Annotated in this window: 40 protein-coding genes (2 of these 40 cut by a window edge); 8 read left to right on the plus strand and 32 right to left on the minus strand. The window is 36.2% G+C overall.

The annotated features are described in order from the left end of the window. From ACTTG8_RS00275 to ACTTG8_RS00305, 7 genes are all read right to left on the minus strand, one after another. A protein-coding gene (locus tag ACTTG8_RS00275) for a DNA topoisomerase (RefSeq protein ID WP_442560148.1) crosses the window boundary here: on the minus strand, window positions 1-1,196 show its 5' portion. It extends 817 nt beyond the left edge of the window; only the first 1,196 of its 2,013 coding nucleotides appear in the window; its start codon is at window positions 1,194-1,196; its stop codon lies off the left edge, out of view. Continuing rightward, on the minus strand, window positions 1,196-2,542 hold the full coding sequence (gene radA, locus ACTTG8_RS00280; RefSeq protein ID WP_442560149.1) for a DNA repair protein RadA: 1,347 nt from the start codon (window positions 2,540-2,542) through the stop codon (window positions 1,196-1,198). The genes ACTTG8_RS00275 and radA overlap by 1 nt, the downstream gene beginning before the upstream one ends. Then, entirely contained in the window at window positions 2,542-2,952 is a 411-nt protein-coding gene (locus ACTTG8_RS00285) for an endosialidase (RefSeq protein WP_442560150.1), read from the minus strand. The genes radA and ACTTG8_RS00285 overlap by 1 nt, the downstream gene beginning before the upstream one ends. A gap of 19 nt (window positions 2,953-2,971) precedes the next feature. Further along, entirely contained in the window at window positions 2,972-5,425 is a 2,454-nt protein-coding gene (locus ACTTG8_RS00290; RefSeq protein ID WP_442560151.1) for an ATP-dependent Clp protease ATP-binding subunit, read from the minus strand. A gap of 16 nt (window positions 5,426-5,441) precedes the next feature. Further along, entirely contained in the window at window positions 5,442-6,434 is a 993-nt protein-coding gene (locus tag ACTTG8_RS00295; protein ID WP_442560152.1) for a cadherin-like beta sandwich domain-containing protein, read from the minus strand. 4 nt (window positions 6,435-6,438) lie between these two features. Next, on the minus strand, window positions 6,439-9,144 hold the full coding sequence (locus ACTTG8_RS00300; RefSeq protein WP_442560153.1) for a cadherin-like beta sandwich domain-containing protein: 2,706 nt from the start codon (window positions 9,142-9,144) through the stop codon (window positions 6,439-6,441). Between the two features lie 159 nt (window positions 9,145-9,303). Next, complete coding sequence (locus ACTTG8_RS00305; RefSeq protein ID WP_442560154.1) at window positions 9,304-10,413, minus strand: anaerobic sulfatase maturase; 1,110 nt, start codon at window positions 10,411-10,413, stop codon at window positions 9,304-9,306. Between the two features lie 206 nt (window positions 10,414-10,619). Between ACTTG8_RS00305 and ACTTG8_RS00310 the strand changes: the two genes are divergently transcribed. Continuing rightward, window positions 10,620-12,044: a sulfatase-like hydrolase/transferase gene (locus ACTTG8_RS00310; RefSeq protein ID WP_442560155.1), complete on the plus strand. Its 1,425-nt coding sequence runs from the start codon at window positions 10,620-10,622 to the stop codon at window positions 12,042-12,044. Between the two features lie 115 nt (window positions 12,045-12,159). Here ACTTG8_RS00310 and ACTTG8_RS00315 read toward each other — a convergent pair whose 3' ends face one another. The 13 genes from ACTTG8_RS00315 to ACTTG8_RS00375 all read right to left on the minus strand — a co-directional run bounded on the left by ACTTG8_RS00315 (window position 12,160) and on the right by ACTTG8_RS00375 (window position 32,225). Continuing rightward, window positions 12,160-17,439 carry a polysaccharide lyase family 8 super-sandwich domain-containing protein gene (locus ACTTG8_RS00315; protein WP_442560156.1) on the minus strand — a complete coding sequence of 1,760 codons (5,280 nt, stop codon included), beginning with the start codon at window positions 17,437-17,439 and terminating at the stop codon, window positions 12,160-12,162. A gap of 181 nt (window positions 17,440-17,620) precedes the next feature. Continuing rightward, window positions 17,621-18,424 (minus strand): gluconate 5-dehydrogenase, encoded by an 804-nt coding sequence (locus ACTTG8_RS00320; protein WP_442560157.1) that lies wholly within the window; start codon window positions 18,422-18,424, stop codon window positions 17,621-17,623. A gap of 9 nt (window positions 18,425-18,433) precedes the next feature. Next, window positions 18,434-19,276: a 5-dehydro-4-deoxy-D-glucuronate isomerase gene (gene kduI, locus ACTTG8_RS00325; protein WP_442560158.1), complete on the minus strand. Its 843-nt coding sequence runs from the start codon at window positions 19,274-19,276 to the stop codon at window positions 18,434-18,436. Window positions 19,277-19,309: 33 nt separating this feature from the next. Next, window positions 19,310-20,098, minus strand: coding sequence for a carbohydrate-binding protein (locus ACTTG8_RS00330; RefSeq protein ID WP_442560159.1), 789 nt, complete (start codon window positions 20,096-20,098; stop codon window positions 19,310-19,312). A gap of 21 nt (window positions 20,099-20,119) precedes the next feature. Continuing rightward, on the minus strand, window positions 20,120-21,325 hold the full coding sequence (locus ACTTG8_RS00335; protein ID WP_442560160.1) for a glycoside hydrolase family 88 protein: 1,206 nt from the start codon (window positions 21,323-21,325) through the stop codon (window positions 20,120-20,122). An 87-nt stretch (window positions 21,326-21,412) separates the two neighbouring features. After that, entirely contained in the window at window positions 21,413-23,419 is a 2,007-nt protein-coding gene (locus ACTTG8_RS00340) for a heparinase II/III family protein (protein ID WP_442560161.1), read from the minus strand. Further along, a complete protein-coding gene (locus tag ACTTG8_RS00345) occupies window positions 23,412-24,824 on the minus strand; it encodes a sulfatase family protein (protein WP_442560162.1) in 1,413 nt (470 codons plus the stop codon). The genes ACTTG8_RS00340 and ACTTG8_RS00345 overlap by 8 nt, the downstream gene beginning before the upstream one ends. Window positions 24,825-24,892: 68 nt before the next feature. Then, the gene (locus ACTTG8_RS00350; RefSeq protein ID WP_442560163.1) at window positions 24,893-26,035 is read right to left on the minus strand and encodes a hypothetical protein; all 1,143 of its coding nucleotides are present in this window, start codon (window positions 26,033-26,035) and stop codon (window positions 24,893-24,895) included. A 7-nt stretch (window positions 26,036-26,042) separates the two neighbouring features. Continuing rightward, window positions 26,043-27,719 carry a DUF4091 domain-containing protein gene (locus ACTTG8_RS00355; RefSeq protein WP_442560164.1) on the minus strand — a complete coding sequence of 559 codons (1,677 nt, stop codon included), beginning with the start codon at window positions 27,717-27,719 and terminating at the stop codon, window positions 26,043-26,045. Between the two features lie 2 nt (window positions 27,720-27,721). Next, on the minus strand, window positions 27,722-28,615 hold the full coding sequence (locus ACTTG8_RS00360) for a carbohydrate ABC transporter permease (protein ID WP_442560165.1): 894 nt from the start codon (window positions 28,613-28,615) through the stop codon (window positions 27,722-27,724). A 27-nt stretch (window positions 28,616-28,642) separates the two neighbouring features. Further along, complete coding sequence (locus tag ACTTG8_RS00365) at window positions 28,643-29,551, minus strand: carbohydrate ABC transporter permease (RefSeq protein WP_442560166.1); 909 nt, start codon at window positions 29,549-29,551, stop codon at window positions 28,643-28,645. 148 nt (window positions 29,552-29,699) lie between these two features. Next, complete coding sequence (locus ACTTG8_RS00370; RefSeq protein ID WP_442560167.1) at window positions 29,700-31,037, minus strand: ABC transporter substrate-binding protein; 1,338 nt, start codon at window positions 31,035-31,037, stop codon at window positions 29,700-29,702. Window positions 31,038-31,136: 99 nt separating this feature from the next. Then, complete coding sequence (locus ACTTG8_RS00375) at window positions 31,137-32,225, minus strand: substrate-binding domain-containing protein (RefSeq protein ID WP_442560168.1); 1,089 nt, start codon at window positions 32,223-32,225, stop codon at window positions 31,137-31,139. 172 nt (window positions 32,226-32,397) lie between these two features. Here ACTTG8_RS00375 and ACTTG8_RS00380 point away from each other — a divergent pair, with 172 nt between their 5' ends. Both ACTTG8_RS00380 and ACTTG8_RS00385 read left to right on the plus strand, forming a co-directional pair. After that, window positions 32,398-33,030 carry a bifunctional 4-hydroxy-2-oxoglutarate aldolase/2-dehydro-3-deoxy-phosphogluconate aldolase gene (locus ACTTG8_RS00380; protein ID WP_442560169.1) on the plus strand — a complete coding sequence of 211 codons (633 nt, stop codon included), beginning with the start codon at window positions 32,398-32,400 and terminating at the stop codon, window positions 33,028-33,030. A 125-nt stretch (window positions 33,031-33,155) separates the two neighbouring features. After that, on the plus strand, window positions 33,156-34,253 hold the full coding sequence (locus ACTTG8_RS00385) for a PfkB family carbohydrate kinase (RefSeq protein WP_442560170.1): 1,098 nt from the start codon (window positions 33,156-33,158) through the stop codon (window positions 34,251-34,253). 115 nt (window positions 34,254-34,368) lie between these two features. Here ACTTG8_RS00385 and pdxR read toward each other — a convergent pair whose 3' ends face one another. Continuing rightward, entirely contained in the window at window positions 34,369-35,766 is a 1,398-nt protein-coding gene (gene pdxR, locus ACTTG8_RS00390; RefSeq protein WP_442560171.1) for a MocR-like pyridoxine biosynthesis transcription factor PdxR, read from the minus strand. A gap of 129 nt (window positions 35,767-35,895) precedes the next feature. Beyond that, the gene (locus ACTTG8_RS00395; protein WP_442560172.1) at window positions 35,896-38,229 is read right to left on the minus strand and encodes a WG repeat-containing protein; all 2,334 of its coding nucleotides are present in this window, start codon (window positions 38,227-38,229) and stop codon (window positions 35,896-35,898) included. Between the two features lie 179 nt (window positions 38,230-38,408). On the opposite strand from ACTTG8_RS00395, the gene ACTTG8_RS00400 reads away from it, so the two are divergent. Genes ACTTG8_RS00400 through ACTTG8_RS00410 form a run of 3 tightly spaced genes read left to right on the plus strand, consistent with a single transcriptional unit; the run spans window position 38,409 to window position 41,917 of the window. Beyond that, window positions 38,409-40,325, plus strand: a complete 1,917-nt coding sequence (locus ACTTG8_RS00400; protein ID WP_442560173.1) for an ABC-F family ATP-binding cassette domain-containing protein — start codon at window positions 38,409-38,411, stop codon at window positions 40,323-40,325. After that, the gene (locus ACTTG8_RS00405; protein WP_442560174.1) at window positions 40,318-40,914 is read left to right on the plus strand and encodes a hypothetical protein; all 597 of its coding nucleotides are present in this window, start codon (window positions 40,318-40,320) and stop codon (window positions 40,912-40,914) included. Before ACTTG8_RS00400 ends, ACTTG8_RS00405 begins: the two co-directional genes overlap by 8 nt. Further along, a complete protein-coding gene (locus tag ACTTG8_RS00410; RefSeq protein WP_442560175.1) occupies window positions 40,889-41,917 on the plus strand; it encodes an SPL family radical SAM protein in 1,029 nt (342 codons plus the stop codon). The genes ACTTG8_RS00405 and ACTTG8_RS00410 overlap by 26 nt, the downstream gene beginning before the upstream one ends. On the opposite strand, the gene ACTTG8_RS00415 is transcribed toward ACTTG8_RS00410, so the two are convergent. After that, the gene (locus ACTTG8_RS00415; RefSeq protein WP_442560176.1) at window positions 41,918-43,471 is read right to left on the minus strand and encodes a S8 family serine peptidase; all 1,554 of its coding nucleotides are present in this window, start codon (window positions 43,469-43,471) and stop codon (window positions 41,918-41,920) included. Between the two features lie 124 nt (window positions 43,472-43,595). Between ACTTG8_RS00415 and ACTTG8_RS00420 the strand changes: the two genes are divergently transcribed. Further along, window positions 43,596-45,242, plus strand: a complete 1,647-nt coding sequence (locus ACTTG8_RS00420) for a putative polysaccharide biosynthesis protein (protein WP_442560177.1) — start codon at window positions 43,596-43,598, stop codon at window positions 45,240-45,242. Here ACTTG8_RS00420 and ACTTG8_RS00425 read toward each other — a convergent pair. The 5 genes from ACTTG8_RS00425 to ACTTG8_RS00445 all read right to left on the minus strand — a co-directional run bounded on the left by ACTTG8_RS00425 (window position 45,231) and on the right by ACTTG8_RS00445 (window position 52,088). Further along, window positions 45,231-45,887 carry an HAD family hydrolase gene (locus tag ACTTG8_RS00425; RefSeq protein ID WP_442560178.1) on the minus strand — a complete coding sequence of 219 codons (657 nt, stop codon included), beginning with the start codon at window positions 45,885-45,887 and terminating at the stop codon, window positions 45,231-45,233. The two genes, ACTTG8_RS00420 and ACTTG8_RS00425, sit on opposite strands and share 12 nt — an antisense overlap. A 54-nt stretch (window positions 45,888-45,941) precedes the next feature. After that, entirely contained in the window at window positions 45,942-46,499 is a 558-nt protein-coding gene (gene efp / locus ACTTG8_RS00430) for an elongation factor P (RefSeq protein WP_442560179.1), read from the minus strand. Window positions 46,500-46,664: 165 nt separating this feature from the next. Then, entirely contained in the window at window positions 46,665-48,260 is a 1,596-nt protein-coding gene (locus tag ACTTG8_RS00435) for a peptide chain release factor 3 (RefSeq protein WP_442560180.1), read from the minus strand. 26 nt (window positions 48,261-48,286) lie between these two features. Further along, entirely contained in the window at window positions 48,287-50,539 is a 2,253-nt protein-coding gene (locus tag ACTTG8_RS00440) for a bacterial Ig-like domain-containing protein (RefSeq protein WP_442560181.1), read from the minus strand. 259 nt (window positions 50,540-50,798) lie between these two features. Beyond that, window positions 50,799-52,088 (minus strand): ATP-binding protein, encoded by a 1,290-nt coding sequence (locus ACTTG8_RS00445; RefSeq protein WP_442560192.1) that lies wholly within the window; start codon window positions 52,086-52,088, stop codon window positions 50,799-50,801. Window positions 52,089-52,321: 233 nt separating this feature from the next. Between ACTTG8_RS00445 and ACTTG8_RS00450 the strand changes: the two genes are divergently transcribed. Next, on the plus strand, window positions 52,322-53,200 hold the full coding sequence (locus tag ACTTG8_RS00450; protein ID WP_442560182.1) for an HAD family hydrolase: 879 nt from the start codon (window positions 52,322-52,324) through the stop codon (window positions 53,198-53,200). 14 nt (window positions 53,201-53,214) lie between these two features. Here the strand turns inward: ACTTG8_RS00450 and ACTTG8_RS00455 are convergent, their stop codons facing one another. From ACTTG8_RS00455 to ACTTG8_RS00470, 4 genes are all read right to left on the minus strand, one after another. Next, window positions 53,215-53,445: a hypothetical protein gene (locus ACTTG8_RS00455; RefSeq protein WP_442560183.1), complete on the minus strand. Its 231-nt coding sequence runs from the start codon at window positions 53,443-53,445 to the stop codon at window positions 53,215-53,217. 16 nt (window positions 53,446-53,461) lie between these two features. Continuing rightward, entirely contained in the window at window positions 53,462-54,352 is an 891-nt protein-coding gene (dapA, locus tag ACTTG8_RS00460; protein WP_442560184.1) for a 4-hydroxy-tetrahydrodipicolinate synthase, read from the minus strand. Continuing rightward, entirely contained in the window at window positions 54,352-55,326 is a 975-nt protein-coding gene (gene pfkA / locus ACTTG8_RS00465; protein WP_442560185.1) for a 6-phosphofructokinase, read from the minus strand. Before pfkA ends, dapA begins: the two co-directional genes overlap by 1 nt. A gap of 117 nt (window positions 55,327-55,443) precedes the next feature. After that, a protein-coding gene (locus ACTTG8_RS00470; protein WP_442560186.1) for a DNA polymerase III subunit alpha crosses the window boundary here: on the minus strand, window positions 55,444-57,671 show its 3' portion. It continues 1,267 nt past the right edge of the window; only the last 2,228 of its 3,495 coding nucleotides appear in the window; the start codon falls outside the window, past its right edge — the gene reads right to left on this strand; it ends in the stop codon at window positions 55,444-55,446.

A 57,671-nucleotide genomic window follows, 5' to 3' on the forward strand; every position in this document is an offset into this window, starting at 1 on the left:
ATTGCATAATGGTCTGTCACCTTTTTATCATCTACATACTGAGTTTTTTCAAGCCCCTTATAAAGCCCCTCATCCCTTATTTTCAACACAAACTCGCTTACAGGCTTATATGCATAAAGTCCACTTAAGTTTTTGGTTATTTCACTTGCCACAGCCTTTGTAATTACTCTTGCATCAGTTCTCGGATAAGTAGTAAGTTTACTTTCGTAAAGCGTCTGTACCGCCTTTAGTGTATCATCAGGACTTATATGAAAACGCTTGGTACATTCCGCCTGAAGTTCGGCAAGGTTAAATAAGAGAGGTGCTTTCTTCTTCTCACTTGTTTTATCTTTTTTAATTACTACAGCAGTAGAAATATCCAGTTCAGTTATCAACTTCTCTGCATCATCTTTTTTCTTAAAACCTTTTTCATTATAAAGCAGAAGACTTTCAAAATATTTACTTGTCTTTCCTGACTTCCATTCTCCTAAAAAATTTGCTCCCTCTATACCAAACTCCCCTGATATTTTGTAGAAATTGGTTTGAACAAAATTCCTTATTTCCCTCTCTCTTCTTACTACCATTCCAAGCACACAGGTCATAACCCTGCCTATTGCTATTGCTGAATACTTTTTAGTGCCTGCCTTATTATTTAACAGCCAACCATATTTTACAGACAAAGCCCTTGAAAAATTGATTCCCATAGCATAATCTTCTATGCCCCTCATAATTCCTGCACTGGCAAGGTTATCATAAGCCGAAATAGGCTTTGCCTCATTAATTCCTCTTTTTATCTCATCTTCCGTAAAAGAATCAATCCAAACTCTTCTTTCTTCTATGCCTTCTCTTATCCCGCCAAAATTCCTTATCAGCCTGATAATAACTTCACCCTCTCGTCCGCTATCACCCGCATAAAGAATCTTATCTACTTCAGTAGAATTCATCAGTTTATTTACTATATCATACTGTTTCTTAACATTCGGAATAACTGCATATTTATAAGTCTGCGGTAGAAACGGTAAATCCTCCAGCTTCCATTTATTATACTTTTCATCATAATCACCCGGATAACACATTTCTATCAAATGTCCCACGCACCATGTAATTATGTAATTACCGTTTCCATATGCTCCCTGCCCTCTTTTAGGCACTCCCAGTATGTCTGCATACTCACCCGCAACTGAAGGTTTTTCTGTTATAATAAGCGTCTTTCCCATTATATTATATCCATCAACTCTCTTATATTACTTACAGGCAATACCTTACAAGGTATGTCCTTTGTATAATTTACTTTTGGAATTATTATCAAGTTATCACCAAACTTTGCCGCTTCTTCTATTCTAAGCTTAGCAAGATTTACTCCCCTAACCTCTCCTGTAAGTCCTACTTCTCCAAAAGCTATGATTTTGCCCTTACTTTCTCTATTTCTATAACTTGAAATAAGTGCAGAAACTATGGCAAGATCAAGTGCAGGCTCATTTATTTTAAGCCCTCCGGCAACATTTACATAGGCATCGCAGTTACCGAGGTTTAATCCCAGCCTTTTTTCAAGGACTGCAATCAAAATATTTACTCTGTTAAAGTCCGCTCCGGCAGTAGTACGCTTTGGAAAGTTAAAATTTGTCTGGCATACCAGTGCCTGTACTTCCACTAATATAGGTCTACTACCCTCCATTGTACAGGCAACTACTGACCCTGGTGCATTTTCAGGCATTCCCTTAAGCATATACTCAGACGGATTACCTACCTCCCTAAGTCCTGCCTGTCCCATATCAAAAACTCCAACTTCATTAGTAGAACCAAAACGGTTCTTTACTGCACGAAGTATTCTGTATGAGGCAACATCTTCTCCCTCAAAATAAAGCACCGTATCTACCATATGCTCAAGGGTTCTAGGTCCTGCAACGGTACCTTCCTTTGTAACATGACCCACAATGAAAACTGATACTGAAAGTCCTTTCGATATTCTTAGAAGACTCTGGGTAACTTCCCTTACCTGAGAAATACTTCCTGCTGCCGAATCTGCTTTTGAAGAATACATAGTCTGAATCGAATCTATTATAACCACTTCAGGTTTTTCGGTCTCTATGGCAGCCTCGATTTTTTCTATATCTGTCTCACAAAAAAGGAGCATATCTGAAAACTTGCCACCAAGCCTCTCACTCCTAAGTGCTATCTGTCTTTCAGATTCTTCTCCGGATACATAAAGCACTGAAATATTTTTACCGGAAAGCCTTTCACACATCTGCAAAAGAAGTGTAGACTTACCTATACCGGGGTCACCCCCCACAAGGACAAGAGAGCCTTTTACAATTCCCCCGCCTAACACTCTATCAAGTTCTGAAATACCTGTTGTGACCCTTTCATCCGTTTCAAGAGAAACATCTTTTATTTTAATCGGCAAAGAGGCAGCCAGCCCTTTGTTCAAGCTGCTGCCTCCTTTTTTTGTAATTGGAGCTTCGCAAAAAGCATTCCATGCCTTACATGAAGGGCACTGTCCAAGCCATTTTATAGACTCATAGCCACATTCTCCACAAAAAAATCCTGTCTTATTCTTTGCCATTATGCCTCTTTTACTTTTATATAAGTTGCACTATCTTCTTTAGTTTCTACACTTATAGTAAGCTTACCGCCAAGATTAGTCTTCATTACACCTGCACTTACTCCATCAACCTCTATCTCATACTCTTTCATCTCACCAAGTTCTAGAGTAATCTGTGCGTCAGTCTCACCCTGTACTTCAAAGCTTACTCCTGTTTCACTTCTCTTATAATTAAAAACAGAAGTTCCCGGTAATGATTCATATACAAAAAGTCCATTTCTTTCAAGTTTTGTAATTTCCTTGAAAGTTTTAATCTTATAAACATCTCCTTCAAATGAGAAACCTTCCAGCTTAGCTTTACTTTCAAGCTTATAATTTCCAAAATCCAGTCCTTCTTCCGATTTACGGATTAATTCTTCTACAATTGCCATTTTATTCTCCTTTTAATATTTATTCTTTTTTAACTAAGTTTACATCAATTTTACTATCTTTACAACCAATTTTAATTGAATCTCCAGCTTTTATATTGCCTAAAATTACTTCTGTTGCAAGTACATCTTCAACCTCCGTCTTAATCTTTCTCGCTAACGGTCTTGCTCCATAATCTGCGTCTTTATCTATTTTAGCAAGATGCTTTATAGCTGTTTCCGTAAACTTAATGCTAAGTCCCATCTGCTCTTTTGCCCTAGCCGCAAGTCCCTTAAGCATAATTTTAACTATTTTCTTCAGTTCATTTTCAGATAATGTATGGAACACTATAGTCTCATCTATCCTATTTAAAAATTCCGGTTTAAATATCCTCTTTACTTCATCCATTACCCCAGCCTTCATAAGCTTATAATCAGCTTCCTTGCTATCATCTGCCTTAAATCCAAGCTTTTTAGGAGTAATTATCTTCTGTGCTCCGGCATTAGATGTCATAATAATGATAGTATTTTTAAAACTCACTGTCCTTCCCTGAGAATCAGTTATTCTTCCATCATCAAGCACCTGCAAAAGCATATTAAATACATCGGGATGTGCTTTTTCTATCTCATCAAAAAGGATTACCGAATAAGGGTTCTGTCTTACTTTTTCAGATAGTTGTCCTCCCTCTTCATGCCCTACATAGCCCGGAGGTGAACCTATCATCTTAGATACACTATGTTTTTCCATGTACTCTGACATATCAACTCTTATCATGGAATCTTCACTTCCAAACATAGCCTCTGTCAGAGCCTTACTAAGTTCGGTCTTACCTACTCCGGTAGGTCCTAAGAATAGAAATGAACCTATCGGCCGTCCTGATACATTAAATCCTACCCTACCTCTTCTTATCGCCTTCGATACTGCAACAACTGCCTCATCCTGTCCAATCACCCTTTCATGCAAGGTAGCTTCAAGCTTAATCAATCTTTCACTCTCTCCCTGTTTAAGCTTATTTACAGGGATTTTTGTCCAGCTTGCTACAACTGCAGCTATATCATCCTCTCCTACCACAATATCCTTACGCTTACTTTTCTGCTCTTCTTCAATCCTTAGTTTAGTAAGTCTTGCCTTCAATTTCAATTGTTCCTTTTTTAAAAGACTAGCCTCATCATAGGCTTCATTTTTGATTGCCTCTTCTTTTTCAGTTTCAATTTTAGCTATTCTTTCTTCAAGTTCCAGACTATTCGGCTTTGTATTATAAACCAAGAGTCTCGCCTTAGCTGCTGCCTCATCCATTAGATCAATTGCCTTATCAGGAAGATATCTGTCATTTATATATCTTGCTGACATCTTAACTGCTGCAAGAAGTGCTTCATCAGTAATTTTTAACGCATGATGAGCCTCATACCTCTCTCTAAGTCCCTTTAATATGAGCATTGATTCTTCTTCTGAAGGCTCTTCTATCACAACAGGCTGAAATCTTCTTTCAAGAGCCGCATCTTTTTCTATCCTCTTTCTATACTCTCCTCTTGTAGTAGCTCCTATTACCTGGAGTTCACCTCTAGCAAGTAACGGCTTTAATATATTAGATGCATCTAGCGAGCCTTCTGCTCCACCTGCTCCTATTATTGTATGAATTTCATCTATAAAAAGAAGTACATTCCCACTTTTTATAACTTCATCTACAACTCTTTTTATTCTTTCTTCAAATTCTCCTCTGTACTTAGAGCCTGCTACCATACCCGACATATCAAGGGTAACTACTCTCTTTCCCCTTATTGTATCAGGTACTCTGCCTTCCACTATTCTCTGAGCAAGTCCTTCTGCAATTGCAGTCTTGCCAACTCCCGGTTCGCCTATTATACAGGGATTATTTTTGGTTCGCCTGCTAAGAATTTGAACTACTCGCTGTATCTCATTTTCCCTGCCTATCACCGGATCAAGTTTTCCCCGGCTTGCATACTCTGTCAGATCCCTTGAATACTGATCAAGCATAGGAGTGTGCAATTTATTGCCACTATCTGAATTTTTAAAATTTGCATAATCATTTCTAGCTTGATGTACATCCATTCCAAGAGCAGTCAATATATCTATATATATTTTCTGTAAGTTAATTCCTAGCGTTTTTAATATTTTTACTGCTATACTGTCGCCTTCTTTAATAAGACCCATAAGGATATGCTCTGTTCCCACCTGTTCTGAATTCAACCTATAGGATTCATTTCCTGCCAAAGCCATGACTCTCCTAGCTCTAGGCGTAAGACTGGTTGCTGAATCTAGTGCTACATTTCCAGGCATTAGCAACTCATTTACAACCTCCATAAATTTTTCATAAGAAAGTCCATTCTCTTCTAATACTCGTTTTGCAACTCCATCAACCAAAAGTAGCCCCATCATAATATGTTCAGAGCCTACATAATTTTGCGATAGAGAAACAGCAGCCTTTTCTGCCGAATTTAAAGCCAGTTTTGCATTTTCCGTTAATTTACGCTCCATCTCTCCTCCAAGAAATTTAATCCTCAAGTTCATCACTATTTTTATTTTTTATATACAGTATTATGCCCGATATAAACATTATTCCTAAAATAATTGCAGCACCTATTATAACATATATAACCGTCTGTTTGCTATCCTTTATATTAGTTTCTGTCTGAGCCTTATCATCAGACGGATCCGGAACATATTCAGGCTCTTCTGTAACTTCCGGTTTGCTTGTAATTTTAGAGTTTTTATCATCCTCAGGCTTTAATTCTGAATTAGCTGTCTCACCCTTTTCCGGCTCAGACTCCTCAGCCTTGATAACTGTTATAGTATAGGTGGTTGTATTTCCATCCTCTGCTTTAACTATAATTTCTATTTTATTTTTACCTGTTTGCAGTTTATCTTCATAGTCTTTTTTTAAGCTGTACTCAGAATTTGCATCCGAGAGGTCTACTCCTACCACTATATTCTCTACATCCGTACCTACCTCTGCCGTATAATCCAATATACTTTTTGAAAATTTAGGTTTAAGTTCTGCCCCTGCTATTTTTAAATTAGAAAGAGTACTGTCTGATGATGCCTGTCTTTTATTTTTAATGAGAATCTCTAAATCACTTGATGCAACAGAAATATCATCATTAGTATCTTTGGTATACATATGCACTGCATCTGAAAAAGAAATTGTAAATTTTCCTGCCTTCCTTGCCAAGAACTTGAGTTTATATGTGAACTTTCCGGAATTTTCCTCAAAGCTCCTTATATCTACTCTTAAAAGTCCTTTTCCTCCTGCAATCCCATCATCAGCTGAAATAAATTTGGCTATTTCATCAGTATAAGAAAGATAGCTTTCTATCTCACTTAGATCCTCTTCAGAACTCACCTCAATAGTAACATCAAATTCATCTCCTACTGTTACTGCACTATCTCCTTTAAGCCATATGCTCGCATCTGATGCAAAAATATCTACCCTAAAATATAGAAATGAAAATAAAATAATCAATACAGATAATATTTGCTTTTTCATAATCTCATCCCTCCTTTGCCACCTTTATTTTATAAATCCTTATGTCTCCATTTTCTGCAATCACTTCTACCTGAATTTCAGTTAGTCCACTTGGAGCTAAGCGAATCTGACCCAAACCTCTTACCACAGCTTGTTTATTTGCAGTCTTTCCTGTAAGCTCTATAACTTCGACATTTTTACTTACAACTATACTATAGCCTTCTGTTACAGCTGGCTTAAAGGTAGGGGTAATAGAATAACCTGTGGCTTTAAGTGATGAAAGCCAGTTATTAGGGCTTAGTATATCTTCGGGTCTTGCACTTATTTCAATCGGCATATTTTCAAAAACCGGTATTGAAAATACTAAAGGTTCATCCATAAGTTCAGTATATGCTTTTTTTGTAATCAGCGACTCTGAACTGGGTGAAAATATAGCCGCCATATACTGGTGTGAAAATGTATTCTTATCTGTAAAATTAAACTTCTCAAGATAAGGCGTATTTTGCCCTCTCAATATATAATTATTGACTATATAAGCTGCTCCACCTAATATTGCATTATACCTATTATTCCAAGGAATCTTTATAAATTCATTGAAACTTTTATTTCCGATTACAGCCTTTGACAAACTTCCATTAGCAGCAAATTTAAGTCCGCTTGCAACTGCTCCTCCGGGTGCTGTATTATTATAAGCTCCTATGTTGTAAAAATTATAATATCCCTCATGTCCTGCCACTGTTCCTGTAACACTTGATGAAAACTTTCCTCCACCTGCTACTTCTTGTTTCACCCTACTTGCTAAGTGGTAAGGACTTACTCCGGAATAAATACCTGCAAGCAAAAAAGTCTCTGCATAACTTATAGTATTTTTTGTCCCGTCTGATGCAATATAATCAAAAAATGTATCCTTCATAGGCGATCCTGAGAGAATCGCCTCTATCCCTTTCTCCGTCTGATGTTCAGGCTTAAAAGAAAGCAGTTCAAACTGATAAATATAATCTTCATTCAAGAAATTTCTTGGATCCATGTAGTATCTTACCGCCTTATTAGATGCCGTAACCCAACTACTTCCATCATAAGCTATAAAAGCATCATTCACCCAATCATAGGCCTTTTCTTCCATTGACTTCCAAGCATAATTCTTAGAATTATGTAAAAGGTTAAGTCCCACAACGCTTTCTTTCTCTACTGCATACTCCCAGTCAAGCCCCAAATGCCTTGCCTCAAAATGCCAGTAAGGATGTGCCTTATGCAATTCTCTTAAATACGGCTTATAATCCTCCGGAAATCCCTGCTCAGCAAGGTTTTCCTCAAATTTTTTATCACTAAGTTTCTTCTTATTACTAGAGCCTGTAGAATCATCTACAGGCTCCCCACTTAATTTAATAAATTTTTCCGGTATGAATCCAGCACCAATTACTTGTTTTCCGGTACTGTCTTTTACTATATAAGTTATCAAATACCATTTTTCGTTACCCACTGTATATTGTTTTCTAGCTATTACCTCTTGGTTCATAGACAGCTTATAAGAAATACCGGTGTCAATCTCTTTAAGAATTTCTGACTTATAATCCCTCTCATTATATATTTCTACCTTATCAGAGGTTATATAAGCTTTCTGGGCTACAAACTGACCACTATTATTTATATTATTATTTATATTATTATTTCCAATTACTCCTGAACCATTTCCGTCATCCTCATCTTCGGCCTCTTCTTCATCTTCGGACGAATCATCATCTTCATTCTGCTCTGCATCATCTGTTTCTTGCTCTGAATCATCCTTCTCTACCTCATCTTCTACTGCACCAATAAGTTTTACAGTATCGGCAACCAAGTACCCTGTCAATTCCTTTCCTCCAAGGCTGAAACTAACTTTAAAATATTTTATTTTATCTAAAGTTATTTCATGGAAGATACTCACGATTGTATCCTTTTTTAATACTACTGCCTTTCCCTTCCTATCTTTTAACGCCTTACCATTAGAACTGGCCTTCACCTTTATAGCAGCACCTTTTTTAACTGTTACCTTGGCATAAGCGTTCTTTTTCTTATCAACTACAAGCTTTACATATTCTCCTAGTACATAGCCTTTTACCGATTTTTTATTAATCTTGGTATTGATTTTATACCATCTTGCTTTTTTACTGTCATTTTTCTCTCCAATTATATTGACAGCCTGTCCATCTGGCAATACAACTCCTTTATTATCAAGCTTGTACTGAGCTTTATCTGTACCTGCATCTGTCCTAAGGCGAAGACCTTTTATCTTCACTTCCGCCTTATAACTATATTTAGAAACTTCTTTTAACTTCACATCAGAATGTATATTATCTGCTGAATTATTTTCTTCTTTTTTTTCTGTCTTATTCTTTACAGAATTAATCTTTACAAAATCACTTAAAACAAAACCTGTTACCTTTTTCCCATTGAATTTGAATGTGACTTTATACCACTTCTCTCCATTGGCAGCTTTTTTCTCACCTTTAACTTCTGCCTTTTCATTTAAAAGAAGATAAACCTTAGTTCCATTTGAAATAAGCTGAGGAAAATTAGTTCCTGCATCTGTCCTTATCCTCAACTTTTCAGCAGTGCATACTGCTATCTTTTTTTCAGCTGCATAAACTGTTTCTATTTTATTAATATCTACCACCTTACTTGGAAGGCTACTACAAAAAACTCCCAGCATAAATGCTGCCATTACACCTTTAGCTAAAATTTGTTTTAACATATTATCTCCAAATCTGTATCTATACTATACCTTACACACTACCCTAAAAAGGTGGCAAAAAAAAGTCAATATTTTTACAAATTCTTTGCCAAAATTCTTTAAAATTTCTTGTTCTAATGTCTTGAATGAAATCATTATTTCTTCTATAAGCAGCATAGGTCATACTTTTTTTGCTATTTCCATAATCCTGTCATAACAGTTATCAAAAAATACCTTATATGCCTCACAGAAATAATTTTCATACAACCCTGTATCAGGGGTTAAATCACGACAACGCTGGCAACCCCCACGACACAGCCTATAATAGGAACAATCCTTACACTTTAAACCTAAATTAAGAGAACGCTCTATAAATCTTATTTCTCTTCTCTTCTCATCTATCTTATCAAGCTGGTTTTCATTAAAATTTCCTAGATGATATTCGTCTAACACATAAAAATCACAAGGGTATACACTACCGTCTGCCTCTACCACATACTGAATACCACAGACTCCTCTTTGGTCACAGGATTCTGCCATAGCTCCTGCTCCAAGATTTATGTAATTCACAAACTGGCGTATATAAGGCTCTTTTCCTCTCTTATAATCTTTATACCAAAGATTAAATAAATCAGTAAGAAACTGTCCATAAAGTTTTGGAGTCAATGAATAAACTTCTTTTCCACGCTTTTCATCAAGAGGATCAAGACAAGCAATATACTGCTGATAGTTCCATCCATTACTTTTATAAAACTGATATATTTCAGAAATATTCTTAGCCACTTTTTCAGTAACAACTGTCAAGATATTGTAATCAACCTTATAATCATCCATAAGTTTTGAGGACTTAAGTATTCTTTGAAATGTACCTTGCCCTGTTTTTGTATGGCGCAGCGAATTATGTATTTCTTCCGTTCCATCCACAGATAATCCTACTAAAAAATTATTCTCTTTTAGGAAAACACACCACTCATCTGTTAGTGCGAAACCATTTGTCTGAAGTGCATTATAAACTTGAATATTATTTTTATTATACTGCCTTTGGTAGGCAATAACTTTTTTAAAAAAATCCAATCCACATAGGGTAGGTTCACCCCCTTGAAATGCATAACTTGCCATACCATCTGCCCTAAGCAAGGTCTTTCGTATTGTATTTTTTAGAGTCTTTTCATCCATAAATCCATAAGAGCACTGCAAACGCTTAGATGATTCATCACAGTAAAAACAGTAATCACAGGCCATATTGCACTGACTAGATGCAGGTTTAATTAACACACTTATTGGAGGCATAAGAGATCACCTTTCATATATCTTTTATTTATCTATAAATATTATAGATGTTATTCTATACAATAACAAGTCCAACAGAGAGATAAACAATAAATCCTACCGCATCCTTGACTTTTCCAGTGATGTTGACAACATAAATCACCTATTATATGATAGTGTATACATATTATTTATGGTATGTTTTGGGAAATACAGGAGAATTAATTATGAATACTAAAAATCCAAATATTGTTTTTATTTTGTCCGATGATCAGGGATTTTGGTCGATGGGTTGTGCAGGAAATGATGAAATAATAACTCCAAACATAGATCGTTTGGCAAAAGAAGGAATGATGTTTAACAACTTTTTCTGTGCATCACCTGTCTGCTCACCTGCAAGAGCCTCTCTACTAACGGGTAGAATCCCTTCGCAGCATGGTATACATGATTGGCTTAGAGATGATAATAAAGAACAGGAAGAAATTGAATACCTAAAAGGCATGAAGACATATACAGAAGTTTTAGCCGATAATGGATATGTATGTGGCTTGTCCGGAAAATGGCATATGGGGAACAGTGCAAAACCTCAGAAATGCTTTTCTCACTGGTTTGCTCATAAGTCCGGAGGCGGCCCTTACTATAATGCTCCACTTATTAAAAACGGTAAACTTTACAATGAACCTAGATATGTAACAGATGTAATAACAGATGATGCTATAGAGTTTATAGAAGAATATGCTGGTAAACAGCCCTTTTATTTAACAATCGGCTATACAGCACCTCATTCTCCATGGTTAAATAATCACCCGAAAGAATATACGGATTTATATAAAGACTGTCCTTTTCATTCCATTCCAAAAGAAAAAGAACATCCTGACAGTATTTATTTAACAAAAGAAGTCGCAAAAGATATCCGTTCCAATCTAATAGGCTATTTTTCCGCCGTTACCGCAATGGACAGCAATATCGGAAGAATTATGGAAAGGATTGAAAGCTTGGGTATCAGAGAAAATACCCTTATCATATTTACAAGTGACAACGGATTTAGTTGTGGACATCATGGTTTTTGGGGAAAGGGTAATGGGACTTTTCCTATCAATATGTACGACAGTTCTGTTAAAGTACCTTTTATTGTTTCACATCCTGGTATTATTCCAGAGAATAAAGTATGTGACTCACTTGTTTCAGCTTACGATTTTATGCCTACTTTATTAAACTATATTGGAATTAAAGATTATGAAGATGAAACCCTACCCGGAAGAAGTTTTGCAAAAGCCTTAAAAGGACTTGATTATGAACAAGATGATAAAATCATAGTCCTTGATGAATATGGTCCAAACCGTATGATAAGAAACAAAGAATTTAAATATATCAAACGCTATCCTTATGGCCCTGATGAAATGTATGATTTGATTAACGATCCTGATGAAAAAAACAATCTGCTTTTACAAGATACTCACAGTGAAAAAGCCGCTGAATTAAGATATGAGCTTGCAACTTGGTTTCATAAGTATGTGAATCCTGAAATTGACGGTGCAAAAGAGGCCGTATATGGCTCCGGACAGATTAATCTTGCCGGACTTTGGGCAAAAGGTAAAGTATCACATAGTTGTGATGATTATATTAAAGAATCTAAAAATTATATTTCATAATTTGGACTTAGAAAATTTTTTCACTTATTTCATTTCAAAAAAATTTTAAATAGGGCTGTCACATTTTTGCGACAACCCTATTTTTTAATAAACCTTAAACAGTCTTAGATTTATTTTATTTTTTTACTCTTACTTTTGTCTTATAAACAGACGTTTTCCCTTTAATTTTTACAGTTACTTTAACAACCGTTTCTCCCTCAGCCTTTCCTTTTACCACACCGTTTTTAACGGTAACAACTTTTGTATTACCGCTCTTACAGCTAAATTTAGCACCCTCTGCAATATTGATAAAAACATTTTTCTTCTCACCAACTTTAAGTTTTAATTTGGAAACCACTGACATCTGTTCCATCAAGGATACTACAGATTTCTTTCCTAATTTTTTAGGTAACAGCACATAGTCGGAACAATGTGATATCTTAAATTCTATTCCTCCTTTTCCTAGAAATTTTCCTTTACTGTAGTAAGTTTCTTCAACTCTCTCTTTCTTATCATTGTAATAATATACATAGAGTTTTTGATTTTTAGTATAGTCAAATTTATCCGTATCATAAATTTTTATAGTTGCAGTTCCTGGAAGTTTTCCTACATGGGCGAAAGAAATTATTTCTCCTTTTTTCTCTTTTACTAAAGATTTAATCGGTTCGGAATCTTTTAGCGAAACAATATCCAATGCAAAATTGATTGTATCTGCCTTTGCCTCTTTTAAATCCTTTCCATTCATAGACCATGAATACAGATTCTTTTTCTCTTCATTTTGCACAGAAATATTGAAGTCTGCTCCTTTTTTAATAATCTCTTTTAATACTTCTTTTTCCATTCGGATATCCGTAATCTTTACTGTTCCTTTCTTTTCTAAATCTTGTGGAACAATAAAATTCAATTTCACTTTTTTAATCTCTTCCAATTTTTTCAACTCTTTAAGAGTGCTTTTAGTTGGAATGGAGAGTCCAAGATTAACTACAACCTTTTTCGTTTCTCCCTTTGTCGCTTGCTTAATAGCTGAATCAACAGTTTCTTTTCCTACCTCTACAGTAAGTCCCACTGTCTTTTTATCTTCTTTCTTTTTGCTGATAACACTCTCTGCCTGAACAAAAATTTCTGAAGTTATGCTTTGCTCTTTCTTTTCGTCAATCTTCTCTGTCACCGTTTTTTCAACATTCTCTTTTTCTTTAGCCTTTTTATCAGATGATTGTTTATTCTCCGATGTCGATTTTTCATGCTTTTTTGCATCAGGTACGAACGGTGAAGATGGAGCTTGTGGCGTTTTCGAACCACTTTCGTTCTCTTCTGTCGAAAGTTCTCTTAATTTTAAAATAGCTACGGAAGTATCTCCTTTTTTTCCCTTTGTGTTTACACTGAGGTGAATTTTTTGATTGGCATTGGATACCGTTACATTCGAGTCCACTCTTACCACACTTACATAGGTTTTATCAATTTCCACTTCAATACTTCCGGTGTTCTTCATAGTCGGATCGGATACTCCGATTTCTAAAGTGTTTCCTGTCTGTTTCATAATTACAGATGCTTTTTTATTACAAGTAATTCCGGCTGCACTCGCCTCCTTATCTTGCCAGAAATTTGCTCCGATAATGCTCTTGTTTTTATAACCTGCCGCCTGCACATCTGTCGTATTGGCCAAAATTTCTACAGTTGGATTCTTTGCATATGTTTCGGTTTCAGCCGCACTTTTTCTTGGCAATATAACATAGGAATACTCCTCATTCTGTGGATTATTACCATGATCAAACCATAATTCAAAATAGTTCTTCACAACATCAGTAGAAACTTTAAGATTAATATTTCCCCAGTTACCCCTACTTGCTACTTTTCTTGCTTTTAGCTTGTTTGTACCTTTTGGGAAATACCAACCGATGCTGTCTTCAGGAACAGTTCCTTCCATGTGAACCCACTTTGTATCATTTAAATCGGTTCCCACCATGGAACCTTCTCCGTTACCTAAGCCTTCTTTTTCTACAATCTCTGCTACTTTTACAGAAATCGGATTAAGAGTAAGCTCATTTCCGTCTTTTGTGATTTTATTCGATGCCGCATCATTTAACTTTCTATTTTCAACAGTCGTTTCGGTAATAAAATTACTTCCGCTATCACTAATTCCGCTACCTAAGCATACGATTTCATCACCGAACATAAAATATGATTTTAAGGCTTTTAGGTTCGGCTCATACGGTGTTTTAGAATCATTGTATCCGGAAAGCGACATTCCATTTACACCACAGTCTGATAACTCACTTCCTCCAACCCAATCTTCTTTAGAGGTATAATCTCCATCTTGATAAAAACCACTACTGTCTTTTACTCCGTTTCCTATATTTTTAGAAACGGTTGTTGTGCCGGCTAAACGGAACGGATTCACCGTATTCCAGTAATTATCAGTGTAATGTGTATTATCTTTTCCATAAAGATAAGTCATACCGTCACCCTGATGCCAACCGTATAAGTTCTCCCCATTCATAATTTCCGTATTAAGGATTCTCTCGGAATACATACTTAGACCAAAAAGCCAATCTTTTGTTCTGTGGATTGCCCTATCCATCAGAGGAAAATTTTTATGCATACTTGGAAGATCAGCAGAAATACCACTATTATTTAATATTTCCTGAGCTTTTTGTTTCACAAAAAGCTCGTTTAACTCTTTTAGAGTACTTATATACTCTACATCTGCTGATAACCAGCTCTTTAAGCAGTTTAGTAAGATTGCCTTCTTTTCTGCACCAACAGAATCTAAGGTTTTAATTACATAAGTCATTATCTGACGACCAACTGTTTTTCCTGTTACGTTTTCTCTTGCAACGGCTCTTCCACGTAACATCTCCAAAACTAAACCTTTATACATACTAATTCCATATGTATTTACAAAGATTGTTTCTAATATCTCTGTTTTATCAGCATTGAACTGCCAAGGAGAACCTCCTAAAATAGATGAAATATTAACTATACCCTCCAATACAACTACTCCATAAGAGCCGGCATAAGGAGTACGGGAGTGGTCAATATAAGAACCGTCTTTATAAAATCCGTTTTCAAATCCTTCTGCTGCCAATAAAGTACTATCCTTCACTGTTGCAAACTCAAGTACAGAAGATGAGGCTAAACTTGCAAGATACATAAATTCATTATCTTCAAGCAATAAACCTAGCCCCATTGCCGTTACAGAATTATCAACACGATTTGCCGCATACTGCATACGATATCCTAATACATGGGTAGAACCTGTACCGATTGCACCACCATGATAAGGATCAGGCTGAAAAAATCTTACTCCTTCAGTAAATTTTTCTTTCTGCTCTTTTGTTAATTTATCAGACAAAAGAATTAATGTTGGAATTATGTCTTTTGGCATACCAATTTCCCAAGTCCACCAGTTATCCGTCTGTGACTGTGGGCAATAACAATTAGTTGTAAGCCATTCCAAAATATTAATCATGTCCTTTAATAATTCCGGATTATTATATAAGGCACCATGCTCTGTGCGATATGCTTTTGCCATAAGAAGAACATTCTGAAATGCCGGTCTAAATTCTACAGCATCTCTTTTATATTCAATATTTGGATTTTCTTTAGGCGGTTTCTCTGTCCAAGGAATATCATTACACACATTTTGTCCTTTATAGACATAACGATTCCATATTTCCTCTGCCTGTGTATTGAGATTGTTTACGGTTTCCATAACGCTTGTATCATCTTTATCTAAATTTCGTCCTACCAATAAGGAAACCCATTTCCCTCTAAGCCTTTCATAATCTTCCTTGGTTACTGCCGGTAGCTTACTTTTATCCTCAAATAAGATATTGACTTTCCACTCTTTATTCTGTCCATTTTTATCCGTCACCTTAGCATAAACAACACCCTTCTCACGTGCTGTAATAAGTCCACCTCCGTCAATACCTTCAATGATTGCGATATGAGAAGTAGATGCGATTCCTTCCGAACGTCCGTTATCTTCCTCTCCCTGCTTTAATTCATCTTTCTTTTTATCACTTCCTACATTTTTAATCGGAGTTCCGTCCGCTCTTTTAAAATAAGTAGTCCACTCAAGTGGTACTTCAAAGCCTGCAGGAACCGGAAGTAATTCGGAATTTCCTCTTACAATGTCAATGCTTGTCGCATTTTCATCAACTGCCTTAGGAATAGTACTAATTGTAATCTTAGAGGTTTCCCCATTTTTTCCCGTTACATCAATTATTAATTTTATTTTTCCCTGAACGGAAAAATCCTCTGTAATATTAGAATCTTTAGAAATAACATCATACCCCTTTGAGTCAATTTCAAGTTCAATAGTTCCATCTTTCGTTCCTGTCGGATCTGAAACTGCAATTTCCAATAATCCGGCTTTTTTTCTCATCATAATTGAACTCTTTGCATTCACCTTAAAATTTGAAATGTCACCATGCTCTACACTACCACCGTTTTCTGCCCAAATATTTGCCGCTACTGTATCGGTTCGTTTATAAAAAGAGGCTTGTATCTCTTTCGTATTTGAAATTGTAATCGCTTTATTATCATCCATATATCCACGCACCAATTTTTGATTGCTGTTATCATCCACTTCTTTAAACATACTATACTCATAAGAGGCATCATTTTTTGTGCCATGGTTCAACCATAATTGAAGATAATTCTTTTTCACAATAGTATCACCACTTTCAACGAAACGGAAATTAAACTCTTTTTCATTTTCTTTAAAATAATAGCCGTTTCCTTTCTGTAAGCCCGCCGGCAAAATAAATGCCCAAAACTTATTGGATTTTAAATTTCCCCCATTCTTATCCACATCATTAAATGTGAAAATTTCATTATTCGGAAAAAACTTTCCCCATGCTTTTACAGGCTTTTTAGAAATTCTAAGCACTGCCTTATCTTTCGTTATGTCATCAAACTTATAATCTTCAATGATAGTATGTACTTCTCTCCCTGTATCAGACGAAACATTGTTGATACCTGCACCCAGACAAGCCAGCTGGTCTTCCATAGTAAAATAGGATTTCTGTGCTGTCACTTCTTCTGTCTGTTGCACCGCAGCAATAAAATTGCTCTCATCAAGCTTTGCTCCCTTCCATGCCGATGCAACACGTGGTCTTTCCGCCTTTACCACATCAACATCATTGTAAGCTAATACTGTTGTCCCTGGAATTTTATTTTTATCCAAGGTATTTTCATAGTTATTCTGATAATAGTCCGGTTTTTGTGCTAACTGCAGTATTGTCATACCGGTATCTTCTTTCACATGAAATCCCGGTGTATACTGTGTGACAGTTCCACCTCCTGTCGGAGATGCCTTTACCATCATTGGAACGTTAGACATTAATGCTTGCAAACACAAAACAAATACCATAAGCCGACTTACCGCTTTTGTTATTCCCCTAAGTTTCATAATGAATCCCCTTTGTTTTATACTAAACCTCAATTATTTACAAAATATAAAATAATCGGGCTGCCACATTAATAAATGAGACAGCCCCTAACACAGATGTTATTTATATCACTCCATAGGCATAGATAAGATAATACATACGGCTGCTACCTATGGTGTAAATACGCTATTATTATATTTATCAAGGCTGCTTTCCAATATATGCCAGTATTCCTCCATCTACATAAAGAATATGACCATTTACAAAATTAGATGCATCTGATGCCAAAAATACTGCAGGACCAGCCAAATCCTCAGGATCTCCCCAACGCGCTGCAGGAGTTTTAGCTATAATAAATGAATCAAACGGATGTCTTGAACCGTCAGCCTGCTTTTCTCTTAAAGGAGCAGTCTGAGGTGTCGCAATATAACCCGGCCCTATTCCGTTACACTGTATATTATGCTCACCGAACTCGGATGCAATATTCTTTGTAAGCATTTTAAGACCACCCTTTGCTGCAGCATACGCACTTACTGTCTCTCTTCCAAGCTCACTCATCATAGAACAGATATTTATAATCTTTCCATGTCCCTTTTTAATCATGCTAGGAATTACAGCCTTAGACATTATAAATGGTGCATTAAGGTCTACGTCTATTACCTCTCTAAACTCTGCTGCCTTCATCTCGCACATAGGTATACGCTTAATAATACCTGCATTATTTACAAGTATATCAACCACACCCACTTCATTTTCTATCTTCTTTATAAGCTCTTCTACAGCATCCTCATCAGTTACGTCACAAACATAACCATAAGCTTTAATGCCCTCTTCTTTGTAAGCTGCAATACCCTTTTCCACAAGTTCTTCATTTCTATCGTTAAACACGATAGTTGCACCTGCAGAAGCAAGTCCCTTTGCAATAGCAAAGCCTATGCCGTAGGAAGCACCTGTAACAAGGGCTACCTTTCCGGTCAAATCGTACTGTTTCATTATGTTTTCCATATCTTTCTCCTATCTCAAATCAGTTGTTGCTATATTGTCCATATCATCAAATGCCTGATTTTCTCCACCCATTGCCCATATAAAGGTGTAGTTTGAAGTTCCAGCACCTGAATGAATGCTCCATGAAGGTGAAATAACAGCCTGTTCATTCTGCATAACAATATGTCTTGTTTCTGTACCCTCTCCCATCATATGGAATACCACCTGATTTTCAGGCACTTCAAAATACATATATACTTCCATTCTACGTTCATGTGTATGTGCAGGCATGGTATTCCATACACTTCCTGGCTCCAATACAGTCATACCCATTGAAAGCTGGCAGGTCTTAAGTACATCCGGATGTATGAACTGATTTATAACTCTTTTATTAGAAGTTTCCATGCTTCCGAGAGGTTTTTTTGCTGCCTTTTCTATAGGTATAAAGGTAGTCTTGTATGAAGTGTGGGCAGGTGCACTTACCATATAAAATTTAGCAGGTGCATCAGGAGAGTTACTTTCAAATGTTACTTCCTTTGTGCCCTTTGTAATATAAAGACAGTCCTTATATCCCATTTCAAAAACTTCACCGTCAGCCTTTATCTTACCTGCACCGCCTATATTAAAAATACCGATTTCACGCCTTTCAAGGAAATAGTCGGTACCGAAGTTTGCCCAAACATCAATTCCCTTACTGATGGAAACTACTTCTTCTACAGGCATACAACCAAGTGTCACCATTCTGTCCACATGAGAATATACTGCTACTACTTCATCTTTCTTGTATAAATCCTCAATCAGAAATTCTCCTCTGATTTCCTCTGTAGTGTAACGTTTAAAATCCCTCTGATTTGCTGAATATCTTATATCCATTTTGTCCTCCTTCTATAAATAAAAATTACATTTCTATGCCTCAATTCCCCAAGCCTCAATCTGTGTAAGTGCAGGGAATGGAGATTCGCCCTCTGCCTTTATAAGCTTGTCAAGGACAAAGCTCTTAACCTTCTTTTCCTTTATCTTAAAGCACTGTGGTTTTTCTGATTTTTCAAGCTTTAGTACCTCTTTACTTCCATCATCAAAACTAACGGTTGCACTTACCCAGTAATTATCGTGAGGATAATCTGCTCTAAGTGTAAGCCTTAGTTCATTGATAAGCACCTCTCTTCCAAAATCTATGGTAAGAGCAGCATTAGGATCTCTGTTGATACCCCAGCTTTGATATGGGTATCTTCCATGTGAAGAATTGGCATACATTCCATCTACTGCATTTCTTGCTGCAAACACCGCCTCTCCTCTGGTTTCCACGTTCGCTGATGCATGAGGATAAAATGTAGCATTTTCATGCTGGTCATATACATTTAACACCAAATTTTTTACCTTGCTTATTTCCTCATCTGTGGCATAATGTGCCTCTATATAGTGCATTGCTCCTGTAAAACTTTTAGGAGAATAATTAGGTCTGTTGTTTGCAGGTGGAATAAAAAATTCCATACTTCTGCCCGGTACGTATATAAATGCCTCTCTCATACTGTCTTCAAAGCGTACCACGCAGTATCTGCCGGCTCTGTCCGTATCAAGTACTATCCTGTCTCCGTCAAGGTATTCACTGCAGTACACAAGCTCTGCCTTGTCATCTCCTTCAAAGCCACAGGCTATTTCTCTTTCTTCTTTACCTACGATTTTTAATTTAATCATCTTTCTACTCCTGTAGTAAATTTACCAGTACATTTCCCAATCCTGTCTTACCAATCTTGTAAGAGCCTCCATAAAGAAATAATCTCCCCAAATAACACATTCGTCCACACCACTGTTCTTACAGGTGTTATATGGTGTCTTCTTTGCATAGGTTCCATGTAAAAGCTGACCATTTGATATGCTCTTATCCTTTACCTGGTAATTCTCTATAAGAGAGTGCATAAGTTTTTTTGCAACTGATGTATAATATGCTGCCTTCTCCTCATCAAGGTACTTGCTCATTTCTAAGAAACCACAAATCGCAATTGCTGCTGATGAAGAATCCCTTGGCTGCTCAGCCTCATCCCCATCTCCAAAACTTAAATCCCAGTATGGGCAAAGGTCTTTTGGAAGATGGCTGAGGAAATATTTTGATACTCTTTCAAAATACTTAATATATTCTTTATCACCTGTATTCTTATATGCAATAGCTGTTCCATAAATTCCCCAAGCCTGTCCTCTTGCCCAAGCTGATGCATCCTTATAACCCTGGCAGGTAGCACCATGTGAAAATTCTCCACTGTCAGGATTAAAAAATATGGTATGCCAAGTTGAATCATCATCTCTTATTACATACTTCATTGTGGTAATAATATGATTTTTAGCTATATCTGCATAATGATTATCCTTTGTCACCTCACTTGCCCAGTATAACAATGGCACATTAAGCATACAGTCTATAATAAGTCTTGCATTATCCCTTGCCCACATTTCTCCCCAAGCTTGAATATACTTTCCTTCAGGACGGTATCTGCTGCAAAGCTGGTCAGCAGCCTTTATTGCTGCTTCTTTTGCATTCTCATAAGAAAGCAAACGATATGCCGCAACACAGGACGGTATATATAAAAATCCCATATCGTGATGATCTATATAATGTCTTATGTTAATTCTCTCTAAGAAAGAATCTGCCTGCTTTTTGCCTGCTGTTTCAAATAATGCTTTGTCCTCTGCATTTGCAGCATTTTCATAGGCAAGCCATACCTCTCCTGTCCAGAAACCGCTTGTCCAGTCTGTATTAATGTCCGGTTTATAAAAATTTCCTTCGCTGTTTGCAGGAGGAAAATGTTCCTCAAATTCAGGAAGATTGTTCTTAACCTGCTTTGTACAGGTGTCAAGAGCATCTTTTACCATCTCATCCGAAGTTTCCGGATAATTCTTTAATAAATCAACATCAATCCATTTTTCCACTTATCCAATCTCCTTTTTATCCTACTAACATAGGTAACAGGCTTGTTGTCCTTTGTTAGCTGTAATCTAAACAAAATACCGTATTAACTACCACCTAAGCACTGTCATATACTCAGGCTTTTTATGAAATGCACAAGCCATAGTCTGTCCAAGTCCGTACACTCCTTTTATGCCGTTTAAGTCGCTTGTATTTCCCACATCGTTTCTAAGAAACACTATACCGTATTGCTCTTCTTTCCTTGTAATCAAATATCCCTGTACTTCATCTTTTCTTAGTACAGTATCATAGGCATAATTATATACTTCCTCTTCTAAAATACTTGCTTTTTCACCCATAACAGTTTTTGCAATTATGGTAGTTAAAAAATACGAGCCTTCCGTATTTATCTTAAGGGCTTCACTTTCTCCTATCTGATTATAATGCCTTGACACCGAAGATTTGACTATATCCTGTGTTACCTCTCCATTTTCATCAAAGCTTTTTATTACAAATTCGCATTTATCCCCTTTGCCGATTATTAGGTTATTTTCTCTTTTAAGGCTAATATTTTCAGCAAAAGCAAAATGCTGCGATAACACATTATCCTTATTCCCGATAATTTCATCACTGATAATAATTATATCAGACTTTGGTGCTACCACTCTTCTTCTAAGCAATACTCCGGACTCCATGTACCCACAGTGCACACCTTCAAATAATAAGAAATCATCCTTTTTAGTAAAAATGTTACCAAGTGAAGGCGGCAGATTTTTATAAGTCCAAGAATTTACACTAGGTGCGTATTCACTGTTATTTATAAGAGGTACATTGTGAGCCTTTGCACCCTTTAGTATGTATCTTTCTTCTACGTCTTTATACGTATATCGTCCACCATCCCTAAGTATCTGCTCTCCGTTAAGCCACAGTTCTATATGAAACTTATCCTGATGTCCATGACCTCCTCCAAGACTGCCGTTTCTAAAATACAAAAAATCAGAGTCTTCATTATAGGAGTTTCTTAAGATTGCCTCACCACTTTCCGGTAAGGACACAAGCCCTGCAGGAATTTCTAACGCTTCCAGCTTTTCATAATCTTCTATTCCCTTAACCCCGAAAAGCCATGCTCCTTCAAAGTCAAGATGTGTAAAGCCTGCAAATTTAAGCACCTTATCACCAAACAAAACTGCTGCCTGACTTAACAAATCTCTTACATCGGTATCATCTGAATCCCCCGTCATAAGCTGATGATGGTTAGGATATGTTCTCTTAAAAGTAGCATGAGCCATATTTCTTATAATCTGCTTTTCTTCCTCTGAAAACGGCTCATCCTCATAAAGCTTAGCCACTCTTAAAACTTCAAGGTAGGCAGCCAGTACCTCATTATGGTACATAGGAGAAGCTTCCCACTGCATTCCGTCATCATGTATCTGTGTATGTAATGCCAGTTTTAAGAAATGAACAGAGGTTTCTCTGTACTCTAAATTTTTAAGTATGTGTGAGAGTACATACAATCCTGTGTACTCCATTACACCCCAGTTACTTTTTATCGAAAAACCTTTTTTCGGATTTTCTGCCAAATGCTTTGCATGTACAGCTAAAGCAGAGAAAAACTTTTCCTTTACATCTTCGGTAATAAGAGAACTGTCTGCAAAAAGAGCCATTGCACGTACCCAATAATCAGCACGTAGTCCTACTTCAAGGGTTCTCCAAAGCATTTTATCAGTTGTTTCTATATCAATGTTTTCACTTATCCAGTCAAGTAACTGTGCTATAAATGCTTTAACATACTTATCATCTAAGTAAAGCCTGTAAGCCTGTCCCAGACATATCCAGTATCTATGCCTGTTAAGCTGAAAAATAAATTCCTGATCTTTGTTAAGACAGTAATTCCATTTTATTTTTCCATCAAAATGTACTGCTTCACTTGTTGCCTCCATATCCCATGGAAGTCTGAATAAAAATGTATGCCCTGCAGTTTCATCTGCTGTCTTTACAACTATATCCTTCATTTCTTCGCAGTTTTTAATACAAAAATCTGCAATTTTTAGGTAGTCCTCTTTTTTATATACGAAATGTTTGCAAAAATCATTCCATAACAATTCTGTATTATTCATTATCTACTTCCTTAAGCCAGTTATCAAGAAAACTGTCTTTTTGACGTTTCATCCAGCCTATAACCTCTGCTTCAAGCTTTTTTGCAAGCTCTTTATTTTCTTCAATTTCTAAATCAAGCAGATTTTTCTGCTCTGGATCTTTTAATATATCATAAAGATACCTCTTAGGCTTACAAATCACATCATAGCCAAGCTCTAACACATAGGTATACCTTTTTGTTCTTACTCCACGCCAGCCATAGGCTGCAGGGTTTTTGCCTGCTTTTTTAAATTTTTCAACAAAATCAGCTCTTCCCGGAGAGGCACAGATAAAGCTTACTCTGTCCTCATCTTCTTCGCCCTTTATAAATCTTGAGCAGTCTTCGCCCTCTACCGTATCAGGTATAGGACAATTTAACAGACCTAAGACAGTCGGCATCATATCCTGACTTCCTATACAGGTACTGCATTTTTTATTATCATTACCCGGCATATGTACTACAAACGGTATTCTGATTGATTCTTCATACCATACATGTTTTCCCATAAGTCCATGTGAGCCCATCATATCTCCATGATCCGCAGATAAAATAACAAGGGTATCATCATATAGGTTATTCTCTTTTAGATAATCAATCAACCGTCCAAACTGCTTGTCAAGACCACTTACAGCCGCATAATACTGCTTTGTGGTAAGAGTCATTTCTTCCTCTGTCATTAGAGCATTTTCACCTGTATGATGATGAATATCTCTCAGGCATACATTACTTTTAAGCTTCACCTTATCATAGAGATTTAGATACTCCTCAGGAACCTCACTGTAAACGCTATGTGGAGGATTCCAAGACATATAGAGGGCAAACGGCTTTGATTTATCTCTTTTTTCTGACAGATATTCGATAGCCTTATCCGTTTCATGTTCCGGCGACCATTTGTTTACCTTAATCATCTCATCTGTATCCTGCCAGTAATGAGGCGATAAGTGCATGTCATAGGTTCCGTAAGAATACCAGTAGTCAAAGCCATGTCTTCTTACTCCCGGAGGAGTGTATGCATCCCAGTCCCTTGCACCTGACTTTGGCTCCTCACAGTGGTTCTGCTCAGGCTCGTCCAAATGCCATTTTCCTATATAGGCTGTATCATAACCTGCCTCTTTAAGCACCTGTCCTACACAAATCTCGTCATCACCAAGTCTTAAAGGTAAGCCTCTTTTACAATTTGTAAAAAATCCTGCCGATAGCGGATATTTTCCTGTCATAAGACTTGCCCTATGAGGTGAGCAGACAGGAAATGTACTAAAAGCATGATCACAATAAGTTGACTCTGAACAAAATCTGTCCATAAGAGGAGTTAACACCGGATCTTCATTAGCATATCCCATAGCTCCGGCTCTCCATTGATCTGCAAAAACAAATAACAAATTCATATTCTCTACTTCACTCTCCTTCTATCCGCTTCATCTAAGTCAGATTATTACACTACAAACTATCTGATTTATGAATTAAACAACTTCTTCTCGTCAAGATATATTCCAAAACCATAGCAGGGCTTAACTGAAATAGGATTGCTTCTGCTGTCTGTGGGTATATCCTGCACCGCAGCATAATAAAATCTGCTTTCCTTCTCCTTTTCGGTGGCTTCTACCCATTCTGCTCCAAGCCCTATTGCTATCTGCTGCCACACTGTAGCCGCAGGTCCTATAAGACTGTCATCACCTATCATAAGCTTAGCACCTATTTCATATATTCTCTTTGCCAGTTCGATAGCATCTATTATAGAGCCTGATGAATCCGGATGAATATTGTAAATTCCACCCATACCCGGCAATATAGTTTTTACCGCCTCTCTTGACGGTCTTAGGGGATAGTCAGGTATAAGCGGCAAATCAGTAACCTGTCTTTGAATCTCTACCCATTCTTCATTGCTTATATATGCCGGATCTTCACAGGCATCAAGTCCCGCCTCATGAAGGGCTTTAAGGCAAATTGCAATGTTTTCTAAGGATTTTTCTTCTCCTATATTTTTATATCCTCCGTTTACATCCCCTATAATAAATGTATTATGATTTTTAGAATTATCTCTTACTGCTTTTATAATCTTTTTATCAAGTTCTACATCGCCAAATAATTTAACCTTTATAAACTCCGACTTTTTATTAGCTATAGCAAATCCTGTTTTGTTAGCAACCTCCTCAGGATTGTCACTCAGAATTACATATACTCCGCAAACCGGCTTTCTCTCCTTAATTCCGAGGATATCCAGTGCCGATTTTTTCAGACATTTGCCTGCAAGGTCAATTATTGCCATTTCCGCCATTTCTACTATATTCTCAGGAAAAATACCCCGCTTTGTGCGTAAAAGAGAGAATGCCTTTTTTATACTTAACCCCTTAAGCATATTGATATTATTATGAGTTTCATCTAATGAAACCTCAGGGTTATTAACGCTGATAACACATTCTCCGTATCCGCTTTCATTTCCTGCTCTTAAAACCAGAAATAAATGCTGTCTGCTTGTCCATGTGCCAAAGCTGAAATGTTGATTTACCTCAACTGACTTTAAGCATACTTTGGCTTCTTCAATATTTACATTAAGTTTAGATAATTCTCTAAATACTCTTTCTTCTGTATTTTCCATTTTCATATTAAACCTTTTCAGCACTTGTAAGTATCCTACTTATCTTACGTCTAAGCATAATAAGATACTCCTGTGATTTTGGATATTCAAAAAAGGTAAGAGGCTCTGACAATCCCTCTTCCAAAAGCTCTATTACCGCTGTTTTTCCTATTTTAGCTTCAAGCAGTTTAAGTACTCTGTAATCCTGCATAGCTTCATTCATCACCATAAGTCTTATAGACTCCTCAGGCTTTCCACCCTCTCCCGGATACACCAAAAATGCATCACCAGAAGGGAAACTACCCTCGCAATCAGTTATTTCATAGGGATTAATTGCCTTTTTTGAAAACTGGTTATTGTAAAAATTAAATCCCCAGTGAAGTATTCCTTCCATTCCAAACTTATATACCAAAACTCCATAAATTCGGGTTCTTGCTAAAGGCATAGAGAAAAAGCGGTTTGATACCAGTTCATACTGAGAGGTACAATAATAGCTCCACAAATGCGAAACATTATTTTCTATAAAAGGCTCTATGTGATTTATCGCACATACCGGAATATCCACAAGCCCTTTTTCATAAAATTTATAATCCGACAAAGCATCAATTATCTTACAATCCTTCAAATAAGGAAGTACCGACAGCCTTGCTTTTTCATATTCCTTAAGATGCTCTTGTCTTGGCTCATCAGAAATATGGAAAAATGTTTTATCAAGCAAATTTTTTTCTGATAAAAATGTCTTTAATGCTGGAATAAACTGCTCTAAAAATACAGTATATTCACCCACAGCAGGGGTATCCCAGCCAAATCTTCTTATTAATTTGCCATTCTTTTCTACCATTATCTTAGGTGCAAAGCCTGCTCCCCATTGAGTAAAAAAATGAGCAATTTCAAAATACTCTATTCCTGCCTCGCTGCACAGAGCTATCCACCTTTCAAGCTTATTAAAATCAAACTTATACTTTCCGTCACTCTCAGTTATACCGACAAGCTGTACTGTAGTACGCTCACCACCTACCTCAGTATCAAGAGGTGGTGTAAATACCGGAGTTAGAATTGTATTTCCTCCACGCTTTACATATACTTCTATAAAATTTTTCAAAATTTCCCAGTGTTCTTCACTAAACGGTGAAACCTTATAATAATCAGCAAGGCAGTCACTGTGAAACCACTCTGTATGGTAAAGCGTGAGTTTGGGAAGTGGTATGGGAATTACCTCAACCTTAGCAGTAACTTCGATTTCGACTGTATCATCATATTTTAATACACAGACTCTGACCGGGTAAATACCGCCCTTTATCTTATCTGTAATATCTACATCAATCCAAAAGCTCTGCCAAATTTCGGGTAAAATAGCTGTTTCTCCATCTTCGTCAAGCTCTCTTAATAAATCCGGATAAAGCCCCGGTGTACATTTAAGATAATTTCCGTCCTTTTCCGAATGAGCCGGATATTCAGATGGAACCAAAGCCACACGCCTTACTTTTATGTATGGCTTTAAATCACTGTACACCTTAAGCCTTACCTTCTCTTTTCTCCTTATATCTGCCCTGATTGCTACCTGAAAGGATACATTTTCCCCAAAAAATCCCTGAAAAGCGCAGCGCTCAGGAAAGTATAAAGGCTCTTTATCTGTAAACACCTTCTCCATTGAGTTTACTAAAAGCATAGAATATTTTTCAGAAACAGCTTTTCCCATACTCATATTTAGCCCTTAACTCCTCCTGTTATTCCACCAATAATCTTCTTTGAAAGACCTATATAAAGAACAAAAGTAGGAATAAACACAATTATTACTGATGCAAATAAGCCTGACCAGTCTCCACTGTACTTCATTCCGTTAATCATTGAGAACAGTCCTAAAGCTACAGGTCTTAGTTTCTCTGAGTTTACGAATAACAGTGATAAGAAATACTCGTTCCATATTGCTATAAAATTAAAAATTGTTACAGTTACGACACCACCCTGTGCAAGTGGAAATACAATCTTCCAGAAAGCCTTTACGGGATGACAACCATCTATTGCCGCCGCCTCTTCATAGGCACTTGATATATTGGCAAAATATGCCATTAGGAAGGTGGTTGTATATGGCACTTTTATTGCCACAAACAGCACTATAAGCACTATTCTGTTTGAAAAAGAATTTCCAAGTACACCTGTCCTTGCAACCCAAGTATAGAGTGGGATAATTACCATTATAAGTGGAACACCCATAGTACCTGCGAGCGCTGATGTAAGGGTTTTTCTTCCCCAGAATTCAAATCTCTGTAACACATAGGCATAAGGTGCACAAATCATAATAAGAAATGTACAAGATAAAACAGCGTAAAGCAATGAGTTAGTAAAGAATACCGAAACATTGGATGAAACCCATGCCTTTTTATAGTTTTCAAAATGAATTCCTGTCTTAAATCCCAGGATATCTCCCGAAAATATATCTGCTGTGGTAGACAAGCTTGCTGCCACTACCCAGCCTAAAAGCACCACTGTAAAAAGAACCCATGCAATCAAAATTATATAACCGGGCAAAAGCTTAATTTCCTTTTTTAAATTAAAGGGTGCAGATTTTTTTTCTTTTTTTGCAGTTTTTAGCATTTTCATAATCAAAACCTTTCATAAATTTAACTTTTAAAACTCCAAATCATCATCCTTAAGAACTCTATTTGCAATCTTGAATATAAGTACCACTAAAATGCAAAGAATTATACCTATCGCTGCACCTGCTCCGGCATCACGTGAAATTATATCCGCAGTTTCTGCTCCAAACACCTTGGTATACATATATACCATAGGAACAACTGTGGAAGTATCTGCTGTAAGAGGTGAGAAAAGCTGTGACCATATAAAGAAACCGGCTATACTAATAGACCACATAATAATATTTGTTCTTAAAATACCCCTTAATAGAGGCAGGGTAATATGAAAGAACTGCTGAACTTTATTGGCTCCATCTATACCTGAGGCTTCATAATACTCTTTACTTATTCTCTCTATACCGCTTATCCATATAAGCATATGATGTCCTATCATACCGAAACAGTAAGAAAAGAGCAGTGCCCAGAACTTATGCTCTGCATCTAACCACTGTATTTTTGCAAGACTTTCTAAACCAAGCATATTGAAAAAAGTAGTTAAAAATCCATAGGAAGAATTAAATGCATACTGAATCCACATTGTAGCCATAGCTACTGCACTTATTACATTAGGTAAATATATTGCTGCCTGGAAAAATCCTTTTCCCCTTATTCCACTGGTTAAAATAATAGCTATCAGTAAAGATAGTGATAGTGTCGTTATTCCTCCGATTGTCCATATCTTTCCTATATTTATAAGCGACTGTCTGAATAACGAAGCATTAAATAAATCCAGATAGTTCCCAAAACCCCTGAATTCCCATTTACTAACAGGATCCGTAATTTCTATAATCTTAAAAAAACTCATAATTACGGTTCTTATTATTGGATAAACAAATACTCCAAAAAACAATAATGTCCCGGGAATAGTAAATGCTAAAATCATACTTTTATTGCGTTTCATAAATATTTTCCCTTCTGATACAGACCACTGTTATACATATATAATTTACAAAAATGGGCAGGTCAAGTGAAATACCTGCCTGCCCTATTATGCGCATTTACGCATTTTCCTGCAAATTACATATTTTTCACAAATAAGGCCCTATACTTTATTTTCCTGCTGCCTTTTTCATGTTTTCAACAAATTCTGCACCTGTGAGTTTTCCTGAGTAAAGCTTAATTAAGTTCTCCTTTAATGCAGGTGTAATGTCAGGGTTGCTTTCTGCTCCACCCATAATCTCCTTGCAGTTATCAAAGTAAGGTTTTACATCTGCAAGCTGCTCAGGCCAAGAATGATTCTCTACATCTGCTGGAAGGCTTATACTCTCTTTAGCTAACTTCTCATCATATTCGCCTCTTGTCATCTTCTCAATAAAACCAAATGCAGCTTCTTGATTCTTACACATAGAAGTTATAGCAAAGCTCTGTCCACCAATAACCATTGCCTCTGTTCCATTTACACCATTCTTTACTTCAGGATAAGCGAAGAATCCCCATTCAAAATCAGGACCTGTAATATTCTTAACCTCATTAACCATATATGTTCCTACGCAATACATAGCAACCTTGCCTGTTGCATACTCTGTATTCTGTCCTGTAGGGAATACGTTGGAGGCAACAAGTTCTGAGAAATATCCCTTAGCTGCAAGATCTGCAAGATCATTAGCAGTCTGTAAAACTTCCGGTCTGTCCCAGCCATTTTCATTTACGATTTTCTTTAATCCGTCACTTCCTGCCAGTCTTCCAAGGTGCATACCAAATGCCTGTGGCACATATGCATCGTCAGTAGTAAGAGGAGTTATACCTGCATCTTTAAGTTTCTGACAAGCAGCTAAAAACTCATCCCAGTTAGCAGGAGCTTTTTCAATGCCTGCCTGCTTAAAAAGTTTTTTATTATAAAGATAAGCATTCGACTTAAACTGATAAGGTATTTCTTTCAATACACCACCATTATAGCCTCTAAAAAGTGATATCATTGTTGGATTTGTACGAGGCTCATAATTATGCTCCTTAACCAAATCCTCAAGACTTATAATACGATCACCGTAGTTACTCTTATTTCCTGCACCGTCAAAAAAGTCTACCTGCTGATTTGCATCAAGTGCAGGTATTAAACCTTCTTTAATACCTTTTCTTCCCTTAAACTCAACCTCAATATCAACTCCGGTCTCCTTCTCATAAGCCTCGATAGCTTCTGCTATAACCATTCCCTGTGGCTCTGTAGCTTCCCAGTTAGACCAGTATACAAGCTTTACCCCATCGAACTTCTTTGCATCAGAACCTGTCTGAGAAGTACTTGCTGCTTTGCTTGCTGCCATAGATGCAGACTTTCCTGTGGAAGTAGCTTTTCCTGTATCTGCCTTATTTCCACATCCTGCTAATGCTGATACCACCATAGCACCCGAAATCACTGCAACCCCAATTCTCTGTAAAAACTTTTTCTTCATAAAATGTTCCTCCTTTTAATGTTTACATATATATGAGTTTTTTGCACATCTTTATTAATTAATAAACTATGTACAAAACCTTTCATAATCAAATATTAATTACTGCACATTATAAATCTCAGCATTATTTTCAAGCGCAATATCAATCTTACATAACATCACATCCGGCACAGGCATATTTTTAATAAGACAGTCTACCATAATCTTAAAAGCCATATACCCCTTTTGATAAGGATTTTGGTCTATAACCGCAGACATCTTTTTCTGTTTTAAAAACTCCAAGGTTTCTTCATTTAAGTCTGTACCAATTAATGCTACTCTAGAGCTTTCTTTTCTTCTTTCAAGGGCTTCTACAAAAGGTGCATTATCATGTGATGTAAGAGCATATATAATGCATATATCCTCATACTTGTCAAGTGCATCACAGGCATTGTTATAAAGCTCACCTCTACGGTTCATGCTTCTTGTATAACCCTTTATAAACTCCAGTTGCAACTTCGGTTTGTGCTGATTTATATAATCACAGAAACTGTTCAAACGACCTTCATGAATTTTTGAATCAGCTCGTCCAATAGATACCAGTACCCTTCCCTCTTCAGGAGTGATAAGTGTAGCAAATTCTGCTGCCACCTTTCCTACCTGCACTTCCCGTGGTGGAATACAAATAAGACCTTCCGGACTCTTAATGTGATCATCTATAACCATAACTCTGGTATTTTGCGCTAACAGTCTTTGTATTTGCATCAAAACTTCAGGTGCTCTTGTAAACGAAATTGTTATGACTCCTCCATACACATCCGAGCCTTCTTTAGCAATCTCTTTCAGCTGTGTAAGCTGTTGTGCCTCGTTATCACATATAAATGGAATGATTTCTACATTTAATCCTTTCAAATCCTTCGCACTTTTTTTTATTCCAAGCCATATATAATCAAAGTATATTTTTTTCTCCCACTTATCTTTAGGGAGGACTACTGCAATTCTCTCAGTTTTTCTCTTAATAGAGGCCGCAGCATAGTTTTCAACATACCCCATTATTCTAGAAGTTTCTAAAATCTTAGCACGAAGTTCATCACTTACTCCTTCTTTTCCCTTAAGTGCTCTGTGAACAGAAACCGAAGATACTCCTAATTCTCTGGATATATCCTTTATGGTAACTGTACCTGAAGCCTTCTTCATATCACCATCCATTTCCAGCCCCTCGACTTAAAAAAGTAAATTTCCTATTCACTTAAACTCTTAGTTCAAATAAATTAAAGATTATCGTTTGCGTAACCGTTTACTTATATCATATTTTATGCTATAATTAGTCTGATGTCAATATTTATTAGTAATTTTTTATAAAATTTTTTAGGAGGTATTTATGTCATTGTACAAAATCATCGAAAACTGTGGGGTGATTCCAGTTGTAGTGCTGGAAGATGCAGCTAATGCTGTTCCTCTAGCAAAAGCTTTGCTTGCCGGAGGAATTAATATCTGCGAGATAACATTCAGGACTGAGGCTGCCGAAGAGTCAATCAGGCAGATCGCCCTAAATGTACCTGAAATGATAGTAGGTGCCGGTACTGTACTTACAAAGGAACAGTTAAAAACAGCCACAGATGCAGGGGCTAAATTCATAGTCTCTCCGGGAAGTGATCTTGAGGTAATAAGATATGCAAAAGAACTCGGAGTATTAATGCTTCCGGGAGCTGTCACCCCTACCGAAATAATGCAACTTATAAAAGAAGATATTAAGGTTATTAAATTCTTCCCTGCTGATAACTATGGAGGACTTAAAACTATAAAGGCTCTTTCCGCTCCTTTCCCTAACATCAAATTTGTTCCTACAGGCGGAGTTAGTTTATCAAATCTCTCTACTTATCTTGAATTTGATAAAATTGCTGCTGTTGGTGGTTCTTGGCTTTGCACAAAAGACCTTATAAAGAGCAATCGTTGGGATGAAATAACTAAGCTGTCAAAAGAGGCTATGGATATTTTTAAAAGCGTACGTTAATTTTCACTAAATCAGACAGGTGTTAACAAATAAAAATAATTATTTAAAACTAAAATATAAGCTTAAGTGCTCAAATCAAAGATTTTATTATAATTCCAAGTTTATGGTATATGAATGGAGGATATATGAATTTACAAATTAAAAGCAAAAATGAATGCGTCTATGATGAAGTATCTATGGGCGAGGTAATGCTTCGCCTTGATCCTGGCGAGGGCAGAATAAGAACTGCAAGAAGTTTCAATGCTTATGAAGGGGGTGGCGAGTATAATGTTGCAAGGGGACTTGCAAAATGCTTTGGGCTTAAAACAGCTGTAATTACCTCACTCGCAAAAAATGATGTCGGCTATCTTATAGAAGAGATGATAGATGCCGGTAAGGTAGATTCACAGTTCATACTATGGAAAGATTTTGACGGCATTGGAAGATCTGTAAGAAATGGACTTAATTTTACAGAAAGGGGATACGGCGCAAGAGGTGCACTCGGCATATCTGACAGGGCAAACACTGCTGCAAGTAAACTTAAAGTAGGAGATTTCGATTTTGACCACCTCTTTGGTAAGCTTGGCGTAAGATGGTTCCACACAGGCGGTATTTTTGCTGCCCTCTCTGAAAGCACTGCAGAGTTTACTATTGAGGCTGTTAAAAAAGCAAAGGAATATGGCACTGTTGTAAGCTACGACTTAAACTACCGTCCTTCACTTTGGAAACATATAGGTGGCCTCGAAAAGTGCAGAGAAGTAAACCGCGAGATAGCAAAATATGTAGATATAATGATAGGTAACGAAGAAGATTATACAGCCTGCCTCGGTTTTGAAGTCCCAGGAAACACCGAAGATCTCTCTTCTCTTAATTTAGATGGATACAAACTTATGCTAAACGAGGCAACAAAGGTATATACCAATTGGAAGGCTGCAGGCACCACTCTTCGTGAAGTTAAGACCGCTACAATAAATGACTGGTCTGCAATGCTTTATGTAGATGGAGAAATATATCATGCTAACGAGTATAAAGGTCTTGAAATTCTTGACAGAGTAGGTGGTGGCGACAGTTTCGCTTCCGGATTAATATACGGTCTTATGGAAACAGGTGACCCTACCAAGGCTGTAAACTACGGTGCTGCACATGGCGCACTTGCAATGACCACTCCCGGTGATACTTCAATGGCAAGAAAAGCAGAAGTTGAATCCTTAATGGCAGGCAAATCTGCAAGAGTCAAAAGATAATACATCCCATAACAAATCATAATTTCTCTTAACATAATGATTTGTCACAATAAGATAATATGCTGAGTTTGCCTATATGAGAGCTTGCTCTTAATATAGCAAACTCAGCTAACAATTAAAATAATTTACAAAGCGTTTCTATTCCTTCTCTTATACTTCCCTCCCCTATATTGCCATATCCTATAAGCAAGGTTGCTATCTTTCCTTCTATATCTTCATTTACAATCCTATGTTTTGATAATCCTATCAGTTTAATACCTGCACTATCAGCCATATTTATAATTTCTTCTTCATGTATTCCAAAATTACATTCTACCACAAGATGCATTCCTGCATTTTCACCTTTTATTTTTATTTTACTCCCAAATTCCTTCAATGCCAAAATAAGTGCATCATGCCTGTTTTTATATATTTTTCTCGTTTTATTTATATGTCTTTCGTAATGTCCACCCTCAATAAACTCAGTAAGCACAGCCTGCTCTATCCTAGGAACCGGACAGGCTAAAAAAGCCAGTTTTTCCTTATATCTTTGAAGGAGTTTATCCGGAAACACCATGAATCCAATCCTTATTGCAGGGGCAACCGTCCTTGAAAATGTGCCAAGATATATAACCTTATCGCTACTGTCTATAGCCTTCATTGGTGGTATTGGAAGACCTTTGTATCTAAATTCACTATCATGATCATCTTCTATTATATACCGCTCTTCCTCCTTTGATACCCATTCAAGAATCTCCCTCCTTCTCCTTATCGGCATAACCAGTCCTGTTGGAAACTGGTGTGCAGGAGTTAAATATACTACCTTTGCATCCGTCCTTTCCAGTTCATCAGTCTTAAGTCCACTTTTATCTAAGCTAATAGGTCTTATTTTTCTATTTAATGACGAAAATATCTTATATGCCTGCATATAAGTCGGATCTTCCATAGCAAATTCAATGCTTTCATCAAACAAATTCTCCAAAAGCTGTAAAAGGTAGCCTGTACCTGCGCCAATTATCATATTTTCAGGTTTTACCACAAGTCCTCTATAACCAAATAGGTACTTCGAAATTGCCTGTCTAAGCCTTAAATCTCCCTGATGCTCACCTAAGTTAAAAAGTTTTCCCCCACCATCCCTCAAACATTTTCTATATAATCTGTCCCACATCTTATAAGGAAAGCTCTCCTTACAAAGTGAGAATGGAGAAAAGTCATATTTGTATTCTGTTTTTATAGATTTTTCTTCAGTTTTTATAGGTACAAGGTTCCAATTCCTACCTTCCCCCATCTTATCCACCTGATTTACATAATATCCACTTTGAGGGCGTACCTCCACATATCCCTCTGCATATAACTGTTCATAAGCAAGAGATACAGTATTTCTGCTTATCTGTAAATTAACTGCAAGTCCTCTTTCAGAAGGAAGTCTGTCTCCTTTTATCAATTCTCCATTTAAAATAAAATCCCGTATTTTAACATAAAGCTGCTCATAAAGTGGCATCTTACTTTCGTGGTCAAGTTCTACTGTAAGCATAGATTTCTCCTAATTAGGCATTATCAAGGTAATTATCATCTTCATTATAGAAAGGATTTATATAACTGTAAAGAGAAAAGGCTTAAAAACATAGTTTCCTACATTCTAAGCCCTTTTTAAAGATTAGTACTATTTAACTAAAATATAGTCAAATTCAGTTGGAATAATTACCTTTCCATCTTTATCCAAATAGCCATATTTTCCATTTTTCTTTACAAGATATAAGTTTTCTGAAATCACCTCTATACCCTCATACTGTAAAGGAATCAGTTCTTTTCCTTTTTTGTCAAGCATACCATATTTGCCTTTTTTCTCAGCAATCACATGGTCATTGTTCATAAAAGAACCTATCCAGTCATATTTTAAAGGTATTACTATCTCACCCTTTAAATTCACATAGCCTTCTTTTTCATTCTTCGCAACAATAGCCATTCCCTTCTCAAAGCTACCAATATAGGTATATTGTGGTTTTAATATAATCTTACCTTTCTTATTTACGAAACCATACTTATAGTCTTTGTAGCCTTTTCCAACTACAATCTTCGCACCATTTTCATTGATAAAAATATCATTATATTTAATCGGAAGAACAATCTTTCCTTTCTCGTTAATAAGACCTTGCTTTCCATTCTTTGAAATAACAGCAAGATCCACCCCATTCTCAGGATAATTCTCAATGTCCGTATAAATAGGTTTTAAAAGTTCTTTTCCTTTCACATCCATCATTCCATATTTAGAGTTTTTTACAGTTTTAAACATACCCTTGTAAGGTGTATAAATATCGTCAAATTTAATAGTCTTATCGAGTTTACCTGACTTATCTGCCAAGCCGAACTTTACATCACCATTTGATTTCAATATACTCACAATACCTGCTTTATCATGATAGCTATATACCTCATTATATTTTGGAGGTACTATCATCTTGCCATTTTTGTCCAAAAATCCATATTTAGTGATATAGTTATCTTTTAAACCAACCTTAATTTCTCCCGAATCTTTATACTCTATATCTGTATATTGAACCGGTGTCACCTGTTTTCCTTTTTTATTAATCAAACCGATTCTTCTGTTTCCCATCTTATCTGTTTTATAAATTCTAGCAAGCCCCCTTATAAAGAGGTCTACTTCATCAAACTTACAAGGAATAACAAGTTTTCCTTTTTTATCAATATAACCGTATTTTCCCTTTTTCTTTACTGCACAAAGACCATCAGAAAAATATTCTAACCCAGAGTATTCCTTACCTAAATCTAAAGCAACTTTTCCCTTAGTATCATAAAATCCGTACTTTCCGTCTTTATCTTTGAAAGTTGCCAATCCCTCCGAAAATGGGAAAATATAATCATCTTCACAAGGCACAATCTCTTTTCCACTTGCATCAAGCAATCCCCATTGGTCATAATTTACGCCCTTACTCACTCTTGCAAGTCCATGCTCAAAATTATCATGGGTAGAAAGTGTGAAGGGATAAAGTTCCTTTCCTTTTGCATCCACCATTCCAAATCTTGCCTCTTCATTTTCGCCCTTTCTTACGAAAAAGACTCCTTTTTCTTGTCGGTCACTAATATAACTTGCATCAAAGGGAAGAAGATTCTTTCCTTCGTAGTCAATCATTCCAACCTTATCCATTATTCCATTCTCATTTGTGTTTTTCAAGACAACGAGCTTTAGGTCATCATATATTTCAACATTGGAATATTTGTTGGATGCAACTAATTCTCCTTTATAATTCATAAGGCCATAAGTAGTACGCTCCCCTTCTATCTTTTCTGTCTTGTATAATTCACTTCCCTCAATCTCATAAAACATATTATATTGTGGACTTATAACCATTTCTCCTTTTTGATTAATAAGACCTCTGCTATTTTCATTCCAACTTACTGCAACAACAGCAAAACCATACTTATTGAAAGAATTAATATTATCGTATTTTAAAGGAACTACTTCCTTACCGTTTTTATCAACAGCTCCTACCTTTGCAACTTCCCCGTTCTCATCACCACTTCTTACTATTGCCATTCCGTTTACGAAATCATCCACCCACGCATACTTCATAGGAACAATAAGTTTTCCATTACTGTCCATAACTCCATAGCGATATTCTTCTTTATTTACTCTTTTCCCTACCCTTACGAGTCCTTCACTAAACTCTCCCATATCATCATATTCTTCTCCGTATCGCTTGCCTTCCTTATCAATACAGAAATATTTTTCTGAAACACCTTCTCCTATCCTAACCGTCAGCCTATCTTCCTTAAAAGCCTCTGAACTTACTTTATTAGCACTTCCTGTTTCTACTACCTTAGTTTCCTTGCCTCTTATTTCCACTGCATAGGCTTTCCCATCTTTATAGGCATACCCTTGTAAGGAATCCTCCGCCTTCACTACAACTCCACCCCACAAACCTAAAAATAAGTTTGCTGAAAGTAAAATACCAGCTATTTTTGCACTTCTTCTCATATACTGCCCTTCCCTTGAACATTTTCTTTATTTTACACCTATTTTGTACTTTATACAATATAAATACAGTTTATTTCAGTCAAATCCACCAAAAATAATACTTAAAACATCATACTTGCACTTATATGTTATAGTGTAGTAGAATATATTTGCACATATCAAACATTCAGGAGGACATAATGGTATTATCCTGTAATAATATTTCAAAAGAATTTGTAACCGGCCCTGTACTTAAAGAGGTTAGTTTTCATATAAACGAGCGTGAAAAAGTTGCTGTTGTAGGCATAAACGGTGCAGGTAAGTCCACTCTTTTAAAAATAATCATGAACGAGATGTCTGCTGATAGCGGAGATGTATTCCTTGCAAAGGGTGCTACCATAGGCTATCTTGCACAACACCAAAATATAGATACCGAACTTACCATATTTGATGTAATGCTTGAGGTAAAAAAAGATATTCTTGAACTCGCAGATAAGATGCGTATTCTTGAAACTAAAATGAAACAAGCAGATGGTACTGCTCTTGATGCTGTTTACGAAGAATATTCCAAAGTTACGCATGAATTTGAACTTAAAAACGGTTATGCCTACAAAAGTGAGATAACCGGTATATTAAAGGGACTTGGCTTTGATGAAGAAGAGTTTAGCAGAAAGGTAAACACTCTCTCCGGCGGTCAGAAAACAAGAGCTTACCTTGCAAGACTTCTGCTTTCAAAACCCGATATTATACTGCTTGATGAGCCTACTAACCATCTTGATATGAAAGCTATAGGTTGGCTTGAAACTTATCTTAAAAATTTTAATGGAGCTGTCCTCATAGTTGCACATGATAGATACTTTCTTGACAATGTTGCTGAAAAGGTAGTAGAGATTAATAATTGTAAAGCAACTACCTTTTTAGGAAATTATACAGATTATGCCAACAAGAAAAAAGCATTGCGAGAGGCCAAACTAAAGGCATACCTTAATCAACAGAAAGAAATCGCACATCAGGAAACCGTAATAGATAAACTCCGTTCCTTTAACAGTGAAAAATCTATTAAAAGGGCTGAAAGTCGTGAAAAAATGCTTGGTAAAATCGAAAAAATAGATAAGCCCACTGAAATAGATTCTTCTATGAAAATATCACTTAAGCCTCATAAAGAAAGTGGTAAAGATGTATTAAATGTAGAAAATTTGACAAAGTCCTTTGATGATACTCTTTTTGAAAATATCAGCTTTGAAATAAAAAGAGGTGAAAGGGTTGCAATTATAGGTGGTAATGGTACCGGAAAGACCACCCTTCTTAAGATAATAAACGCTCTATTACCTTCAGACAGTGGCAAAGTGACTCTTGGAACTAATGTTGAAATAGGCTACTACGATCAGGAGCATCAAGTACTAAGCCCGGATAAAACTTTATTTAACGAAATATCTGATGAATACCCTTATCTCACTAATACCGAAATAAGAAATGTACTTGCAAGTTTCCTTTTTACTAAGGACGATGTATTTAAACTTATTGGTACCTTATCCGGTGGTGAAAAAGGGCGTGTTTCCCTTGCAAAGCTTATGCTCTCCGAGGCAAATTTCTTACTTCTTGACGAGCCTACCAACCACCTTGATATTACATCTAAGGAGATTCTTGAGGATGCCCTTAACAGCTATGAGGGTACGGTATTATATGTTAGCCATGATAGATATTTTATAAATAAAACTGCAACAAGGATACTTGACCTTACCGGCAAACAACTTATTAATTATATAGGCAATTACGATTATTATTTAGAAAAAAAAGAAACATTAGAATCAGCCTTTTTAAACAATAATACCTCTGATAATGTTATACAAAGCGAAACTTCTGCCAACAGACAGAATTGGCAGTTGCAAAAAGAAGAGCAAAAAGAACTTCGCAAAATACAAAATGAGCTAAAACGAATTGAAGACGAAGTTGCAAAACTGGAAGAGGAAAATACCGAATTTGAGAAACAGCTCTTAAACCCTGCTATCTCTTCAGATGTTGGCAAACTAATGGAAATCCATAAGCAAAAAACTGCCAATGACGAACGCATAGAAAGCCTTTTAGAGCGATGGGAGGAATTGTCCGTAAATGTCTGATACAAATATTAGAATTATAAATATAAACGGAGGGGCTATCATTATGATAAACCCTCCGTTAAATTGTGAAAGTTTTATCAATATAAAGCTTATCAATAAAATATCAAAGGAAGATAAGACATCCTTTCTCTTTCCTGCCATGTTTGGAGATTTTCACTGTTTTGAAAAAGAATCTGTATCCAATGAACTTTATGAAACCTATCAAAACTTAAGAAAAACCTTTGCCCATGAAGATATTTTTGTGTTTGAGTCTTTACAAAACAGAGAAACAAAGAGCCGATACAACCTTAATACACTTATTTTATACGCAGAAACTATAATCTCTGCTCAAAACAAGATAAAAGAAACTGACCTTTCTACTTCATTTGAGTATTTTATCCAAAGTTCATTTTACTCTGAGTTTATAAAGGAATACAGTTTCACTTCTTCTGAAATTATTATATTAAAAAGCCTGTTAAAATACGCCTTTCTTACCGGAATAGACCTTATCAGACTAATAGAAGAAATCAAGCAAAACTTAGAAGACAAAGCCAACAAAAAGCTGCTTAGAAAGGAGTTTCTCAATGTTCTCAGACAAAGACTTGCTTAACAGAGCTTTTGCACATATTTATGTAGAAGACAAAGTTAAAAACAATTCTAAGACACTAGATATCTTAGAATTATTTCAAAACAGTACTCTTATTAGCATAAATCACTATAAAGATGTTTTTACTCCCGGTGGTCAAAATCTCCTGCTTTCCAAACATTCTCCTTCTCTTATAATTGCAAAGAAAGAAGGAAGACTAATATATGAGGGTGCACCGGTATGTGAAAACTTCGGCAATGAACATTTTTACTATACCTCTCTTATAATGAACTGCTACTATGACTGTGAATACTGCTATCTTATAGGGATGTATCCTTCTGCCAACATAGTAATTTTTGTAAATATAGAAGATATTTTCTCTGAACTTAACCAATTATTAAACGAACATCCTGTGTATATCTGCATTTCTTATGATACGGATTTACTAGCTTTAGAAGGAATTACAGGCTTTATAAAGGAATTTATATCTTACACTGCAAAACATAAGAACCTCACTGTTGAATGTCGTACAAAAAGTGCCAATATAGGCATTATTAAAAAATATTTGGATGAGGGGCTTATCATACCTAAAAATTTTATTTTTGCATGGACATTTTCTCCTGCCGAGATTAGTACAAAGTATGAGCATAAAACCCCTAATTTTGATAGCCGTCTTAAAGCCGTTAAAACTGCTATAAGTCTGGGCTTAAGCCTAAGACTTTGTTTTGACCCTATATTAAAAGTTCCGAACTGGGAAAATTTATACAGCGAAATGCTAAACAAAATTTTTATGGAAATCCCTGCACAAGCTCTCAAAGATATAAGTATAGGCAGTTTTAGGGTATCTAAGGATTTTCTTTCTAAAATGAAGAAAAAGCGTGAAAATTCTATAATTTTAAACTATCCTTATACTCTTGAAAATGGTGTATATTCATACGGCCTCGTAGAAAATAAAAAACTGACCGAGTTCCTTATAACCCAGTCAGCTAAATATATAGATAAATCAAAAATATTTACATGGGAGTAGTTATTTTACAACTACTCTTTTTATAACTTCATGCCCTTGTTTATCAATTACATAAAATGTGGCTATTCCCTTCTTCAGTGCCAAAACTACCTCATTTTTTTTATTCAGTTTGATTTCATAGCCTTTTGTACCTTTTTTGAAATATGTAATCCCTTTCTTTCCTTTTACTGCCCTCACTGCCACAATGCCTTTATTGCCTATTTTCAGACGTATTTTTCCTGTCTTCGTACGATAAAATTTAATAGATGTTTTTAATTTCTTAATTTCTTCCTGTCTTTTTTGTTCTTTTAGCTCTTTCTTCTTTAGTTCAGCTTTTTCCCTCTCCACTTCTAGCTTTTTTGTTTCTTCCAGTTTTCTAGTTTCTTCTTTTTTTATCTCAGCAAGCCTTTTAGCCTCTTCTATCTTTGCCTCTTTTATCTTCGCCTCTTCTATCTTCTTATTAAAGTCCAAAAAAGACTGATAATGATTATAGGCGTAATTATAGGCTCCTAATGCACTTAACATTCCTCCTGTCCCAACCTTACCATATAAAGAAGGCAGGCTCTTTGTCCCATTTAATATAGCCTCTCTCACCTGAGAAAGAGTAATACCCGGAAAATCTGAATACAATAAAGCCGCAGTTCCCGTAACAAACGGAGCTGCCATAGATGTCCCATTTACAGAACCATAAGGAGAGGATATGTTTGGAAATACATTAAAAGTCTCCGAGTCTATGGTACTAAGTATTTTTGTTCCCGGTGCAGCAATATCTACAGCAGTATAACTATAGTTAGAGCTCGGATGAAGTTTACCATCTTCTTGTAAATTTGCTACCGTAATAATATTATCATAACTATACGATGCCGGATACATAGGCTTTAAATCTATGTTATTACCTATTTCGGTAATAGCATCTCCATTACCGGCTGCAATTACAAAGAGCATTTTTGAATTCTCTATAGTTTCTTCCAAATCTTTATCCGTACTTTCCGTTCCAAAACTTAAATTACAAATTTTAGCTCCCATTTTTTCTGCATAATTTATTGCATTTACAATATTAAATGTATATCCTGCCTCATCTTTCATTACCTTTAAAACCATTATTTTTACACTACTGCTGCCTGCAACTCCTGCTATACCCCTTGAATTTATGGTAGCCGCTATTATTCCTGTGACATGTGTACCATGCATATCCTCTTTTCCATCATATAATACATTATTATTATCATAAAAATTCCATCCATGTACATCATCTATGTATCCATTTCCATCATCATCAATACCATTTTCCGGAATTTCTCCCTTATTAACCCAAAATGCATCTTGCAAATCCTCATGATTATAATCTACACCGGTATCTATTACAGCTACTATAGTCTCCTGTTTACCTCCACTATACATAGCTCTTACTTCCGGAAAATCTATATCTATGTCATTAGCATTGTCAAGTCCCCACTGAAAATGAAAATACCTGTCATTAAAGAGTATTTCAGATGCTAAAGCCTTGTATGAGAATATCCCTACAGAAATGCTTAAAGCTAAAAATAAAGCCAATATAATCTTAGTTAATTTCATGTAATCCTCCTTAGGCTTAACATAATAATCAATTCTTGAGGCATAATAAAGTCAAAATCAAAAAAAGTTGATATTCTCCCTAAAAAAAGGTAGAATGGAATATATATAAACTTATACTTAAGAAATGGAATATATAATGAGTTCACAACATAAAAAACAAACTGATAATTTTCTAGTCCAAGGCAGTATACTTGCCATTACCTCCATACTTGTCCGTATCATAGGACTGGTGTATAGAATTCCAATGGCAAGAATACTTGGAAATGAAGGAATAGGTTATTATGGCTATGCCTTTGAAATATATAATTTCTGTTTCATCATTTCCTCTTATGGAATGCCTATGGCAGTGTCTAAGCTCGTATCAGAAAAGACTGCCAAAAGAGAATATAACAATGCTTGGAAAATCCTTGTGGGCGCTCTGATTGTCTCAGTAATATCCGGTGGACTTCTATCTGCCGGTGTTTACTTTGGTGCAGGTTTTATTGCCACACATATGTTCGCTAACCCTGCTATACAGATACCTCTAAAAGCTCTTGCACCTACTGTAGTGGTAAGTGCAGTACTTGGTGTTATAAGAGGTTTTTTCCAAGGTAAGGGAACAATGGTTCCTACTGCACTATCACAGTTTTTTGAACAGATTATAAATGGAATCGTAAGTGTATGGGCTGCCTTCACATTTGCAAAATCTCATAGTGCCTCCTTAGACATAGCTGCACATGGTGCTGCAGGAGGTGTTACAGGTACATTTGCAGGAGCACTTTTCGGACTCATAGTCATTTACCTTCTTCTCGTTTTAAATAAGCCTACGCTTAAAAAACAGAGACGCAGAGATAGGTCTCAACCTAATACTATGCCTTACCTAATAAAAATAATCCTTGCTACTGTCATACCCGTTATGCTTAGTCAAATACTGGTACGCAGTAACGGGCTTATTTCTATGACTTTATTTAATAATATTCTCCATCTAAAGGGAATGGCCAAAGAATCATACACTGCACTTTACGGAATATATGAGGGCAAATTCCTTTTACTATGTAATATTGTAATGGGTATAACAAGTGCAATTACCACTGCCTCCATTCCTTCTTTAGTTAGAGGAAATGTCTTAAGTACTCATAAAGAAGTTGAAAAAAAGGTTAGGCTCGCACTCAAATTTAACATGATTATAGCCATCCCTTCTACGGTTGGCTTAGCCCTACTAGGTGCCCCTATAATAAGACTTCTTTTTGGTGATACTGACCCTATTATCAATAAAATTATGCTAATCGGTTCTGTAACCATTACTCTTTACACTATTTCTATTCTGTTTAGTACCGTAATACAGAGTATTCACAGTATGATGATTCCGGTAATGATAAACCTTATTGCCATGCTTATAGATGTAGCATTTATCTTTGTATTATTAAGATATACCAATGTGACTATATTGGCACTTGTATTTGGCAATATGCTAATGCCTGCTGTAGTTATAGTTTTAAGCTGGGGGATTATAAGATTTGTCCTACATATAAGAATTGAGTTATTCAAAACTTTCATAATTCCAACTGTAGCATCCGGAATTATGGGCTTTTTGGTATATTTCTCTTATAACTTTGTACTTTATATAACCCAAAAATATTACCTTGGACTTGCAGTTTCAATCCCTATTGGACTGCTCTCATTCTTTATATTCGAGCTCTTATTTAGGGGCATAAGTCAGAGAGAACTTAGATTCTTTCCCGGTGGTCGCTCTTTAATAAAGCTCGCTGAAAAAATGCATCTAATGAGATAAATCCTGCAGGAAACTTATTACATCTCCTAAGTTTCCTGCTTTTCTTATTATAAGCCTAGATATCTCTTCATCAGGTTCTGAAAGATCAGGTACCATAATTACATCTACTCCTGCTCCATTTGCAGAACGTACTCCATTAGGAGAATCCTCAAGTGCCAGACAATCCGATGGTTTTTCTTCTACCTTCTCACAGGCAAAAATATATACATCCGGCTCAGGCTTTCCATTTTTTACCATATCTGCACAAATAATCTGATCGAACTTTTCTTCAAGCCCTGTCTCTCTTAAACATTCTCTAGCTCTTTCCTCCGGTGTAGCTGTAACTAAAGCTCTTTTTATCCCTACTTTCTTAAGATAATCTAAAATTTCATCTGCAAACGGTTTTTTCTCTATACCAAATTTTTTCAAGTCTTCTTCCATTATTTCTTTTCGCCTGTCTCTTACCTTATCATAGTCAAAATTCTTTCCAAAAAATTCTTGCATAATAGGCTCAGCATACTTTTTTGTACAACTCCTAAGATAAAGCTGCTCCTTCACTGTCATCTTAAATCCCATCTCATTCGCTGCCTGTATCCAAGCTTTCTGATAATGTTTCTCCGTATCTAATATAAGTCCATCCATATCAAATAACACTGCCTTATACATATGTTCTCCTTTTAAACCTAAATAGGCTGTCACCCTCTGTGACAGCCTGTAAAATTATACTCTCTTTAAATATTCACCTGTTCTTGTATCAATCTGAATCTTATCACCCTGATTTACAAAAAGAGGCACATAAACTGTAGCACCTGTTTCAACTACTGCAGGCTTTGTAGCTCCTGTAGCAGTATCTCCCTTAAATCCAGGCTCAGTATCAGTAATCTCAAGCTCTACAAACATAGGAGGCTCTATTGAGAATACCATTCCGTTATGTGAAAGCATTGATACTGTCTCATTTTCCTTAACAAACTTAAGTGCATCACCTACCTGCTCGCCGGTAAGTGCAAACTGCTCATAAGTTTCATTGTCCATGAAGTTGAACATATCACCATCAGTATACATATACTGCATATTCTTCCTGTCTATTCTTGCCTGAGGAAATTTCTCAGTAGGACGGAATGTAGTCTCCTTAACACCACCGTTCTTTATGTCTCTAAGTTTGGTACGCACAAAAGCTGCACCTTTTCCCGGCTTAACATGCTGAAATTCAATTATCTGGAAAACACTGTTGTCAATCTCGACTGTAAGGCCATTCCTAAAATCGCCTGCTGAAATCATTAAAAATTCCTCCTTAAAGCTTATCATAAAATTAAATTGCCCTTTACTCTTAGGACACTGTCATTTTATTCTACTACAAATTCGGCATAATTTCAAGATAGTTTGGTATGGTTTATAAACTTAGCACAAATTTTCTACCAGTAAAACGCTTATCGGCAAGATGTACTACATCTCAGCGTTACCAAATTCAGATAGTTTTAACCCCTCATTCCTTTCAAGTACAGTTTGAATACTCCAAGGATGAGTAAATATTAACAGTGGTCTGCCTCTCATATCTTTTATCCTCTTTGCATCCATAGTAAGCGAAAGACTATCCATATCCACATCTTTATTCTCTATCCATCTTATATGTTCGTAAGGTAGGGTTTCAAGACGGATTTCCACATTATACTCCTGTAAAAGCCTGAACTTAAGTACATCAAACTGAAGTTCACCAACTGCTCCAACCAGTATTTCCTCAAAGCCCTGACTATATTCTTGGAATATCTGAATTGCTCCTTCTTGGGCTATCTGCTCTATTCCCTTTACAAACTGTTTACGTTTCATAGTATCAGCCTGACGAACTCTTGCAAAATGCTCCGGAGCAAAGGTAGGTATGCCTGCAAACCTAAAGTTCTCATTCGCAGAGCAAACAGTATCTCCTATTGAGAAAATACCGGGATCAAAAATACCGATAATATCTCCTGCATAGGCCTCTTCTACTATCTTTCTCTCCTGTGCCATCATCTGCTGTGGCTGTGCAAGCCTTATCTTTCTTCCTGCCTGCACATGATTTACTTCCATACCTGCCTCGAATTTACCGGAGCAAATACGCATAAATGCTATTCTATCACGATGCATCTTATTCATGTTAGCCTGAATCTTAAAAACAAAGGCTGAAAATGTATCTGAAAGCGGATCAAGTTCTCCTTTATCTGTATTTCTGGAAGATGGTATATAAGTCATTTTAAGGAAATGCTCTAAAAATGTCTCAACACCGAAGTTGGTAAGTGCAGACCCGAAGAATACCGGACTTAACTCTCCCCTACTTACCTTTTCTTGATCAAACTCAGGGCAGGCACCGTCTAAAAGTTCAAGTTCTTCCATAAGTTTCTCAAAATTTTCATTGCCAAGTGAGTCTTTTGCTCCTACATCTTTTATATCAAAATAGCTTGTTTCTACTTCCTTTGTACCTGCATTTGCTGCCTTGAATTCCATTACAGTTTCGGTATTTCTATCATAAACTCCCTTAAAATTCTTACCACATCCAATAGGCCAGTTAATAGGACAGGTTTTTATCCCCAATATGCTTTCTATCTGATCCATAAGTTCAAAAGTATCCATCGACTCACGATCTAACTTATTTACAAAGGTGAAGATAGGTATATGTCTCATTACGCATACCTTAAACAGCTTTATAGTTTGAGCCTCCACACCCTTACTTGCATCAACAACCATCACTGCTGAATCTGCTGCCATAAGAGTACGGTATGTATCCTCTGAGAAGTCCTGATGGCCTGGTGTATCCAATATATTTATGCAACATCCACCATACTCAAACTGCATTACCGAAGAAGTCACCGAGATTCCCCTCTGCTTTTCTATTTCCATCCAGTCTGATACGGCGTGTCTGCTAGTTTTCCTTGCCTTTACTGAGCCTGCAAGGTTAATCGCTCCTCCATACAGCAAAAGTTTCTCAGTAAGTGTGGTCTTACCTGCATCAGGGTGTGATATTATTGCAAAGGTTCTGCGTTTTTCTATTTCTTTAGTTAAATCTGACATATATCTTCCTTTCAAATAAATAATATTTATTCCTCAACATTACCTTTTACAGTAATCTCAAAAGTTTCAGATAATCCTGCACTCTTTGCTGCCACTGTTATTCTTGCAGTTCCTGCTGCCTTTGTAGATATTTCACCCGTCTTAGATACTGCTAAAATATCTTCATTGTCTACTTCATAAGTAAATTCTTCATTTTTATACGGAGAAAACAATACATGAGGCTTAATCTTTGACTTTGTCTTTACAGGTAAGCTCCTATCTATAGCAACTACCATAAAAGGTTTTCTCTGATCATTATCTCTCATTTCCTGCATAGTTACATCATTGTTATTATTTTGCATTATCACATAAGATCCTGATTCATATACATAGAACCTGTAAAGATTGCTTGCCACAAGCCCTCCGGTCAACTGTATCATGGTCTTTTTTCTATCAGGCGTAAAGAAAATTGCCACTTTTGCAGGATCAAACCCATCAGGTACTGTGAATTCTGCTGTCAGGTATTGATTTTCATCAAACTGAAAGCTATCTATATTCAAATCAAAAGCTATATATTTTTTTGTATTTGCATTATTTACTCTTTTTATTGCAGGTTTAATAATATCATCCTCTATTTCTTCAGTCACAAGTTTTATTCCCTCCCTTACTACCTGATCCTGAATAAAAGCTGTAATAGTAGAACTATATTCTCCACTTCCCACATCTGATTTTAATGTACCTATTCCATTTATTCTCCTTGCAAGTGCCTCTACAACAAAAGTCGCTGTCTTAGCTCCATAATTTACTGTAAACAGGTTCTCTCCTACCTTAGATGCTGTAGTTGTGCTTATAATATAATCATCAACATTAGACCTGCTCCCGTCATTATATGTAGCTGTGACAACAAGTTTTTTTCTATCCAATGATTGGAACTGCTCTAAAGCTCCTCCACTGTATACAGCCTCCAATTTAGTAACCATCTTTGCTGTTACCGGTACATAAATAGTGGCTGTAAGATTTTTATACTTAACAATTACATCCTGCATACCCACTTTATTCATAGTTTCTGTAGAAAGTTCGAAATCTGAAACCGTCTTATTAGTTCCATTAGGATAATACGCTGTAACTAAGATGCTAGATTTATCAATAGTCTGCCCTTCTACAACAGTTCCCCCATTATAAGTTGCTGTAATGTTTGTTGGCAACATTTCTGTAGCCTTAATTGTAATAGTATCACTATATCCTTTATAAGTTACTGTTATAGTGTTGGCCCCAACATTAGCAACCGTTTCAGGTGAAATAGTAAAACCGCTTGTAATTCTCTCCTTTGTTTTATCATTATTGGTTATCTCTACTGTTATTTTAGAAAGGTCTATCCTTGAGCCTACAACCAAATCAAGTCCTGTATACTTCGCAGAAATCTTATCGATAGCCTTTGCTACTCCATTTACTGTAAGTTTTCCCTTAATATCTCCATATTTCACTATCACATCATGTGGACCCGGTGCTTTTACTTCCAGATTTTCAAAGGTAAGCTCTTTAGTATTTACAGGTTTCTTATCATTATTACTATATACAATACTTGCTTTTACCTTCTTAATATCTATGGAACTTCCTACCACTATATTTTTATCTCCAGAATATATCACATCAAGTCCCTTAGTACCTGAGCCTTTTATTACTACATTTGTAGTCTTATTCTGATAAGTTACTGTCACATTATTTGCACCATCTGATAGTATTGCTGTCGGAGATATTGTAAACTGACTATGTGCAATAGTTCTTGTATCTGTAACCTTGCCCGTAGAAGTAATCTTATCATATCTTACTATCAATGTAATTTCACCTTTTTTTATCTCATCTCCAACATGATAATCTGTACTTCCATTCCATCTTGCCTCCATTGACTTAAAAACCAAATTTGTCTTATTTATAAATGGTTTTGCTATCAATTCTTTTTCACCTACAGTCTTTTGTGTATTAATATAGGTTATAGTAACTGTAAAACCACTTTCCGTACCAGTCGGTACCTTATCTGGAGAAATTTTTATAAAGTTCTTTTCTTCCTTAGGAAGTTCCTTAAACTCTTGTTCTCCTTCATACTGTACTTCAATCTTAAAATCTTCAATCTTAAGTAAATCTCCTGCAGTAACCTCTCCGCTCTCATTCACCTTCCCTATATATTCTGCTTTTATATGTGCTATTTTTTTATTATCCTCTCCATCTGCCCTAGCCACAGTAAAACTAGGCAAAGCTATAATCATAACTAAGCATAACAAAAATGACAAAATCTTCTTCATAACTGCCAGCTCCTTTCTAAAATCATATATTGTATTATATCGGCATTTTATAACTTTCCTATAATATATAATACCAAATCTTTTCCCTCTTGCCAATTCTTTATTAAAGCCATGTATTATATAATAGTAAATTTTGCTCAATAGTCAAACTTAAAAGAAAGGCTGTACCTAATCAACAATAGCCTGACTATTCCGTATCTTGATAAAAGCACAACTTCTATTGAAAATTTTAACCCATTAAGGCTGTTTTATTCAATCACTAAATAATTTCTTTATCCAACAAGAAATCAATCACATTTATATTCAAAATACCGTTATCATCATACCAACGCTTTCCAATATCTCTCCTTACTACAATTTTAGGGAAAGAATCTCCTGTAAGTGTAAATGGTCTTAACTCTGACTCTGCTTTTTCATCAGTGGACATCGCATATGCCGACTGGATATAAGTTCGTTTTCCTCCTGAATTTACCACAAAATCAATTTCCCTTGGAGTACGAACCGAGTTTCCATTGCCATTAACTGTTCTTGAATACACGACACCAACATCAACCAAAAACTGCCTTATATTTAACTCATTATATATGATATTCTCCATTATATGTGTCATTTCCTGCTGACGAAAGCCTATTCTTGCATTTCTCAGGCCTATATCCTCGCTGTAATATTTATTTGGCGAGTCAAAATATGATTTCCCTTTTACATCATATCGCTTACTTTCTGAAAAAAGGAAGGCATCTTCCAAATGTCCGATATATGCACGAATTGTATTGGCAGATACCCCACTCCCCTGTTTAGACTTCAATGTATTTGCAATTTTGTTTGGATTTGTTAATGAGCCAATCGATGAGCAGATCAAATCCAAAATTTGTTCCAGTACATCTTGCCTTTCAATTCTCTTGCATTCAACAATATCCTTAATATACACTTCTGAAAAAAGTGTTTTAAGATAATTCATCTTAGCCGTCTCATTAATTCTCGATAAAATAAGCGGCATGCCACCATAGAATGCATATTCATCAAATGCTTCGTTTTTATCTCCTCCAACAGCATAATAATACTCAGCAAAGCTAAGAGGGTGTACTCTTATTTCATCACTTCGTCCCCTAAATTCAGTAAGAATATCACTTGAAAGCATTTTTGAATTACTTCCCGTTACATAAACATCCAGATTTGATAAGCCTCTCAAATCATTAAGAGCATCGTAAAAAGTAATCCTTTTACCATCAGGATTGTATGGGTTAGCCACCTCATCGGACATTTGTATTTCATCAACAAAAAGATAATATTCCTCTTTACTTTTCTCCACTTTTTCCCTTACATAAGATGAAAGAATAAGCGGATTACGATATTTAATATCTTTTGCAAGGTCAAGCTCAATCGTAATAATCTGTTCCTCTTTTACACCATTCTCAATCAGATAATTTCTATATATATTTTTTAGCAGATAGGATTTGCCACACCTCCTAATACCTGTAATTACCTTAACCAAACCATCAAAACGGTATGAAATCAACTGTTGCAGATAATTATCACGCTTAATTTCCATAAGCCCACTCCATTTCATTGAAAATTTTAGCCCATTAAGGCTTCATTACTCAATATTATATATGTTTTCTTTTAGATTTTCAAATAATTATTTTTAATCTCAATTCTTCTGATATTTTTTTGATAACATACCTATAACTGATAGTTAATACTGTTTTGATTACTATTCATACATAGATAGCAGTATATTTCCCTCTTGCCAATTCCTAATTAAACTACTATAATTATTTTATTATGAAGAAGAAAATATTATTTTTTGACATTGATGGAACTTTACTTGGCAGAAAGGAATATCTGCCTGAAACTGCTATAGAGGCAATTAAAAAGACAAGGGCAAAGGGTAATCTTTGCTTTATTTGTAGTGGCAGAAGTAAGTCTATGTTGCCTAAAAAACTCTTAGACTTAGGCTTTGACGGCATCATCTGTGGAGGTGGAACTTATATATCCTTTGAAAACAAAGTGCTTGTTGACCACCGATTAACACCTACTGAACTTTCAAGACTTTTAGACTGGTTTGAAGGCTCAGACCTCGGTCTTTTCTTCGAAGGGAATGAATATATTCATGTTCTTCCCCTTGAGAGATATAGTGACCCTACAAGGCTCAAGGTTCTTTTAAAAGAGCTCTCTGCCCCTCTAAAAGAAATCAGGCGTGACAATCTGGAAGAGCTAAGTGTAGGTAAATTTTCAGGCATGATAAGTCCTCTCCAATGGGATTATGCTATGAAGATGACAGATGATATAAAAGATTTTATGACTGCGATTATCCATAGAACGCCGAATGAAGATAAATTCAAGGCAGCAAATACACCTTTAGATACAAATAATAAAGATGATAAGGTTAGCTGGTCAGGTTATGGTTTTGTTGAATTCCTACCAAACGGTTTCAACAAGGCTACTGCTATCAAAGCTGTACTTGGCCATCTTAACCTTCCACTTTCATCAGCTTTTGGCTTTGGGGACAGCGAAAATGACAGAGAAATGCTTACACTCCTTCCAAATTCTATCTGCATGGGCAACGGTGATGAGAATATTAAAAAAATTGCCTCGTATGTAGCCCCTCCTTTAATTGAGGACGGCATATACAAGGCAATGGAACATTTTAATTTAATCTAAGTATGAATTTTTATTTAAGCCTCTGTTACTTCACTTTCAGCTGCTTCCTGTACTCTTTTTAGGTTAAAATAACCTCTGGAGTGAGGGGCAGCTTTTGTTTCACAAACCTCTCCTTCACATCCGCACTCTTCCACATCACAGCCACCATTACAGCAAGGGCAAAATTTCTTATAGAGCATATATACTGTTCCTGCCAAAACTGCTACTCCTGCAATGGCTGAGGCGATTCCAATTAATTTTTTCATAACACCCTCCTTTATATTACTTTAAAAGTCCTGCATTTATAAGTTCTCTTTTTAAAATCTCCCTATGAGCATTAGGCATAGCCGTAAGAGGCTTTCTAAATCCTCCAACCTCATGGCCTAAAATATTCATAGCTTCCTTTACAGGAATAGGATTGACATCTATAAATAACGTATTTATGAGTGAAAGATACTTATTCTGAATTGATAATGCCTTCTTTGTATCTCCATTTATAAAACTCATTACCAAATCATGCATTTCTCTAGGTATAACATGAGAAACTACAGAAATCACTCCCTTACCTCCCAGTGCACAAACAGCCACTACCTGATCATCATTACCCGAATAAATGTCAAAGTCAAGGTCTGCTGTAAGTGCTGCTATTTTAGCTATCTGAGAAATATTGCCTGAGGCTTCCTTTATTGCAACTATATTTTTTATATCTCTTGCAAGTTTATATACAGTTTCCGGCTCAATATTAATCCCTGTTCTTCCGGCAATATTATATAACACAACCGGTATTTTAACCGCATTTGCAGTATCTGCAAAATGTTCATATAAGCCATCAGCTGTAGTCTTATTATAATAAGGGGATACTAAAAGCAGTGCATCTGCTCCTGCCTCTTCTGCCTCTTTGGACATTTCTATAGCTGTATGAGTACAATTTGAACCGGTACCTGCAATCACAGGCACTCTTCCATTTACGAATTTAACTGCCTTAGCTATAACATCTATGTGCTCCCTCTCAGTAAGGGTTGCCGATTCACCTGTTGTCCCACATATTACAAGACCGTCCACACCATCTTCAATCTGCTTATTTATAAGTTCCTCTAACTTAGAATAATTTACACTTCCATCAGAACTAAATGGAGTTATAAGGGCTGTTGCAACTCCTTCAAAAATCGACATTATCTTACAAGCCTCCTTCCAAGCTCTACCATCCAAGGATCTGCTGTCTTGGTCATCTTAAGTGCCTCTGCTATGTCGTAATCTACAAACTGTCCGCCCTTCATGCCTACTACACGATTTGTCTTACCCTCTAAAAGAAGGTCTACTGCCTTTGCCCCAAACATACTTGCGTATACCCTATCTGCAGCAGTAGGTCCACCACCTCTCTGAATATGTCCAAGAACAGTAGCCCTTGTTTCCATACCTGTAGCCATTTCAATAAGTTTTGCCATCTCATTGGAATTACCAACGCTTTCGGCATTGATAATTATATAATGCTTTTTGCCTTTTGAACGGAGTTCCTTAATTCTTCCTATTATTGCATCAAGCTTTCCATCATAAGTCTCAGATGTAAGAATTTCCTCAGATCCGTTGGCAATACCACACCAAAGTGCTATATAACCTGCTCCTCTTCCCATAACTTCGATAATGTTACATCTTTCATGAGAAGTGGAAGTATCCCTTACCTTATCTATACATTCCATAGCTGTATTAACTGCAGTATCAAAACCAATAGTATACTCTGTACAAGCAATATCATTGTCAATAGTACCCGGAAGTGCTATTGTGTTAATTCCTCTTTCAGCAAGCCTGCCTGCCCCCTGAAAAGAGCCATCTCCACCTATAACAACCATTCCATCTATGCCATGTTTTCTACATATTTCAGCTGCCCTATCCTGCACTTCAGACTCCTTAAATTCAGGGCATCTTGCTGTATAAAGCACAGTACCACCACGCTGTATCATATCTGATACATTTCTTGAGTCCATATCAATAATATCCTCATCAAGAAGGCCTGCATATCCTCTTCTTACTCCCTTTACCTTTTTCCCTGCTGAAAGAGCTGCACGTACAACACTTCTTATACAAGCATTCATACCCGGAGCATCTCCTCCACTTGTAAGCACGCCTATAGTATTAAGTTCTTTTGTCATCTTTCTACCTCCATAGATTTATTTACATTTTTCAAAATTTTCAAAATAAAAGTCTTTCGCACTCATTTTAATACAAATCAATTCTACAATCAACAATAAGTTTATTTAGTCCTTATCTTAGGGCAGTGTTGTTATAATTTTCACATTTTCATCACCAATTTTTGCCCTAAGAAGTTCCATTACAGGCTCGGCATACGATATACCATTCACCACCTTTACCTGTTTTATCTGTTTTTCTTCCCTACAATAAAACATAACCTTTATACTTCCCTTATTAGCTATAAAAATATCTTCAAATTCTTTCTCAACCTTTGCCAACTCACTTTTATTCTTAAACTGAATCCAAACTTTTCTTGACACATCTTCAAATGGTACTATTTTTTCTGCAATTAGCTTAGCATCTCTCTCTTCCTCAAGCGATGCTCTGCCGGAAATTATGTATTTTCCTCCTTCTACAATAATATCCTTATATTTTTCATAATCTCTTGGAAATACTATAATTTCAACAGTTCCTACCAAATCTTCAAAACTAACAATAGCCATCTGTTTGTTATTCTTTGTAAGCTTTTTAGTTACTGTAGCTACTATTCCTCCCAGTATATAATGTTCATCTTGACGCACCACTACCCCTTCATCTTCTTTAGCATTGTAAATAAAATCAAGAGAATTGGAATTACAAACAGAACTTAGCAGGTCACTGTAATTCTCAAGTGGATTTCCACTTAAATATATCCCAAGCATTTCTTTTTCAAACTCTAACTTAGTTTCTAAATCAAACTCACCTAATTTTGGCATTTTCACTTCAATTTCAGACAGATTCTCTTGCTGTGTTATGTCAAAAAGGCTTAACTGCCCCTCCATTTTACCTTTTTTTTCATGTGCAGCTGCATCAATAACCTGTTCATATACTGCCATCTTTTCACACCTAGTTCCCGGCAGACAGTCAAGAGCTCCTGCTTTTATAAGAGCTTCAATTCCTTTTTTATTTAATATTCCGGACAGTCTTTCTACCAAATTTGATAAGCTCTTATATTTTCCTCTCTTTTCCCTCTCCTCTACAATTTTATATGTAACATTATCACCAATTCCTTTTATCGCAGACATTCCATAACGTATTCCATCTTTTGATACAGTAAACCTGCCTGCCCCTTCATTTATATCAGGTGATAATATATCAATCCCCATATTTTTAGAGTCTAATATATACTGAGAAATTTTCCCTATTTTTGACATCACGCTAGTTAGCAATGATGCCATATATTCATTTGGATAATAGTATTTTAAATAGGCTGTCCGGTAAGTTACAAAAGCATAACCTGCCCCATGAGAGCGGTTAAATGCATAGTTTGCAAAATCAATCATCTTGTCATATATTCTGTTCGCCACACTTTCCGGTATTCCTTTTGAAACACATCCATATATACCTTTTTCCTTATCGCCATATACAAAGCCCTGTCTGCCCTGCCTCATTACATTGCCATCTTTTTTAGACATTGCACGACGCAACACATCACTCTGTCCATAACTATATCCGGCAAGATCTCTTACTATTTGCATAACCTGTTCTTGATAAACCATACAGCCATAAGTAGATTCAAGTATGGGCTTAACTTCCTCACAGTCATATTCTACTGTAGACGGATCCCTCTTACCATTTATATAATCATCAATAAAATCCATAGGTCCCGGTCTATAAAGTGAAATTCCTGCAATTATATCTTCTATATTATCCGGCCTCAGCTTTTTCATAAAGTTTGTCATGCCTTGGCTTTCTAACTGAAATACTCCCTCTGTCTTTCCTTCACTAAGCATTAGATAGACATTTTTATCTTCCATATCAATGCTCTTTAAGCCAAAATCAGGTTTCCCCTCTTCTCGTCGTTTTTCATTTATTCTCTGAATAGTATCATCAATTACAGTAAGATTTCTAAGCCCCAAGAAATCCATTTTTAATAATCCCAGTTGTTCTATAGTTTTCATAGTAAACTGGGTAGTAATTGCCCCATCACTACCGGTAGAAATTGGCACATAATAATCTATCTCTCTCTTGCCTATAACCACTCCCGCTGCATGGGTAGATGCATGTCTTGGTAATCCCTCAAGCCTTTTTGAAAGATTAATAAGTCTCTTCGCTTCTTCATCTTCCTCGTAAATCCTTTTAAAATCAGGATTTAATTCCATTGCCATGTCAATCTCTATCTTCTTACCATTTTTACCTTCCGGTATCATCTTTGCAATTTTATCGCAAAAACTATAAGGTAAATCCAGTGCTCGTCCAACATCTCTAATTACACTTTTGGCAGCCATTGTTCCAAATGTAATTATCTGAACTACCTTTTCTCTGC

Source organism: Catonella sp. (genome assembly GCF_052173895.1).
In the GTDB taxonomy this organism is placed as follows: Bacteria; Bacillota; Clostridia; order Lachnospirales; family Lachnospiraceae; genus Catonella.

Bases quoted from the DNA above. Each gene is read 5' to 3' on its own strand.
- ACTTG8_RS00455 (WP_442560183.1), bottom strand. From the start codon at position 53,445: ATGAAAAAATTAATTGGAATCGCCTCAGCCATTGCAGGAGTAGCAGTT.
- ACTTG8_RS00420 (WP_442560177.1), top strand. From the start codon at position 43,596: ATGGAATATATAATGAGTTCACAACATAAAAAACAAACTGATAATTTT.
- ACTTG8_RS00415 (WP_442560176.1), bottom strand. From the start codon at position 43,471: ATGAAATTAACTAAGATTATATTGGCTTTATTTTTAGCTTTAAGCATT.
- pfkA (WP_442560185.1), bottom strand. From the start codon at position 55,326: ATGACAAAAGAACTTAATACTATAGGCGTGCTTACAAGTGGAGGAGAT.
- ACTTG8_RS00410 (WP_442560175.1), top strand. From the start codon at position 40,889: ATGTTCTCAGACAAAGACTTGCTTAACAGAGCTTTTGCACATATTTAT.
- ACTTG8_RS00355 (WP_442560164.1), bottom strand. From the start codon at position 27,719: ATGAGTATGGGAAAAGCTGTTTCTGAAAAATATTCTATGCTTTTAGTA.
- ACTTG8_RS00320 (WP_442560157.1), bottom strand. From the start codon at position 18,424: ATGGAAAACATAATGAAACAGTACGATTTGACCGGAAAGGTAGCCCTT.
- ACTTG8_RS00285 (WP_442560150.1), bottom strand. From the start codon at position 2,952: ATGGCAATTGTAGAAGAATTAATCCGTAAATCGGAAGAAGGACTGGAT.
- ACTTG8_RS00340 (WP_442560161.1), bottom strand. From the start codon at position 23,419: ATGAATAATACAGAATTGTTATGGAATGATTTTTGCAAACATTTCGTA.
- ACTTG8_RS00365 (WP_442560166.1), bottom strand. From the start codon at position 29,551: ATGAAACGCAATAAAAGTATGATTTTAGCATTTACTATTCCCGGGACA.
- ACTTG8_RS00330 (WP_442560159.1), bottom strand. From the start codon at position 20,098: ATGATTAAATTAAAAATCGTAGGTAAAGAAGAAAGAGAAATAGCCTGT.
- pdxR (WP_442560171.1), bottom strand. From the start codon at position 35,766: ATGCTTACAGTAGAACTTGACCACGAAAGTAAGATGCCACTTTATGAG.
- ACTTG8_RS00435 (WP_442560180.1), bottom strand. From the start codon at position 48,260: ATGTCAGATTTAACTAAAGAAATAGAAAAACGCAGAACCTTTGCAATA.
- ACTTG8_RS00385 (WP_442560170.1), top strand. From the start codon at position 33,156: ATGAATTTACAAATTAAAAGCAAAAATGAATGCGTCTATGATGAAGTA.
- ACTTG8_RS00375 (WP_442560168.1), bottom strand. From the start codon at position 32,225: ATGGATGGTGATATGAAGAAGGCTTCAGGTACAGTTACCATAAAGGAT.
- ACTTG8_RS00445 (WP_442560192.1), bottom strand. From the start codon at position 52,088: ATGGAAATTAAGCGTGATAATTATCTGCAACAGTTGATTTCATACCGT.
- ACTTG8_RS00345 (WP_442560162.1), bottom strand. From the start codon at position 24,824: ATGAATTTGTTATTTGTTTTTGCAGATCAATGGAGAGCCGGAGCTATG.
- ACTTG8_RS00405 (WP_442560174.1), top strand. From the start codon at position 40,318: ATGTCTGATACAAATATTAGAATTATAAATATAAACGGAGGGGCTATC.
- radA (WP_442560149.1), bottom strand. From the start codon at position 2,542: ATGGCAAAGAATAAGACAGGATTTTTTTGTGGAGAATGTGGCTATGAG.
- ACTTG8_RS00450 (WP_442560182.1), top strand. From the start codon at position 52,322: ATGAAGAAGAAAATATTATTTTTTGACATTGATGGAACTTTACTTGGC.
- ACTTG8_RS00395 (WP_442560172.1), bottom strand. From the start codon at position 38,229: ATGAGAAGAAGTGCAAAAATAGCTGGTATTTTACTTTCAGCAAACTTA.
- ACTTG8_RS00350 (WP_442560163.1), bottom strand. From the start codon at position 26,035: ATGGAAAATACAGAAGAAAGAGTATTTAGAGAATTATCTAAACTTAAT.
- ACTTG8_RS00300 (WP_442560153.1), bottom strand. From the start codon at position 9,144: ATGTTAAAACAAATTTTAGCTAAAGGTGTAATGGCAGCATTTATGCTG.
- ACTTG8_RS00440 (WP_442560181.1), bottom strand. From the start codon at position 50,539: ATGAAGAAGATTTTGTCATTTTTGTTATGCTTAGTTATGATTATAGCT.
- dapA (WP_442560184.1), bottom strand. From the start codon at position 54,352: ATGTCGATTTTTGAAGGAGTTGCAACAGCCCTTATAACTCCATTTAGT.
- ACTTG8_RS00305 (WP_442560154.1), bottom strand. From the start codon at position 10,413: ATGCCTCCAATAAGTGTGTTAATTAAACCTGCATCTAGTCAGTGCAAT.
- ACTTG8_RS00370 (WP_442560167.1), bottom strand. From the start codon at position 31,037: ATGAAGAAAAAGTTTTTACAGAGAATTGGGGTTGCAGTGATTTCGGGT.
- ACTTG8_RS00315 (WP_442560156.1), bottom strand. From the start codon at position 17,439: ATGAAACTTAGGGGAATAACAAAAGCGGTAAGTCGGCTTATGGTATTT.
- ACTTG8_RS00380 (WP_442560169.1), top strand. From the start codon at position 32,398: ATGTCATTGTACAAAATCATCGAAAACTGTGGGGTGATTCCAGTTGTA.
- ACTTG8_RS00290 (WP_442560151.1), bottom strand. From the start codon at position 5,425: ATGGAGCGTAAATTAACGGAAAATGCAAAACTGGCTTTAAATTCGGCA.
- ACTTG8_RS00425 (WP_442560178.1), bottom strand. From the start codon at position 45,887: ATGTATAAGGCAGTGTTATTTGATATGGATGGACTTATATTAGATACG.
- ACTTG8_RS00295 (WP_442560152.1), bottom strand. From the start codon at position 6,434: ATGAAAAAGCAAATATTATCTGTATTGATTATTTTATTTTCATTTCTA.
- kduI (WP_442560158.1), bottom strand. From the start codon at position 19,276: ATGGATATAAGATATTCAGCAAATCAGAGGGATTTTAAACGTTACACT.
- ACTTG8_RS00400 (WP_442560173.1), top strand. From the start codon at position 38,409: ATGGTATTATCCTGTAATAATATTTCAAAAGAATTTGTAACCGGCCCT.
- ACTTG8_RS00360 (WP_442560165.1), bottom strand. From the start codon at position 28,615: ATGAAAATGCTAAAAACTGCAAAAAAAGAAAAAAAATCTGCACCCTTT.
- efp (WP_442560179.1), bottom strand. From the start codon at position 46,499: ATGATTTCAGCAGGCGATTTTAGGAATGGCCTTACAGTCGAGATTGAC.
- ACTTG8_RS00310 (WP_442560155.1), top strand. From the start codon at position 10,620: ATGAATACTAAAAATCCAAATATTGTTTTTATTTTGTCCGATGATCAG.